General features: G+C 63.4%; 54 protein-coding genes and 1 pseudogene (2 of these 55 only partly in view). 31 read left to right on the forward strand and 24 right to left on the reverse strand.

Features of this window, described 5'->3' with window-relative positions; genetic code table 11:
- From NKH78_RS06960 to NKH78_RS06970, 3 genes are all read right to left on the reverse strand, one after another.
- Positions 1 to 521, reverse strand: partial view of an alpha-ketoglutarate-dependent dioxygenase AlkB family protein gene (locus NKH78_RS06960; RefSeq protein WP_352736764.1) — the 5' portion only. Its footprint begins 97 nt before the window's first position; only the first 521 of its 618 coding nucleotides appear in the window; it begins with the start codon at positions 519 to 521; the stop codon falls past the left edge of the window.
- A 131-nt stretch (positions 522 to 652) separates the two neighbouring features.
- A complete protein-coding gene (gene arfB / locus NKH78_RS06965) occupies positions 653 to 1090 on the reverse strand; it encodes an alternative ribosome rescue aminoacyl-tRNA hydrolase ArfB (RefSeq protein ID WP_023677545.1) in 438 nt (145 codons plus the stop codon).
- 79 nt (positions 1091 to 1169) lie between these two features.
- Complete coding sequence (locus NKH78_RS06970; RefSeq protein WP_352616808.1) at positions 1170 to 2780, reverse strand: phosphoenolpyruvate carboxykinase; 1611 nt, start codon at positions 2778 to 2780, stop codon at positions 1170 to 1172.
- Positions 2781 to 3122: 342 nt separating this feature from the next.
- Here NKH78_RS06970 and NKH78_RS06975 point away from each other — a divergent pair, with 342 nt between their 5' ends.
- From NKH78_RS06975 to NKH78_RS07035, 13 genes are all read left to right on the forward strand, one after another.
- Complete coding sequence (locus NKH78_RS06975) at positions 3123 to 3824, forward strand: response regulator transcription factor (protein ID WP_023677547.1); 702 nt, start codon at positions 3123 to 3125, stop codon at positions 3822 to 3824.
- A 148-nt stretch (positions 3825 to 3972) separates the two neighbouring features.
- Positions 3973 to 5757 (forward strand): sensor histidine kinase, encoded by a 1785-nt coding sequence (locus tag NKH78_RS06980; RefSeq protein WP_352736766.1) that lies wholly within the window; start codon positions 3973 to 3975, stop codon positions 5755 to 5757.
- A 31-nt stretch (positions 5758 to 5788) separates the two neighbouring features.
- Positions 5789 to 6235 (forward strand): HPr kinase/phosphorylase, encoded by a 447-nt coding sequence (locus NKH78_RS06985; protein WP_352736767.1) that lies wholly within the window; start codon positions 5789 to 5791, stop codon positions 6233 to 6235.
- 164 nt (positions 6236 to 6399) lie between these two features.
- On the forward strand, positions 6400 to 6801 hold the full coding sequence (locus NKH78_RS06990) for a PTS sugar transporter subunit IIA (RefSeq protein ID WP_023677550.1): 402 nt from the start codon (positions 6400 to 6402) through the stop codon (positions 6799 to 6801).
- Positions 6798 to 7094, forward strand: coding sequence for an HPr family phosphocarrier protein (locus tag NKH78_RS06995; RefSeq protein WP_352736768.1), 297 nt, complete (start codon positions 6798 to 6800; stop codon positions 7092 to 7094). The genes NKH78_RS06990 and NKH78_RS06995 overlap by 4 nt, the downstream gene beginning before the upstream one ends.
- Before the next feature lie 411 nt (positions 7095 to 7505).
- On the forward strand, positions 7506 to 8906 hold the full coding sequence (gene ahcY, locus NKH78_RS07000; protein ID WP_352736769.1) for an adenosylhomocysteinase: 1401 nt from the start codon (positions 7506 to 7508) through the stop codon (positions 8904 to 8906).
- Positions 8907 to 9094: 188 nt separating this feature from the next.
- Positions 9095 to 11656, forward strand: coding sequence for a sensor histidine kinase (locus NKH78_RS07005; RefSeq protein ID WP_352736770.1), 2562 nt, complete (start codon positions 9095 to 9097; stop codon positions 11654 to 11656).
- 8 nt (positions 11657 to 11664) lie between these two features.
- Entirely contained in the window at positions 11665 to 13176 is a 1512-nt protein-coding gene (gene tsaE / locus NKH78_RS07010) for a tRNA (adenosine(37)-N6)-threonylcarbamoyltransferase complex ATPase subunit type 1 TsaE (protein ID WP_352736772.1), read from the forward strand.
- A 41-nt stretch (positions 13177 to 13217) separates the two neighbouring features.
- Complete coding sequence (locus NKH78_RS07015; RefSeq protein WP_352736774.1) at positions 13218 to 13976, forward strand: nucleotidyltransferase family protein; 759 nt, start codon at positions 13218 to 13220, stop codon at positions 13974 to 13976.
- Positions 13973 to 17110 carry a double-strand break repair protein AddB gene (gene addB / locus NKH78_RS07020; RefSeq protein WP_352882401.1) on the forward strand — a complete coding sequence of 1046 codons (3138 nt, stop codon included), beginning with the start codon at positions 13973 to 13975 and terminating at the stop codon, positions 17108 to 17110. Before NKH78_RS07015 ends, addB begins: the two co-directional genes overlap by 4 nt.
- A complete protein-coding gene (gene addA / locus NKH78_RS07025) occupies positions 17107 to 20619 on the forward strand; it encodes a double-strand break repair helicase AddA (protein ID WP_352736776.1) in 3513 nt (1170 codons plus the stop codon). The genes addB and addA overlap by 4 nt, the downstream gene beginning before the upstream one ends.
- Before the next feature lie 73 nt (positions 20620 to 20692).
- Positions 20693 to 21016: a thioredoxin gene (trxA, locus tag NKH78_RS07030; protein ID WP_023677558.1), complete on the forward strand. Its 324-nt coding sequence runs from the start codon at positions 20693 to 20695 to the stop codon at positions 21014 to 21016.
- A gap of 128 nt (positions 21017 to 21144) precedes the next feature.
- Entirely contained in the window at positions 21145 to 21426 is a 282-nt protein-coding gene (locus NKH78_RS07035; RefSeq protein ID WP_023718287.1) for a cupin domain-containing protein, read from the forward strand.
- Positions 21427 to 21474: 48 nt separating this feature from the next.
- Here NKH78_RS07035 and NKH78_RS07040 read toward each other — a convergent pair whose 3' ends face one another.
- The 6 genes from NKH78_RS07040 to NKH78_RS07065 form a co-directional block, all read right to left on the reverse strand.
- Positions 21475 to 21894 carry a VOC family protein gene (locus NKH78_RS07040; RefSeq protein ID WP_352700959.1) on the reverse strand — a complete coding sequence of 140 codons (420 nt, stop codon included), beginning with the start codon at positions 21892 to 21894 and terminating at the stop codon, positions 21475 to 21477.
- A gap of 62 nt (positions 21895 to 21956) precedes the next feature.
- Positions 21957 to 23282, reverse strand: coding sequence for a bifunctional folylpolyglutamate synthase/dihydrofolate synthase (locus tag NKH78_RS07045; protein ID WP_352700958.1), 1326 nt, complete (start codon positions 23280 to 23282; stop codon positions 21957 to 21959).
- 62 nt (positions 23283 to 23344) lie between these two features.
- On the reverse strand, positions 23345 to 24271 hold the full coding sequence (accD, locus tag NKH78_RS07050; protein WP_352480200.1) for an acetyl-CoA carboxylase, carboxyltransferase subunit beta: 927 nt from the start codon (positions 24269 to 24271) through the stop codon (positions 23345 to 23347).
- A gap of 37 nt (positions 24272 to 24308) precedes the next feature.
- Complete coding sequence (gene trpA / locus NKH78_RS07055; RefSeq protein WP_352736777.1) at positions 24309 to 25148, reverse strand: tryptophan synthase subunit alpha; 840 nt, start codon at positions 25146 to 25148, stop codon at positions 24309 to 24311.
- 2 nt (positions 25149 to 25150) lie between these two features.
- Positions 25151 to 26401, reverse strand: coding sequence for a tryptophan synthase subunit beta (trpB, locus tag NKH78_RS07060; protein WP_352736779.1), 1251 nt, complete (start codon positions 26399 to 26401; stop codon positions 25151 to 25153).
- Between the two features lie 33 nt (positions 26402 to 26434).
- Positions 26435 to 27094, reverse strand: a complete 660-nt coding sequence (locus NKH78_RS07065) for a phosphoribosylanthranilate isomerase (RefSeq protein ID WP_352736930.1) — start codon at positions 27092 to 27094, stop codon at positions 26435 to 26437.
- A 164-nt stretch (positions 27095 to 27258) separates the two neighbouring features.
- On the opposite strand from NKH78_RS07065, the gene NKH78_RS07070 reads away from it, so the two are divergent.
- A complete protein-coding gene (locus tag NKH78_RS07070) occupies positions 27259 to 27477 on the forward strand; it encodes a hypothetical protein (RefSeq protein WP_254815955.1) in 219 nt (72 codons plus the stop codon).
- A gap of 8 nt (positions 27478 to 27485) precedes the next feature.
- Here NKH78_RS07070 and NKH78_RS07075 read toward each other — a convergent pair whose 3' ends face one another.
- The 4 genes from NKH78_RS07075 to NKH78_RS07090 form a co-directional block, all read right to left on the reverse strand.
- Complete coding sequence (locus NKH78_RS07075; protein WP_254815956.1) at positions 27486 to 28244, reverse strand: M48 family metallopeptidase; 759 nt, start codon at positions 28242 to 28244, stop codon at positions 27486 to 27488.
- A gap of 97 nt (positions 28245 to 28341) precedes the next feature.
- Positions 28342 to 28818 carry a DUF2852 domain-containing protein gene (locus tag NKH78_RS07080; RefSeq protein WP_352700954.1) on the reverse strand — a complete coding sequence of 159 codons (477 nt, stop codon included), beginning with the start codon at positions 28816 to 28818 and terminating at the stop codon, positions 28342 to 28344.
- A 116-nt stretch (positions 28819 to 28934) separates the two neighbouring features.
- Positions 28935 to 30077, reverse strand: a complete 1143-nt coding sequence (locus NKH78_RS07085) for a benzoate/H(+) symporter BenE family transporter (RefSeq protein ID WP_352736783.1) — start codon at positions 30075 to 30077, stop codon at positions 28935 to 28937.
- A 4-nt stretch (positions 30078 to 30081) separates the two neighbouring features.
- A complete protein-coding gene (locus NKH78_RS07090) occupies positions 30082 to 30849 on the reverse strand; it encodes an alpha/beta hydrolase (protein ID WP_352736785.1) in 768 nt (255 codons plus the stop codon).
- Between the two features lie 214 nt (positions 30850 to 31063).
- On the opposite strand from NKH78_RS07090, the gene infC reads away from it, so the two are divergent.
- The 7 genes from infC (at position 31064) to NKH78_RS07125 (ending at position 37730) form a co-directional block, all read left to right on the forward strand.
- The gene (gene infC / locus NKH78_RS07095) at positions 31064 to 31600 is read left to right on the forward strand and encodes a translation initiation factor IF-3 (protein ID WP_023677573.1); all 537 of its coding nucleotides are present in this window, start codon (positions 31064 to 31066) and stop codon (positions 31598 to 31600) included.
- Positions 31601 to 31802: 202 nt separating this feature from the next.
- Positions 31803 to 32444 (forward strand): methyltransferase family protein, encoded by a 642-nt coding sequence (locus NKH78_RS07100; protein ID WP_352736787.1) that lies wholly within the window; start codon positions 31803 to 31805, stop codon positions 32442 to 32444.
- 191 nt (positions 32445 to 32635) lie between these two features.
- Positions 32636 to 32839, forward strand: coding sequence for a 50S ribosomal protein L35 (gene rpmI, locus NKH78_RS07105; protein ID WP_006201248.1), 204 nt, complete (start codon positions 32636 to 32638; stop codon positions 32837 to 32839).
- Between the two features lie 147 nt (positions 32840 to 32986).
- Positions 32987 to 33388: a 50S ribosomal protein L20 gene (gene rplT, locus NKH78_RS07110; protein WP_006201247.1), complete on the forward strand. Its 402-nt coding sequence runs from the start codon at positions 32987 to 32989 to the stop codon at positions 33386 to 33388.
- Positions 33389 to 33484: 96 nt separating this feature from the next.
- Positions 33485 to 34570 carry a phenylalanine--tRNA ligase subunit alpha gene (gene pheS / locus NKH78_RS07115; RefSeq protein WP_352736789.1) on the forward strand — a complete coding sequence of 362 codons (1086 nt, stop codon included), beginning with the start codon at positions 33485 to 33487 and terminating at the stop codon, positions 34568 to 34570.
- A 109-nt stretch (positions 34571 to 34679) separates the two neighbouring features.
- Positions 34680 to 37088, forward strand: coding sequence for a phenylalanine--tRNA ligase subunit beta (gene pheT, locus NKH78_RS07120; protein WP_352736791.1), 2409 nt, complete (start codon positions 34680 to 34682; stop codon positions 37086 to 37088).
- Between the two features lie 39 nt (positions 37089 to 37127).
- The gene (locus NKH78_RS07125) at positions 37128 to 37730 is read left to right on the forward strand and encodes a nucleotidyltransferase family protein (protein WP_352736793.1); all 603 of its coding nucleotides are present in this window, start codon (positions 37128 to 37130) and stop codon (positions 37728 to 37730) included.
- Positions 37731 to 37982: 252 nt separating this feature from the next.
- On the opposite strand, the gene NKH78_RS07130 is transcribed toward NKH78_RS07125, so the two are convergent.
- The gene (locus NKH78_RS07130; protein ID WP_352736795.1) at positions 37983 to 38978 is read right to left on the reverse strand and encodes an aldo/keto reductase; all 996 of its coding nucleotides are present in this window, start codon (positions 38976 to 38978) and stop codon (positions 37983 to 37985) included.
- Positions 38979 to 39083: 105 nt separating this feature from the next.
- Between NKH78_RS07130 and NKH78_RS07135 the strand changes: the two genes are divergently transcribed.
- The 5 genes and pseudogenes from NKH78_RS07135 to NKH78_RS07155 all read left to right on the forward strand — a co-directional run.
- Positions 39084 to 39974: a LysR family transcriptional regulator gene (locus NKH78_RS07135; protein ID WP_352736797.1), complete on the forward strand. Its 891-nt coding sequence runs from the start codon at positions 39084 to 39086 to the stop codon at positions 39972 to 39974.
- A gap of 149 nt (positions 39975 to 40123) precedes the next feature.
- Positions 40124 to 40702, forward strand: coding sequence for a cytochrome b (locus tag NKH78_RS07140; protein WP_352736799.1), 579 nt, complete (start codon positions 40124 to 40126; stop codon positions 40700 to 40702).
- 68 nt (positions 40703 to 40770) lie between these two features.
- A complete protein-coding gene (locus NKH78_RS07145; RefSeq protein WP_352686553.1) occupies positions 40771 to 41346 on the forward strand; it encodes a YceI family protein in 576 nt (191 codons plus the stop codon).
- A gap of 142 nt (positions 41347 to 41488) precedes the next feature.
- Entirely contained in the window at positions 41489 to 42475 is a 987-nt protein-coding gene (locus tag NKH78_RS07150) for a Gfo/Idh/MocA family protein (RefSeq protein ID WP_352686556.1), read from the forward strand.
- Positions 42476 to 42530: 55 nt separating this feature from the next.
- A pseudogene (locus NKH78_RS07155) lies at positions 42531 to 42714 on the forward strand (FAD-binding protein); the annotation flags it as partial.
- 136 nt (positions 42715 to 42850) lie between these two features.
- Here the strand turns inward: NKH78_RS07155 and NKH78_RS07160 are convergent.
- On the reverse strand, positions 42851 to 43597 hold the full coding sequence (locus NKH78_RS07160; RefSeq protein WP_352686559.1) for a GntR family transcriptional regulator: 747 nt from the start codon (positions 43595 to 43597) through the stop codon (positions 42851 to 42853).
- A 99-nt stretch (positions 43598 to 43696) separates the two neighbouring features.
- Here NKH78_RS07160 and NKH78_RS07165 point away from each other — a divergent pair, with 99 nt between their 5' ends.
- The 3 genes from NKH78_RS07165 (at position 43697) to NKH78_RS07175 (ending at position 45565) form a co-directional block, all read left to right on the forward strand.
- A complete protein-coding gene (locus NKH78_RS07165) occupies positions 43697 to 44251 on the forward strand; it encodes an autotransporter (RefSeq protein ID WP_352505944.1) in 555 nt (184 codons plus the stop codon).
- Positions 44252 to 44421: 170 nt separating this feature from the next.
- Positions 44422 to 45207 carry a DUF899 domain-containing protein gene (locus NKH78_RS07170; protein WP_352480219.1) on the forward strand — a complete coding sequence of 262 codons (786 nt, stop codon included), beginning with the start codon at positions 44422 to 44424 and terminating at the stop codon, positions 45205 to 45207.
- 94 nt (positions 45208 to 45301) lie between these two features.
- On the forward strand, positions 45302 to 45565 hold the full coding sequence (locus NKH78_RS07175; RefSeq protein WP_352505942.1) for a hypothetical protein: 264 nt from the start codon (positions 45302 to 45304) through the stop codon (positions 45563 to 45565).
- Positions 45566 to 45611: 46 nt separating this feature from the next.
- Here the strand turns inward: NKH78_RS07175 and NKH78_RS07180 are convergent, their stop codons facing one another.
- From NKH78_RS07180 to bcoG, 7 genes are all read right to left on the reverse strand, one after another.
- Positions 45612 to 46553, reverse strand: coding sequence for an alpha/beta hydrolase (locus tag NKH78_RS07180; RefSeq protein WP_352505941.1), 942 nt, complete (start codon positions 46551 to 46553; stop codon positions 45612 to 45614).
- Positions 46554 to 46630: 77 nt separating this feature from the next.
- Positions 46631 to 47413, reverse strand: coding sequence for a carnitinyl-CoA dehydratase (locus NKH78_RS07185; protein ID WP_352505940.1), 783 nt, complete (start codon positions 47411 to 47413; stop codon positions 46631 to 46633).
- Positions 47406 to 49484, reverse strand: a complete 2079-nt coding sequence (locus tag NKH78_RS07190; protein WP_352505939.1) for an acetate--CoA ligase family protein — start codon at positions 49482 to 49484, stop codon at positions 47406 to 47408. The genes NKH78_RS07185 and NKH78_RS07190 overlap by 8 nt, the downstream gene beginning before the upstream one ends.
- Positions 49485 to 49548: 64 nt before the next feature.
- Entirely contained in the window at positions 49549 to 50712 is a 1164-nt protein-coding gene (locus NKH78_RS07195; protein WP_352505938.1) for an acyl-CoA dehydrogenase family protein, read from the reverse strand.
- 4 nt (positions 50713 to 50716) lie between these two features.
- Positions 50717 to 51790, reverse strand: a complete 1074-nt coding sequence (locus tag NKH78_RS07200) for a 3-hydroxyacyl-CoA dehydrogenase NAD-binding domain-containing protein (RefSeq protein ID WP_352505937.1) — start codon at positions 51788 to 51790, stop codon at positions 50717 to 50719.
- Positions 51787 to 52416: an HD domain-containing protein gene (locus tag NKH78_RS07205; protein ID WP_352505936.1), complete on the reverse strand. Its 630-nt coding sequence runs from the start codon at positions 52414 to 52416 to the stop codon at positions 51787 to 51789. The genes NKH78_RS07200 and NKH78_RS07205 overlap by 4 nt, the downstream gene beginning before the upstream one ends.
- 28 nt (positions 52417 to 52444) lie before the next feature.
- Positions 52445 to 53356: a 3-dehydrocarnitine:acetyl-CoA trimethylamine transferase BcoG gene (gene bcoG / locus NKH78_RS07210; protein WP_352480227.1), complete on the reverse strand. Its 912-nt coding sequence runs from the start codon at positions 53354 to 53356 to the stop codon at positions 52445 to 52447.
- Positions 53357 to 53432: 76 nt separating this feature from the next.
- On the opposite strand from bcoG, the gene NKH78_RS07215 reads away from it, so the two are divergent.
- On the forward strand, positions 53433 to 54413 hold the full coding sequence (locus NKH78_RS07215; protein WP_352882437.1) for a GlxA family transcriptional regulator: 981 nt from the start codon (positions 53433 to 53435) through the stop codon (positions 54411 to 54413).
- A gap of 62 nt (positions 54414 to 54475) precedes the next feature.
- Here the strand turns inward: NKH78_RS07215 and NKH78_RS07220 are convergent, their stop codons facing one another.
- Both NKH78_RS07220 and NKH78_RS07225 read right to left on the reverse strand, forming a co-directional pair.
- The gene (locus NKH78_RS07220) at positions 54476 to 54685 is read right to left on the reverse strand and encodes a hypothetical protein (RefSeq protein ID WP_254815980.1); all 210 of its coding nucleotides are present in this window, start codon (positions 54683 to 54685) and stop codon (positions 54476 to 54478) included.
- A 165-nt stretch (positions 54686 to 54850) separates the two neighbouring features.
- Positions 54851 to 55507: an O-methyltransferase gene (locus NKH78_RS07225; RefSeq protein ID WP_352820175.1), complete on the reverse strand. Its 657-nt coding sequence runs from the start codon at positions 55505 to 55507 to the stop codon at positions 54851 to 54853.
- Between the two features lie 93 nt (positions 55508 to 55600).
- Here NKH78_RS07225 and NKH78_RS07230 point away from each other — a divergent pair, with 93 nt between their 5' ends.
- Positions 55601 to 55982 carry the 5' portion of a TetR/AcrR family transcriptional regulator gene (locus tag NKH78_RS07230; RefSeq protein WP_352820173.1) on the forward strand. It continues 251 nt past the right edge of the window, so only the first 382 of its 633 coding nucleotides appear in the window; the start codon lies at positions 55601 to 55603; its stop codon lies off the right edge, out of view.

Below are 55982 nucleotides of genomic sequence, written 5' to 3' on the forward strand. Positions count from 1 at the left end.
AAGCAGAGCCGCCCTTCGCCGCCAAGCACGACGACGTCGCCGCTCCTCAGCCTGAACGATTTGGTGGCGCCGTCGCGCGTCGTCTGGCCGATCCGGAACAGGCAATCCTCGCCGAGCGACACCGAGACGACAGGCGCGGAGAAATCGCTCTCGTCGCGGTCCTGGTGAAGACCCATCTTGGCATCCTGCGAATAGAAATTGACCAGGCAGGCTTCCGGCGGGTGCGCATAGGCAGATACATCCCGCCACAGTTCGAGCAGCATCTCCGGGATCGGCGGCCAAGGCCTTCCGGTCACCGGGTGGGTCGGCTGGTAGCGATAGCCGTGCTCCTTGTCGGTGACCCAGCCCAGCGGACCGCAATTGGTCATGCGCACGCTCATCTCCTTGCCGGTACGCGGCATCGCCGGCACGAACAGCGGCGCGTTCTGCACGACCTGCCTGATATTTTCCACCAGCACTTCCTGCATGGCGCGCGACAGGTAGCCGGGCATATGGCGGACGCCTTTGGGCAGTACGAGCATCGCGTCGCTTAATCCGTTGGTCTGGAGAAATCAGAATGCCACCGTCAAATGAAAACGGCGACCCGAAAGCCGCCTCCGACGGTGGCTGCGCGCTTTAACCGGCGATCTGAGATCGGAAGCCGCTTCGGCTGTCACTCATCCCCGACCCGGCCGCGCAGTTTCTTGATCGAGCCGCGCCCGGCCTTGCTCTTGAGCCGTCTTTCGACCGCGCCTTTGGACGGCCTGGTCTTCTTGCGCGGCGGTGGTGGTGGTTCGGCGGCCTTGGCGACCAGTGCCGTCAGCCGCGCCCGGGCGTCCGCCCGGTTCTGCTCCTGGGTGCGGAAGCGTCCGGCTTCAATGACGATGACGCCGTCCTTGGTGGCGCGCTGGCCGGCAAGCTTGATGGTCCGTTCGCGCACCCGCTCCGACAGGCCAGCCGCATTGGCGGCATCGAAGCGCAATTGCACTGCCGTCGCCACCTTGTTGACGTTCTGGCCGCCCGGGCCGGACGAACGGATGAAGTCCTCGTGCAGGTCGCCCGGATTAATCACCGCATCGTCGGTAATGATGATCTTGTCGTCGGCGTTCATGCCGCACTCATGGCGCGGCAGGCGAAAAAAGAAAAGGCCCGATCGAAGCCGGGCCTTGAAGCATCACCAGGGGCGACGGCTATTCAGCCGCTACCTGCATGCGTGGTGCGGCGCCGAGCACGGTGGCGTCGACATGGGCTTCGAATTTTTCGAAATTGTCGACGAACATGCCGACCAGCCTTGCCGCCTGCCGGTCGTAGGCGGGCTTGTCGATCCAGGTCGATCTAGGGTCGAGAATGGCGCGGTCGACGCCGGCAACCGTCACGGGAACGTCGAAACCGAAATTGGCGTCGGTGCGGAAGTCGGCCGCTTTCAGCGAGCCGTCGAGCGCCGCCGCAAGCAGCGCCCGCGTTGCTTTGATCGGCATTCGCTTGCCGGTGCCGTAGGCGCCGCCGGTCCAGCCGGTGTTGACCAGCCAGCAATCGACGCCGTGGCGGGCGATGAGCTCGCGCAACAGATTGCCGTATACCGACGGATGCCGCGGCATGAACGGTGCGCCGAAGCATGTCGAAAATGTCGCTTCGGGTTCCGTAACACCCTTCTCGGTCCCCGCCACCTTGGCGGTATAGCCGGAGAGGAAATGGTACATGGCCTGCGCCGGGGTCAGCCGCGCGATCGGCGGCATCACACCGAATGCGTCGGCGGTCAGCATGATGATGTTCTTCGGGTGGCTGGCGCGCCCCGTCTTGCTGGCGTTGGGGATGAAGTGGAGCGGGTAGGCGCAGCGTGTGTTTTCGGTCAGCCCGCCGTCGTCGAAATCCGGCACGCGGCCTGCGTCGAGCGCCACATTCTCCAGCACCGTGCCGAAGCGCTGGGTGGTGGCGAAGATCTCCGGCTCGGCTTCGGCCGAAAGCTTGATCGTCTTGGCATAGCAGCCGCCCTCGAAATTGAAGATGCCGTGCGGTCCCCAGCCATGCTCGTCGTCGCCGACCAGCGTGCGCGACGGGTCGGCCGACAACGTCGTCTTGCCGGTCCCGGAAAGGCCGAAGAAAACGGCCGCGTCGCCGACGGGCCCTTCATTGGCCGAGCAGTGCATCGGCATCACACCTTTTGCCGGCAGCAGATAGTTGAGCACGGTGAACACCGACTTCTTCATCTCGCCGGCATACGAGGTACCGCCGATCAACACGATCATGTGCGAAAGATCGACGGCAATCACCGTTTCGCCGCGCGTGCCGTGGCGGGCGGGATCGGCGCGGAACGACGGCAGGTCGATGATCGTCAAATCGGGCATGAAATGCTCGAGTTCGGCGGCGGCCGGTCGGATGAGCAGATTGCGGATGAACAAGGAGTGCCAGGCAAGCTCCGTGATCACCCTGGTCGGCAGCTTCAGTTCCTCGTCGGCGCCGCCGACCAGGTCCTGCACATAAAGGTCCTTTCCAGCCGCGTGGGCGCGAAAATCGGCAAGCAGCGTATCGAACTGGATCGGCGAAATCGCTTTGTTGTTGTCCCACCATATATGCGGCGCGGTGCTTTCGTCGCGCACCACGAATTTGTCCCTGGGCGAGCGGCCGGTGTGCTGCCCGGTCTCGGCGGCAAGCGCGCCATGCGCGGTGAGTCGGGCCTCGCCACGGCGGATTGCCTCCTCGTAGAGCGCGGCCGCGCCGAAATTATAGCGTACCACGCCCGTGGTTCTCAGGCCGATGCGATCGATTGCACATGCAGGATTGCGTTTGCCGGCTTCCGACATGGGTGTCCCTTCTTCGATTTACCGCGTCTTTACCGGCGAATTCCGGAACCCCCATTGCAGGAGCTAAAAACGTCAAAACCAGAAAAGGCGAATGATATCAAATCATTAATCGATTTAAATATTTTGAAAGTTGTTTAAATCGTTTATATGTGCAAAAACACTGATGGTTGCCCAAAGGATTGGCGATGTTCATTCGTCCAATCCATATCGAGGTACAATTGTGGCCGTCGACATGCCGCGCGTGACAGCGGATACAGCCTGTGCCACATTTTGTACCTAATTTGTCCTGCAAAAGCCCCTTCTCGACGAAAGAAGGGACAGCTCATGAGGGAGCCGCTTGAAATGGCAACAATCGCGCTTGTCGACGACGATCGCAACATTCTGACTTCGGTTTCGATCGCCCTTGAATCCGAGGGTTATCGGGTCGAAACCTACACGGATGGGGCATCGGCGCTGGAGGGACTGGCGGCGCGCCCGCCGAACCTCGCCATCCTCGACATCAAGATGCCGCGCATGGACGGCATGGAGTTGCTGCGCCGGATGCGTCAGAAATCCGACCTGCCGGTGATCTTCCTGACCTCCAAGGACGATGAGATCGATGAACTGTTCGGCCTCAAGATGGGCGCCGACGACTTCATCCGCAAACCCTTCTCGCAGCGTCTTCTGGTGGAGCGCGTCCGCGCCGTGCTGCGCCGCGCCAGCACCCGCGAGGCGGCGGCCAAGGCGCCCAACCAGCAGGCCCGGTCGCTTGAGCGCGGCCAGCTTGTCATGGACCAGGAGCGCCACACCTGCACCTGGAAGGGCGAGCCGGTGACGCTTACCGTCACCGAGTTCCTCATCCTGCATTCGCTGGCACAGCGTCCGGGGGTCGTAAAAAGCCGTGATGCGCTGATGGATTCGGCTTATGATGAGCAGGTCTATGTCGATGACCGCACCATCGACAGTCACATCAAGCGGCTGCGCAAAAAGTTCAAGGCCGTTGATGATGACTTCGAAATGATCGAAACCCTTTACGGAGTCGGATATCGGTTCCGCGAAGCATGAATAGGCAGTAGGCAGTAGGGAATAGTCGGTAGTCAGTTTTGAATGATGCGAGCGGCCACTCATGCATCGCCGCGATCTCAGCCAACCATTTCTCTATTCCTGCTGCCTACTCACTACTCACTAATTACCGAGCGGGAGCTGCTATTCGATGGCAGTGGAAGTAGAGCGAGTGAGACGGTCGGGCGCCGCCAGGCGCCCGCCGCGGATTCTGCCCGCCTTCGTGTCGAAAATTACGGTGCCGATGCGCCGGTTTCTCGGCCATCACATCTTTTCCAGCCTGACGCGGCGTATCCTCTTTCTCAACCTTGCCGGCCTTGCCGTCCTGGTCACCGGCATTCTCTATCTCAATACCTTTCGTGACGGGCTGATCGACGCCCGTGTCGAGAGCCTGATGACTCAAGGCGAGATCATCGCCGGCGCGATCGCCGCCTCGGCGACGGTCGAGACCGATTCGATCAGCATCGATCCGGAGAAGCTGCTCGAGTTGCAGGCCGGCGAAAGCCTCGGCCCGGGCTCCGATCAGCTCGACAACCTCGATTTTCCGATCAATCCGGAGCGCGTGGCGCCGGTGCTCAGGCGGTTGATCTCGCCGACGCGCACACGCGCCCGCATTTACGACCGCGACGCCAACCTGCTGCTCGATTCCCGCCATCTCTATTCGCGCGGCCAGATCCTTCGCTACGATTTGCCGCCGGTCGAAGAGGAACAGCCAGACCTTCTGGAGCGCATCCAGAAATTCGTCTTCGATTTCTTCCGCAACAAGCAGCTGCCTGTCTATCGCGAGCAGCCGGGTGGCAACGGCGCCGCGTTTCCGGAAGTGGTCAAGGCGCTTACCGGCAGCCCGTCGACGATCGTGCGGATCTCGGAGCAGGGCGAGCAGATCGTTTCTGTGGCGGTGCCGATCCAGCGCTTCCGTGCCGTTCTCGGCGTGCTGATGCTGTCGACCGAAGGCGGCGACATCGACAAGATCGTCGCGGCCGAGCGCAAGGCGATCCTGCGCGTGTTCGGCATTGCCGCCCTGGTTACCGCCATCCTGTCGATGCTGCTGGCCTCCACCATCGCCAACCCGCTGCGCCGGCTTTCCGCGGCGGCGGTCAGGGTTCGCCGCGGCGTCAAGAACCGCGAGGAAATCCCCGACTTCTCCGACCGCCAGGACGAGATCGGCAATCTGTCGATCGCCGTGCGCGACATGACCAACGCGCTCTACGCCCGCATCGAGGCGATCGAAAGTTTTGCCGCGGATGTCTCGCACGAGTTGAAGAACCCGCTTACCTCGCTGCGCAGCGCGGTGGAGACATTGCCGCTGGCCAGGAACGACAATTCGCGCAGCCGGCTGATGGATATCATCCAGCACGATGTGAGGCGGCTTGACCGTCTCATCACCGATATTTCCGATGCCTCCCGTCTCGATGCCGAGCTGGCGCGGGAAGATGCAGGAACCGTCGACCTCAAGAAGTTCATCACCGATCTGGTCGCCGTCTCGCGCGAGGCCACGCGCAACAAGAAGGCGGTCGAGATCGAATTTAAGGTCGCCAAACTGCCACAGGGCGTGAAAGGCTACTTCGTCGTCGGTCATGATCTGAGGATCGGCCAGGTGATCACCAACCTGATCGAGAATGCCCGCTCGTTCGTTCCCGAGGAACGTGGCCACATCACCATATCGCTGGCGCGCGCCGGCAAGTTCAACATCGTCACCATCGACGACAATGGACCCGGTATCCGTGCCGATAACATCGACCGCATTTTCGAGCGGTTCTATACCGATCGGCCGGCCGGCGAGGCGTTCGGTCAGAACTCGGGCCTTGGCCTGTCGATATCCAGGCAGATCGTTGAAGCCCATGGCGGCACGCTGAGCGCCGAGAACATCCCGGGCACCAAGCCTGGCGAGATCAAGGGCGCGCGCTTCGTGGTGACGCTGCCGGCGGAAGGCTGACGGATGAATTCCAATCACGCCTGGTCCTGTTGTGCAGCCTGAAAATATTCACGGCACCGCGATCCTGATAGGCGATCGCGGCATTCTCATCACCGGACCGTCCGGTTTGGGCAAGACGACGCTGGCGCTCGCCCTGATCGATCATTGCAGCCAGCGTGAGCTGTTTTCCCGGCTGATCGGCGATGACCAGCTCTATGCTGCAGATTGCGACGGGCGGCTGGTCTGCCGCGCACCAGCCAGCATAGCCGGCCTCGTCGAGGTGCCGGGATTCGGCCCCAAACCGATACAGTTCGAGCCAAGCTGCGTGATCGACCTCATTATCCGGCTGGTGCCAGCCGGCAAAATGGCCCGCTTCCAGGAAGACTGCAGCGAACTCGTTGTCGGCGTACCAGTGCCGCGCATCGATCTTGCCGGGCGCAATGTAGCGGCGGCCTTGCCGGCAGTGATGTCGCGCCTGTCGATTGCACCTTTCCTGTGATCCGATTTCGATTTTTTGCTGCAATGCGTCAAATTGGCTTGGGCCGGCGCAATTTTGGGCTTGTCAACGGGCCTTGCGTCGACAAGATAGCGCTCCCGCCACCTGGAACGGTCGGCGAGCATAAAATGCGCCTGTGAAGCGGCGATGACGGGAGCCACCAAAGAATGATCGGACTCGTGCTTGTAACGCACGGTCAACTGGCCGCCGAGTTCCGCAATGCCGTGGAACATGTCGTTGGGCCACAAGACAATTTCGAGACCGTGGCGATCGGTGCCGACGACGATATGGAACAGCGCCGCCGCGACATTATCGAGGCAGTCGGCCGCGTCGATACGGGATCAGGCGTCATCGTTTTGACCGACATGTTCGGCGGCACGCCCTCTAACCTCGCCATTTCCGTGATGGAATCCGGGCGTATCGAGGTCATTGCCGGCATGAACCTGCCGATGCTGATCAAGCTGTCCAGCGTTCGCAAGGGCGACAACATGACGGCCGCGCTGGATGAGGCGCAGGCTGCCGGCCGTAAATACATCAATGTCGCCAGTCAACTCCTGAGCAGCAAATGAGCGCGCTGTTGCCGGAAAAGGACAAGATCGTTCGCGACTTTCCGATCGTCAACCAGCGCGGCCTACACGCACGCGCCTCGGCCAAGTTCGTTCAAGTCGCCAGCGGCTTCAACGCCACGGTCCAGGTCGAGAAGGACGGCGTCAAGGTCGGCGGCACCTCGATCATGGGCCTGATGATGCTGGCGGCGAGCCCCGGTTATTCGATACGCGTCACCGCCACCGGCCCGGAGGCCGAAGAGGTCATCGATGCGCTGGAGCAACTAGTTGCTTCCCGTTTCGGCGAGGAGTGCTGACGGCTTCGCCGACGGCACCTGCTACGGCATGTTCGGGCGCAACCTTGCGGCGGTGAAGGAAATCGCATTTTTGCGCGACCGTCGCGTATTTTGTTCTTGCTTTGTGCCGGCAGCTATGCTACTAATTTCGTTATGGTGGCAATTGGCCCCGAAGACCCGCCCGCCGAGGCGGGTTTTTGTTTCCGGCTTTGAAAGTGTTGCCGATCTGAGGTCTGAGGGACGGCCACCTTGGACAGCACCCCTTCTGCGCGCTCTCATGGCCGCCGCCGCTGAAGACATGCACGGATAAAGATTTCTTTATATCCCATTGTCGTCCCACTCCCGATCTGCTAGTCAGGCCGGCAACTCGCGCCCTCCGAAATGCCTTCGGGGCGGGCGCGTCCCGCAATCAATTCGCATCGGAGCACTGCCATGACGGGTAGCAAGGACTATGTGGTCGCTGACATCGCGCTTGCCGGCTGGGGCCGCAAGGAGATCGAGATCGCCGAAACCGAAATGCCCGGCCTGATGGCCTGCCGCGAGGAATTCGGCGACAAGAAGCCGCTCAAGGGCGCGCGCATCACCGGTTCGCTGCACATGACCATCCAGACGGCGGTGCTGATCGAAACGCTGAAAGCGCTCGGCGCCGACATCCGCTGGGCTTCCTGCAATATCTTCTCGACCCAGGACCACGCTGCCGCGGCCATTGCCGAGGCCGGAATTCCGGTGTTTGCCGTCAAGGGCGAGACGCTGGAGGATTATTGGGTCTACACCGACAAGATCTTCCAGTGGGCCGATGGCGGCACCTCCAACATGATCCTCGATGACGGTGGCGATGCCACCATGTACATCCTGATCGGCGCCCGCGCCGAGGCCGGCGAGGATGTGCTGTCCAATCCGGGCAGCGAAGAGGAAGAGATCGTGTTTGCCCAGATCAAGAAGCGCATGCAGGCATCGCCCGGCTTCTTCACCAAGCAGAAGGAAGCGATCCGCGGCGTCACCGAAGAGACGACGACCGGCGTCAACCGGCTCTATCAGTTGCAGAAAAAAGGCCTGCTGCCGTTCCCGGCGATCAACGTCAATGATTCCGTCACCAAGTCGAAATTCGACAACAAATATGGCTGCAAGGAATCGCTTGTCGACGGCATTCGCCGCGGCACCGACACGATGATGGCCGGCAAGGTCGCGGTTGTCTGCGGCTATGGCGACGTCGGCAAGGGCTCGTCGGCTTCGCTCAAGGGCGCCGGCGCCCGCGTCAAGGTCACCGAGGTCGATCCGATCTGCGCGCTGCAGGCGGCGATGGACGGTTTCGAGGTGGTCACGCTCGAAGACGCGGCGCCGACGGCCGACATCGTCATCACCACCACCGGCAACAAGGACGTCGTTACCCTCGACCACATGCGCCTGATGAAGGACATGGTGATCGTCGGCAACATCGGTCACTTCGACAACGAGATCCAGGTGGCCTCGCTGCGCAACCTGAAATGGACCAACATCAAGCCTCAGGTGGACATGATCACCTTCCCGGACGGCAAGCGGATGATCCTTTTGTCGGAAGGCCGCCTGCTCAACCTCGGCAACGCTACCGGCCACCCGAGCTTCGTCATGTCGGCGTCCTTCACCAATCAGGTGTTGGCCCAGATCGAGCTGTACACCAAGCCCGGCCAGTACGAGAACCAGGTCTATGTCCTGCCGAAGCATCTCGACGAAAAGGTCGCGCGCCTGCATCTCGACAAGCTCGGTGCCCGCCTGACCGAACTGTCCGGCGAACAGGCCGCCTATATCGGCGTCACTCCGCAGGGACCGTTCAAGCCGGAACACTACCGCTATTAACCACGGCGAAACTTGCCACTAGATATTGGAGCCGGGCGATTGACTTTTCGCCCGGCTTTATTTTTGCGCTGATTGATTCTTCACGCCGATTCGCGCAAGCGCTATGGTGCTGATTCGCGGTCCGGGGACGAGGCCCGGGCGCACGCATCAGGGCGGTCTTGCATTCAGGCGGCGAAGAGGACCAAGACATGCCGGGGGATAACCCGCCTTGCGCGGGACAGGCCGTTTCCGGCGGCCATAACGATTGGGTCACGGGCTCCGCTGCCAGAGGCGGCAGCCTTTTGTGGCGTGCCGGCAGCCGTATCGGAGTGCTGCTTGCTTCGTCCGCGCTGGTTGGTCCGCTGCTTGGCTCTGCTGCACATGCCCAAACCCGCGCGGCGCAAAAGGCCGGGCTGTCGGTCAGCACGGTCGAGGTCATGCAACTCGCCATGTTCGTCGGCGTCATGGGGGCGGCATTGCTGTCGGCCATCTTTCTGATCCGCGAACGGGCGCGCACCGCGGCGGAAAATGCCGAGCTCAGGACCCGCATCGCCGACGTCAATGCCGCGCTGCAGCGCTCGGAGGCGCTGCTCCATTCCCGCGATCAGCGCGTGGTGGTATGGGCGGCCGAGAACAAGAAGCCCGAGCTTGTCGGGACATTGCCGATCGAGAGCGGCGCGCCGGAGGACCGGGCGGCCTTCCTGGCTTTCGGCCGCTGGCTGATGCCGCGTTCGGCGGCCGCACTCGAACATGCCGTCGCATCACTGCGGGACAAGGCAAAGCCGTTCGATCTGGTCATCGAATCGCAGGCCGGCCAGCCGCTCGAGGTTCACGGCCGCAAGAGTGCGGCGCATGTGCTGGTTCGCTTCGTCTCGCTTTCGGAGACACAGCGAAGCCAGGCCAGGCTGAAGATCGAGAACCAGCGCTTAGCCGCCGACCATGAGACGCTGATCGGCCTTCTGGATGCGCTCAAGATGCCATCATGGCTGCGGGCCGTCGACGGGCGGCTGAAATGGGTCAACCGGGCCTATGCCGAAGCGGTCGAGGCCGAGAATGCCGAAGCGGCGGTTCGTGACGGCAAGGAATTCCTCGGAGGCCAGGCGCGCGACACGATCGCTGAGCAGCACAAGTCGCACCCCGTCTTCGAACAGACGCTCTCCACGGTGATCGAAGGCGACCGCCGTATGTTTGCCGTGACCGATTTTGCCGGGGCGGATGGTTCGGCTGGTCTTGCCTGCGACATCAGCGCCATCGAGGCCATTCGCGCCGAATATGAGCGGACCGTGCAGAGCCACGCCGACACGCTCGATCAGCTCAACACCGCCGTGGCGATTTTCGATACCGACGAGAAATTGCGGTTTTTCAATCAGGCGTTCCAGAAACTATGGGGCCTCGACAGCGGCTTCCTGCACAGCGCGCCGGATAACGCCTTGCTGCTCGACCGCCTGCGCAGCGAAGGCAAGATCGCCGAGCAGCCCGAATGGCGACGCTGGAAAGAGAGCCTGCTCGGCGCTTACCGCGCGGTTGAATCGCAGGAGCATTGGTGGCATCTGCCGGACGGCAAAACCATTCGCGTCGTCGCCAATCCGCAGCCCAAGGGCGGCGTCACCTGGGTATTCGAGAACCTGACCGAGAAGATGGACCTTGAAAGCCGCTATCAGACCGCTGTGCGGGTTCAGGGTGAGACGCTCGACAACCTTGCCGAAGGCGTCGCTGTGTTCGGCCCCGACGGCAGGCTGAGATTGTCCAACCCGGCCTTCGCGGCACTGTGGGGGCTGGATGCCGATGCCTCAAAACCCAACGTCCATGTCTCGACGATCCGCGAACTTTGCGACCGCCGTGCCGTCGACAGTCCATGGGGCGGGTTCGTTGCCGCCATCACCGGCTTCGACGACGAGCGCCGCGACCGCCACGGCCAGACCGAATTGAACAACGGCACCGTTTTGCGCTACGCCGTCATCCCTTTGCCCAACGGCCAGGTGATGATGACCTTTGTCGACGTTACCGACAGCGTCAATGTCGAGCGGGCACTGAAGGACAAGAATGAGGCGCTGCAAAAGTCCGACCAGATCAAGAACGAATTCGTGCAGCACGTCTCCTATGAGCTGCGCTCGCCGCTCACCAACATCATCGGCTTTACCGAGCTTCTTTCACTGCCGTCGACTGGTCCGTTGAACCAGAAGCAACGCGAATATATCGGGCATGTCGGCTCGTCGTCCTCGGTCCTGCTCACCATCGTCAACGACATCCTCGATCTGGCGACGGTGGATGCCGGCATCATGGAACTCGACATTTCCGAAGTTCACATCAATCGAACCATTACGGCCGCCGCCGAACTGGTCGCCGATCGGCTGGAGGAACATGCGATCAAGCTTAGGATCGACGCGGCTGCCGCGCCGAAGACCTTCCACGGCGACGAGATCCGCGTCCGCCAGATACTCTACAATCTGCTCAGCAATGCCGCCAATTACGCGCCGGAGGCGAGCACCATAACGCTCGCTTGCCGCCAGCTTGCCGACGGCGTGGAATTTTCCGTTCACGATGACGGCCCCGGCATGCCGCCGGACCTGCTTGAGTCAGTGTTCCGGCGCTTCGAGCCGCGCACCAATGGCGGCCGCCGCCGTGGCGCCGGGCTCGGCCTGTCGATCGTCAAGAGCTTTGTCGAACTCCATGGCGGCAGCGTCCGCATCGAGACCGGCAGGGATAAGGGCACCACGGTTGTTTGCGCTTTTCCCGACACGCCGTCGGGCATTCGTGCGGCGGCCGAGTAGCGCGTCCGATGGCGGTATTGGTGCTGGAGCGTTTTCTCGCCGACGAGGCTGCGACGGCAAGGCTCGGCGAGGATCTTGCCATGTCGCTGCGCATTGGCGACGTGCTCGCTCTCAAGGGCGATCTCGGCGCCGGCAAATCGACCTTGGCACGGGCGCTGATCAGGGCGCTGGCCGACGATGCCGGCCTCGACGTGCCGAGCCCGACCTTCACGCTGGTCCAGAGCTACGACACGCGTGTGCCGGTCCATCATTTCGATCTCTACCGCTTGGGCACGGCATCCGAACTGGACGAGCTGGGCTTCGACGAGGCGCTGTCCCAAGGGGCTGCGCTGATCGAATGGCCGGAGCGGGCAGAGGCATATTTGCCGAAAACCTCGGTGCTGGTCGAACTTCTCCAGCGGGGCGACGGCCGACTGGCGAGACTGTCGGGAGAGGGCGCCGCCTTCGAGCGCGCGGCGCGATCGCTGGCGATGCGCGATTTTCTCGGGCAGGCCGGTTGGGGCGAAGCGCAGCGACGACATTTCATCGGTGATGCCTCGGCTCGCTCCTACGAGATCGTCACGCTCGCCGGATTTCCGCCGCGCGTGCTGATGAACTCGCCAAGGCTGGTGCTCGGACCGCCAGTCCGCGACGGCAAACCCTATGCCGAGATCGCCCACACGGCGCAATCCGTTTCGGCATTCGTCGCCATCGATCGGGCCTTGCGGGCCGGCGGTGTCAGCGTCCCGGAAATCCACGCCCAGGACCTCGACCAGGGTTTTCTCCTGCTGGAACATCTTGGTTCCCAAGGCTTCCTCGACAAGCGCGGCCAGCCGGTGGCCGAGCGTTATGCGGCGGCGGCCGAACTGCTTGCCATGATGCACGGCAAAACATGGCCGGCCCGCATGCAGGCCGGCCCCGGCGTCTTCCACGAGGTGCCGCCTTTCGACCGCGACGCCATGATGATCGAGGCCGAATTGCTGGTCGACTGGTATGTCCCGGCGATTTCACGCGCTCCGCCAAGCGAGGCGTTGCGCGCCGGTTATCGCAGCGAATGGAATGCGGTGCTCGATCGGCTCGAGGGGCGCGAATACACGCTTATGTTGCGCGACTTCCATTCGCCCAACCTGATCTGGCGCGCTGACCGTTCCGGTCATGACCGCCTCGGCGTCGTCGATGTCCAGGATGCGCTGATCGGACCGTCCGCCTACGACGTCGCATCGCTCGCCATGGACGCGCGCGTCACCATTTCACCTGAAATCGAAAAGCACACGCTCGCCGCTTATATCGCCGCGCGGCGCGCGGCCGGCGTCTTCGACGAGGACGAATTCCTCGAAACCTATGCAATCATGGCCGCACAGCGCAATTCCAAGGTACTCGGCATCTTCGTGCGGCTCGAAAAACGTGACGGCAAGCCTTATTATCTGAAGCATCTGCCGCGCATCCGCGACTATCTTCGCCGGGCGCTGGCGCATCCGGCGCTGGCCAGGCTGCAGGATTTCTACATCGCCCACGGCTTGCTGGAGGAACGCTCGATTTGACGGCTAAGGATTTAGGCCTGGCGGTGTCGGACGAGGGACCGATGCCAACGACCGCCATGGTGCTCGCCGCCGGGCTCGGCAAGCGCATGCGGCCGATCACCGACACCATGCCGAAGCCGCTGGTCAAGATCGCCGGCAAGACATTGCTCGACTGGGGGCTGGATTGCCTAGCCGAAGCCGGCGTCGCCAAGGCCGTCGTCAACGTCCATTACCTGCCGAAACAGATCGTTGACCATGTAGCCCGCCGCAGTGCGCCGAGAATCGTCATTTCGGATGAGAGCAGCGGCTTGCTCGACTCTGCCGGCGGTATCGTTAAGGCATTGCCCTGGTTAGGGGCGCCCTTCTATGTGCTTAACGCGGACACCTTCTGGATAGACAGCGGCGTTTCTAATCTCAGGCGACTTGCTCTTGCATGGGAGGGCGCGACAAGGGACATTCTGCTGATGCTTGCGGATCTCCAGTCGGCAACCGGACATACCGGCGGAACCGATTTCCTGATGGCGCCGGACGGCGCCTTGCGGCGTGCGAACAACAATCCGGCCGGCCTGATCTATGCCGGCGCCGCAATCATCCATCCGCGCATCTTCAAGGATGCGCCGGCCGGCCCGCTGTCGCTCAACGCCTATTTCGACGCGGCAATCACCGCCGGCCGCCTGTTCGGCATGAAGATGCAGGGTCACTGGATCACAGTCGGCACACCTGACGCGATCCCGCGGGCGGAAGCAGCGGTCGCCGCCGCGCTTGCCGGCACGCCCAATGCTGTTGCTGAGGCACCCGGCGCTCTTACCGAGTCGAAATGAGCGGCTCCCGCCGCGTTTTCTCGATTCCGCCCGGAGCGCCGTTCCTGCCGACGCTGGCCGAGGCGCTGCTTGCAGGGCGCCTGGTTCCCGGCTTTGCCTACGATGGCGATCCGCTGATGCTGGCCGATCTCACCATTTATGTGCCGACGCGCCGTGCGGCGCGGGCGCTTCGCGGCGAATTCGTCGATGCTCTCTCGCGCTCGGGAAGCCGCTCGGCGATCCTGCCGGTCATCCGCCCGCTTGGCGAGTTCGACGAAGATGAAGCTGCCTTCGAGGCAGGAGCTTCGGCCGCCATCGACCTTGCGCCGCCGATCGCCGCGGTAGAGCGCCTGCTGCTGCTTGCGCCGCTGGTGCGAGCGTGGAAACGCCGCCTGCCGGCACATGTCGCCGCATTGTTCGACGAGGAGATCGTCATCCCGGCTTCCGCCGCCGACGCCCTCTGGCTGGCGCGCGACCTGGCGCGGCTGATGGACGAGATCGAGACCGAGGGCACGGATTGGGCGAGGCTCGCCGACCTTGTGACCGGCAATCTCGCAGGCTGGTGGCAGGTGACGCTCGATTTCCTGAGCATCGTGACCGAGAACTGGCCGAAGCTGCTCGAGGAACGCCATCGCTCCAATCCCGCCGCGCATCGCAATGCTCTGATAAGGCTGGAGGCGGCGCGGCTCAGGCGCAATCCGCCGGCCGGGCCGGTGATCGCCGCCGGCTCCACAGGATCGATCCCAGCCACGGCCGAGCTGCTTGCCGTGATCGCCGGTCTGCCCAATGGCGCCGTTGTGCTGCCCGGGCTCGACCGGACACTGGACGAGCCGTCCTTTGCCGCCATCAGTGCGCTCGGTGCGCGCCCGGCCCTGCTTGGCCACCCGCAATACGGCCTGGCAAAGTTGATCGGCAAGATCGGCGTGCCGCGCGCCGACGTCGAGGACCTTGCTGTTGCGCCGCGGCCGCTTGCATTGCGCGCCGCACTCGTCGGCGAAGCGCTTCGCCCGGCGGAGACTACCGAGCTCTGGGCCGAGACGCGCGCCCGCTTTACGGCCGGTGATATTGCCGAGGCCTTCGCTGACGTGACGCTTCTCGAAGCCGCCAGCGAACGCGATGAAGCCGTGGCGATCGCCGTCGCGCTCAAACAGGCCGTCGAACGGCCCGGCCAGCGCGCCGCGCTGGTCACCGGCGATCGCGCGCTGGCGCGGCGCGTCTCGGTCGAGCTGTTGCGCTTCGGCGTCGCCGCCGACGATTCCGGGGGCACGCCGCTCATCAACACGCCAGCCGCCAGCCTGCTCAGGCTGGCGCTTCAGGCAGCCTTCCGCCCGGGCGACCCGGTCGCCTTGCTGTCGCTGCTCAAGCATCCGTTGCTTGGCCTCGACCGAGAGCGGGCAAGCGTGCGCCATGCGGCCGAAATCGTCGAACTCGTGGCGCTGCGCGGTGGCACCGGGCGTCCGGACGTCGCGTCGCTGCCGCAGCTCTTCGACACGCGGCTCCTCGAATTCGACGGCGGCGGCAATCGCCGCCCGCCTTTCTGGCGATCGCGCCTCTCGGTCAGGCGCATCGAACAGGCGCGCGAGCTGCTGATCCGGCTAGCGGCTGCGCTGGCGCCGCTGGTTGCTTTTCGCGGCGAGGAGAATGCCGATCTTGCCACGCTTGTGCGTGCCAGCGTCGTTGCGCTCGAAAGCCTCGGACGCGCCGCCGACGGCAGCCTGAGCGAACTCTATGCCGGCGATGCCGGCGAAAAGCTTGCCGAGCTCTTGCGCGGGCTGGTCGCGGCCTCGGTGTCGTTCTCCTTCGCGGCTGACGAATGGCCTGACGTGATGGAGGCGCTGATCGCGCCCGAGATGGTCAAGCCGGCACAGGGCACCGACAGGAACATCGCCATCTGGGGGGTGCTGGAAGCGCGGCTTCAGGATGTCGACACGCTGGTCGTCGGCGGGCTCAACGAAGGCGTGTGGCCGCGCAAGCCGGAGAGCGACCGCTTCATGTCGCGGCTGATGAAGACCGGCATCGATCTTGAACCGCCGGAGCGGCGCATCGGCCTTGCCGCCCATGATTTCCAGATGGCCATGGGCGCCAAGAAATTGGTGCTGGCCCGCTCTGCCCGTTCCGGCGACGCACCGTCAGTGCCCTCGCGCTGGCTGCAGCGTATCCTTACCTTCGTCGGCGAGGACCATGCTACGGCACTTCGCCGGCGCGGCGATGAACTGCTTGCCTGGGCGCGTGTGCTCGATGCCGGCGAAAAGCAGGACTTTGCGCCGCGGCCGCAGCCGAAGCCGCCGCTCACCGTACGGCCGCACCACTTCTCGGTCACCGAGATCGAAACGCTGCGTCGCGATCCCTATGCGGTCTATGCCAGAAGGATACTCGGCCTGATGCCGCTCGATCCGGTCATTCGCGATCCGGGCGCTGCCGAGCGTGGCACGCTGTTTCACGCAATTCTGCACCTCTTCTCGGCGAGGGTGGCCGACCCGCGCGCGCCGGAGGCGCTGGACGGGCTCATCGCCGCAGGCCGCTCCTGCTTTGCCGAGGCTGCCCTGCCCGCCGATGTCGAGGCGGTGTGGTGGCCACGCTTCGAAAAGCTTGCCGCCGGCATCATCGAATGGGAGCGCGGCCGGGCCGCAGCCGTGGCACGGCGGCAGGCCGAGGAACGCGCCGAAAAGACCGGGGTCGGCCGATCCGGCGTAACCCTGTCCGGCTATGCTGATCGCATCGATCTGCTGGCTGGCGGAATGGCCGACATCCTCGACTACAAGACCGGCTCGTCGCCATCCAAGGCACAGGCGCACACGCTGCTCGCGCCGCAACTGGCGCTGGAGGGCGCGCTGCTCAGGCGCGGCGCTTTCAAGGAGCTTGGCGCATGCGAGCCGTCGCAACTGGCCTTCGTGCGGCTGAGGCCGAGTGGCGAAGTGTTCGAGGAATCCATCCTCGAATACAACCGCAGGCCGCGAACCGCCGCCGATCTCGCCGAAGAAGCGTGGGCGCGGCTGGAAAAACTGCTGATCCACTACGCCGACCCGGCGACCGGCTATCTGTCGCGGGCGCTGCCGTTCCGCGAGGGCGAGACCGACGGCGACTATGACCATCTCGCCCGCGTGCTCGAATGGTCGGCCGGCGGCGACGCCGACGACGAGGGAGGGGAGGCGTGAAAAAGGCCTACCCCATTCCAAGCGACACTGCCGCGAGCCAGGCAAGCGCGTCCGACCCGCGCAATTCCGCCTGGGTGTCGGCCAACGCCGGATCCGGCAAGACCCATGTACTCGCCCAGCGCGTTATCCGGCTTCTGCTGCGTGGCACCGATCCGTCCAAGATCCTGTGCCTGACCTATACGCGTGCCGCCGCCGCCAACATGTCGAACCGGGTGTTTTCGACCCTGTCGCAATGGACGACCTTGGGCAATGCCGAGCTCTCGAAACGGATAGAGGCGCTGGACGGCCGCCAGCCCGGCCGCGAAACCATGCGCCGGGCGCGGCGGTTGTTTGCGGAGGCGCTGGAGACACCGGGCGGGCTGAAGATCCAGACCATCCACGCCTTCTGCGAATCGGTGCTGCATCAGTTCCCGCTGGAAGCCAATATCCCGGCGCATTTCGAAATGCTCGATCCGCAAATGGAGGCTTCGCTGTTCGCCGCCGCCCGCCGCGACATGATTTCGGGCGGCGTTGCAGGCGATGCGGCATTGGCCGAGGCCTTCGCCACCGTGCTTGAGCGCGGCGGCGAACATGGGCTCGACGCACTGCTGGCCGAGATCGTGCGCAAGCGCGATGGTTTGCGTGCGTTCATCGCCGCGGCCGGCGGCGATGGTTTTCAGGCGCTGTTCGACGAGTTTCAGTTCCGCGCCGGCCAGACGCCAGAAGGCATAGCCGCCTCCGTCTGGCCGCTGCCCGGCTTCCTGCCGGATTATCTCGTCACCTTTTCGCGGGCGGCCGAGGCCGCCGATGCGCGCGTGGTGCTGAACAATATGCTGCCATACGCCCGTCTCGCCTTCGCCGAGGAGCATCCGGTCCGTCGCCTGAATTTGCTCTCCAAGGCTTTCCTGAGGGCCGACGGCGAGCCTTACGATCCGGCAAAGACGTTCAAAAGGGCATTGCTTGACCGGTTGCCCGATCTTGCTGAACGATATCTGGCGGCGGTCGACGCCATTCTCGAAATCTCCGACCGGCTGGCCTTGTTCAGGATGCTGGAGGGCACGCGTGCGGCGCTGACCATCGCCGACTGGCTGATCGCCCGCTACGAGCAATTGAAGCGCGCCCGCGGCTTCCTCGACTTCAACGACCTGATCACCCGCACGGTCCATCTACTGGCGCGGCCCGACGCCGGCCCATGGGTGCAATACAAGCTCGACCAGGGCATCGACCACATCCTCCTCGACGAGGCGCAAGACACCAGTCCCGACCAGTGGGAGGTGGTCAAGCGGCTGGCGGAGGAGTTCTTTGCCGGACTCGGCGCACGCGACGCCGTCCACCGCACCATCTTTGCGGTCGGCGACGAAAAGCAGTCGATCTATTCCTTCCAGGGAGCCGCCCCGGACTCCTTTGCCGACAGCCGGATTTTGTTTGCCGGCAAAGTCAGATCCGCCGCCGCCGCCTTCGCCGATCTCAAGCTGACCTGGTCGTTTCGCTCGACCGACGACGTGCTTGCGGCGGTGGATCGTGTCTTTGCCGACCCGCACGTGCGGCGCGGCATCAGCCACGATCCCGATCCGCTCGACCACAAGGCGATCCGCAACGATGCGCCGGGCTATGTCGAGGTCTGGCCCTCGCTCGGCGCCGACACCGTCGACGAACCGGACGACTGGACGCAAGCGGTGGATCACGCCCACGCACCGGCGGTGCGCGTTGCCGAAAACGTTGCAGCGACCGTTGCCGGCTGGATCGGCGGCGGCGAGGTCATCGAAGGGCGTGGCAAGAAACTCCGGCCCGGCGACGTGCTGGTGCTGGTGCGCAAGCGCGACCGCTTCGTCCATGCCCTGACACGGGCGTTGAAGCGCCGCGACATCCCCGTGGCCGGCGCCGACCGGCTCAGCCTGCCTGGCCATATCGCGGTGAAGGACCTGATCGCACTCGGTCATTTCCTCATCCAGCCCGAGGACGATCTGTCGCTGGCCGCCGTGCTGCGCAGCCCGATCTTCGATGTCTCGGAAGAGCAGCTTTTCGCGCTTGCTGCGGAGAGGCCGTCGGGCGTCTCGCTGATCGCCTCGCTGCGCCGGCATGCCGGCGAAAGCGAGGCGTTGGCCGCTGTCGTCAGCCGGCTCGACACATGGTCGAACGAGGCCGCATTCAAGCCGGTGTTCGAATTCTATGCTGCAGCTCTCGCCCGCGACGGCCTGCGCAAGAAGATGATCGCGCGGCTCGGGCCGGAGGCCGGCGACATCCTCGACGAATTCCTGAATTTCTGCCTGGCCGAGGAGCGGACCGGCCTGCCGGGACTGGAATCCTTCCTGTCGACGTTGGAAAATGCCGGCCCCGAGATCAAGCGCGAAATGGACCAGACCCGCGACGAGGTTCGCGTCATGACCGTGCATGCCGCCAAAGGCCTGGAGGCGCCGGTGGTATTCCTTGTCGATGGCGGCTCCGCGCCGTTCAGCGACCAGCATCTGCCGAGATTGATGCCGTTCGAAGGCTCGGGCGACTGCTGGGAGGGCAAGGGTTATCTCTGGCGTTCGGCCAGCGATGTCGCCAATGGATTTTCACGCGCCGCATCGGCCCGCGCCCGAGAGCTCGCCGACGATGAATATCGCCGGCTGCTCTATGTCGGCATGACCCGCGCCGAGGATCGGCTGATCGTCTGCGGCTACCATGGCAAGCGGGCGCCAAATACCGGCACCTGGCATTCGATCGTCAGCCGCGCACTGGTCGGTGCCGCGGAGAGCGAAGCACGCCGGCATCCCGCCACCGGCGAGACCGTGCATCGTTTCCAGGCGACGAAACTGCGGCCCATGCCACTGGCGTCAGTGGATGAGGCACGACAGACTGAACGCTTTGCGCCATTGCCGGAAACCCTGTTCCAGCCTCTGCCGCCCTTCGAGGAATTGCCGCGGCCGCTCTCGCCGTCCGGCGCCTCGGTGCTGATCGACGAGGCGCGGCAAGCGGTGGCCGACATGCGTTCGCCGGTGCTGGATGCCGACGCCGAGCCCGGCTTTGCCGTCGTGCGCGGGCTGGCGCTGCACAAATTGCTGCAGATGCTGCCCGGCATCGACGAGGGAAAACGCCGGGATGCCGCCGAACGCTATCTGGCAAGAGCCGGCGCGGCATGGCCCGACGACGAGCGCGACAAGGCCCTGGCTGGCGTTTTCAGAATTCTTGCTGACAGCCGCTTCGCGCCGCTGTTTGCGCCAGACTCGCGCGCTGAAATCGCCATCATGGGCAGCCTGGAGGTGAGGGGAAAACTGCGCTCGATTTCCGGCAAGATCGACCGGCTGACAGTAACGCCGGACAAGGTTTCGATCGTCGACTACAAGACCAATCGGCCAGCGCCAGCTACGCTCGCCGAAGTCCCGCAAGCCTATGTTCTGCAGCTCGCACTCTATCGCGCGCTGCTTCAGCCGCTCTATCCGGGACGCGAGGTCTCGGCGGCGCTGCTGTTCACCGAGGCGCCGCGGCTGATCGATCTGCCGGCAGCGGCCATGGACGACGCGCTTGCTAGACTCACGGGAGCGTGACACAACACTTGCTTGAAGACGGACGCGATCACCACCACATTTGGTGCGACGAACAAATCGAAAGGATCTCAGCATGGCCACCGTCAAGGTCGACAAGAGCAATTTCCAGGCCGACGTGCTCAACGCCAAGGAGCCCGTCGTGGTCGATTTCTGGGCGGAATGGTGCGGCCCGTGCAAGATGATCGCCCCGGCGCTCGAGGACATCGCCATCGAACTCGGCAGCAAGATAAAGATCGCCAAGCTCAACATAGACGAGAATCCTGAGCTGGCCGCGCAGTTCGGCGTGCGCTCGATCCCGACGCTGATGATCTTCAAGGGCGGCGAAGTCGCCGACATGAAGGTCGGTGCTGCGCCGAAAACGGCATTGTCGCATTGGATCAACGGCAGCCTCGCCTGATCCGACCAGAATTTTGCAGAAAAGCCCGGCCTCGCGCCGGGCTTTCTTGTGGCGCCACCGATCCGCAGATCTGGCACTCGCCACTTGTCGTCTCATGCTCTTGTCTGGCTTAGAGCAGGAGGAGCGATATGACCGGATCCGCCAAGGCCACCGTCTTCATCGACAATGAGCGAGTCATTGTCACCGAATACCGTTTCGCCCCGGGCGACAACACCGGCTGGCACCGCCATGGCCACGACTATGTGATCGTGCCGTTGACCGACGGCAAGGTGAAGCTCCTGACCAAGGATGGGGAATCTTTTGCCGAAATGAAGAAGGGCGCGCCGTATTTCCGCAATGAGGGCGTCGAACATGACGTCATCAGCGCAAACGATGGCGAATTCGCCTTCATCGAGGTCGAACTGAAGTAGTCCACCAACCACCGGCTGCGCCGCTACAATTGTCCGGCGCGGCGCTATTCACCAATCCGCGATACGATCGCCGCCGACGAATTGTGCGCTTTTCTCAGTGTATTCGAACAGTTCGATCTTCACACCGTTGGGGTCGCGGATCCAAGCCTGGTAGGTGTCATCGCACGCGCGTTTCTTGGAAGTGACATCGACCCCCTTTGACCTCAGATGGGCGATCGCGGCGTCGATGTTTTCCACTTCGAGGCAGAAGTGGTTGATCTGGTTCAAGTCGCTATAGCTTGCGCCGTCTTTCTGGAACACCTCGACGTGGCTGCGGCTGCCGCAATTGAGGTAGAAGCCGAAAATCTTCCCCTCGCGCAGGAAATTGAACTGAGTGTCCATTCCGAGGACGTCCCGATAGAAGCTTCGCGTCATCTCCAGGTCATTCGCGAAAATGCAAACGTGTGCGAGCTGCTTTACCTTGATCATGATTGGCTCCTCGCGGTGATCTGACAGGTGTGGCGTCATCGCGGCCCGGGCGAACGCACGCCTCAGGTTGGCGGCGTGCCGTTTTCGGCCAGTACCGCGCCGGCCAGGTAAAGCGATCCGCCGATCAGGATACGCGGCGGCGGTCCGTCCCATGTGTCGCGCAGCAGCATCAGTGCGCTTGCAACGGAACTAACCGGTTCGGCCGACAAGCCTGCCTCAATGGCGCGGGTCGCCAGTTGGTCGTTCGGCACGCCGGCGTCGCTCATGCTCACCGGCACGGTGTAGACGTGCCGCACCAGCCCTTTGAAGGCCCGGAAATAGCCGCTCTGGTCCTTGGTGTTGATCATGCCCGAGATCAGGAACAGCGGCCGCGGGTTCTTTTCCTCCTGCTCCGCCAGGGCCTCAGCGACGACCACGCCGGCGCCGGGATTATGGCCGCCGTCGAGCCAGATGTCGGCGCCCTTCGGCGCCAGTTCGCTCAACCGGCCTTGCGGCAGCTTTTGCATGCGGCCCGGCCAGGCGACATTCGCCATCGCCTTCTCGGCAGCGCGGTGGCTGATCTCGAAGCCGGCCGCCTTGACCGCCGCGATCGCCGCCGCCGCGTTGGCGAATTGATGGCGCCCCGGCAGGCGCGGCGGCGGCAGATCCATCAATCCATCTTCGTCCTGATAGACCATGCGGCCGTTTTCCTCATAGGCAAGGAAATCCTGGCCATAGACGAAGGCGGGGCAGTCGAGCCGTTCGGCGGTTTCGATGAGCACCTGCTGGGCCGTCTCGCTTTCCTGCGCGCCGATGACGACCGGGCACCCGCGCTTGATGATGCCGGCCTTTTCGGCGGCGATCAGCTCGACGCGGTCGCCGAGATAGGCTTCGTGGTCGAGCGAGACCGGCATGATCACCGACACGGCCGGCTCGGCGATGACGTTGGTGGCGTCGAAGCGGCCGCCAAGGCCGACCTCGAGGATGACGGCATCGGCCGGATGTTCGGAAAACAGCAGGAAGGTGACGGCGGTGAGAATTTCGAAGACGGTGATCTTCTGGCCTTGATTGGCCTCGGCGACCCGGGCGATGGCTTCGGCGAAGACCTTGTCGTCAACCAGCCTGCCGCCGCCATCGGCGGCCAGCCGGTAGCGCTCGTGCCAGTTCACTAAGTGTGGCGAAGTGTGGACGTGGACGCGGTAGTCGGCTGCTTCGAGCAGCGCCCGTGAAAAGGCGGCACAGGAGCCCTTGCCATTGGTGCCGGCGATGTGGATGACCGGCGGCAGCTGGTCCTGCGGATTGCCGAGGCGTTCGAGCAGCCGCGAAATGCGGTCGAGCGAAAGGTCGAAGCCCTTCGGGTGAAGCGCCATCAGGCTTTCGATTTCGCGGTCCGCGGCAAGCGTGGTCATGGGAGAATCCTAGGCGCGTGCGCAACGGCACACAACAGCCGCTCGCGCCGCGGGCTGTCGCGTCAGGCGTGCGGCCGGGCTTCGGCCGGAATCACCGACGGCGGCAGGATCTCCGGCTCCTGCGGTTTTTGCTCTTCCGGCAGCTTGAGCAGCATTCTCAGCAGCCGCGCAATCGTCTGGCGCATCTCCAGCCGTGACACCACCATGTCGACCATGCCGTGTTCCATCAGATATTCGGCGCGCTGGAAGCCTTCGGGCAGTTTTTCCCTGATCGTCTGCTCGATGACACGCGGTCCGGCAAAGCCGATCAGCGCGCCTGGCTCGGCAATATGCACGTCACCCAGCATGGCGTAGGAGGCGGTGACGCCGCCGGTCGTCGGGTTGGTCAGGACGACGATGTAGGGCAGGCCGGCCTCCTTCAGCCTGTCGACGCCGACCGTGGTCCGCGGCAACTGCATCAGCGACAGGATGCCTTCCTGCATACGGGCGCCGCCGGAGGCCGCAAACAGGATCAGCGGCCGCTTGCGCTGCAAGGCGACCTCGAAACCATGCACGATGGCGTCACCTGCCGCCATGCCGAGCGAGCCGCCCATGAAGGCAAAATCCTGCACCGTCACCACCACCGGCACGCCTTCGACCGTGCCCAGCGCATTGATGATGGCGTCTTCCATGCCGGTCTTGGCTTTGGCATCCTTCAGCCGGTCTGCGTAGCGCTTCTCGTCGCGGAACTTGAGCGGATCCTGAACGACCTTGGGGTTCTCGAGCGTCTCGTATTTGCCGTCGTCGAGGAAGAATTTCAGCCGTTCCTTAGCCGATATCTTCATATGGTGGCCGGAGGACGGGATGACGAACTGGTTCTGCTCCAGATCCTTATGGAACACCATTTCGCCGGTCTCGGGATCCTTGATCCACAGGTTTTCTGGCATGTCGGTGCGGCGGCCGAGCATCGAATTGATCTTCGGACGGACGTAATTGGTGATCCAGTTCATCGCTTCGGCTCCTGTCCCTTAAGAAGACGTAGGAAGATTATTCGGCGGCAGCAAGGCGAGCCGCGCGAACCCCTTGCGAAAGCCCGCTGACCAGTGTGGCGACGGCCTCGGCCGGATCGGCGGTCTTTTCGCCCTTCGGCCCGAGCACGTTGGCGACTGCATTGACAATCGCGGTGCCAACAACGACGCCGTCGGCCGACGCGCCGATGATGCGCGCCTGCTCTGCTGTCTTGACGCCGAAGCCGACGCAGACCGGCAGGTCGGTATGGCTCTTGATGCGTTTGACAGCTGCCGCCACCTTGCCGGTGTCGGCCAGCGCCGAACCGGTGATACCGGTCATCGACACATAATAGACGAAGCCGGAGGTGTTCTGCAGCACCTTGGGCAGGCGCCTGTCGTCGGTGGTCGGCGTCGCCAGCCGGATGAAATTGATGCCGGCCTTGAGTGCCGGGATACAAAGTTCCTCGTCCATCTCCGGCGGCAGGTCGACGACGATCAGCCCGTCTATGCCGCTGGCCAGCGCGTCGCTCAGGAAGCGCTCGACGCCGTAGATGTAGATCGGATTGTAATAGCCCATCAAGACGATCGGCGTTTCACTGTCGCCGGCGCGGAATTCCGAGGCCATCTTCAGTGTCTTGGCCAGTGTCTGGCCGCCCTTCAGCGCCCGCAGGCCGGCCGCCTGGATCGCCGGGCCGTCGGCCATCGGATCGGAAAACGGCATGCCGAGCTCGATGATGTCGCTGCCGGCGCCGGGCAGCGCCTTCATGATCGAAAGCGACGTGTCGTAGTCAGGGTCGCCACCCATGAAATAGGTTACGAGTGCCGGTCGGCCCTCGGCCTTCAGCTTTGCCATGCGGCGGTCGATACGGGTGGCCATGATCAGATCTCCATGCCCAGCATGTTGGCCACCGTATGCACGTCCTTGTCGCCGCGGCCGGACAGGTTGACGATGACGATCTGGTCCCTGTCCATGTCAGGCACGATCTTCACCGCCTGTGCGATGGCATGGGCCGATTCAAGCGCAGGAATGATGCCCTCGACGCGTGTCGTCAACTGGAACGCCTCCAGCGCCTCGCTGTCGAGGATCGGCACGTAGTCGACGCGGCCGGAATCGCGTAGCCATGAGTGCTCCGGCCCGACGCCGGGATAGTCGAGGCCGGCCGAGATCGAGTGGCCGTCCATGATCTGGCCGTCGGCGTTCTGCAGGAGGTAGGTACGGTTGCCATGCAGCACGCCGGGCGCGCCGGCACTCATCGAGGCGCAATGCTCGAGGCCGTCGAGGCCGCGGCCTCCGGCTTCTACGCCGATGATGCGCACCTCACTGTCATCGAGGAAGGGATGGAACAGGCCGATAGCGTTGGAACCGCCGCCGACACAAGCGATGATGGTGTCCGGCAGCCGGCCTTCCTGCTCGAGGATCTGGGCGCGCGCCTCGGTGCCGATCACCGACTGGAAGTCGCGCACCAACTCCGGATAGGGGTGCGGGCCGGCGGCGGTGCCGATCAGGTAATAGGTATCGTCGACGTTGGTCACCCAGTCGCGCAGGGCCTCGTTCATGGCATCCTTCAGCGTGCCGTGGCCGGCCGTCACCGGCCGCACCTCGGCGCCCAGAAGCTTCATGCGAAAGACGTTGGGGCTTTGCCGGGCGACATCGGTCGCGCCCATATAGACGATACAAGGAAGCCCGAAGCGCGCCGCGACCGTGGCGGAAGCGACGCCATGCTGGCCGGCGCCGGTCTCTGCGATGATCCTCGTCTTGCCCATGCGCTTGGCGAGCAGGATCTGGCCGAGGCAGTTGTTGATCTTGTGCGAGCCGGTGTGGTTCAGGTCCTCGCGCTTGAAATAGACCTTTGCGCCGCCCCCGACGCCCTTTGCCAAGGACACCTCACGAAGATGCCTGGTCAGGCCTTCGGCGAAATAGAGCTTCGACGGCCGCCCGGCGTAATGCGTCGAGAGATCGGTCAGTTCGGCCTTGAAATTCGGGTCGTTCTTGACCTCGTTCCAGTGCCGCTCCAGCTCGAGGATCAGCGGCATCAGCGTTTCGGCAACGAAACGACCGCCAAAAATGCCGAACATGCCCTGCTCGTCGGGGCCGGTGCGGAAGGAATTCGGTATCGCCGGCTTGTCCATCGCCGATCTCCTGGTCTGAGGTTTGAAGCGTGGTCAGGCGGCGCGGTTGTCGCGTGCTGCCCCGACGGCGCGGAAAAATTGTTCGATCAGCGCCGGTTCCTTGACGCCCGGCGCGCTCTCCACGCCCGAGGAAACATCTATTCCGGGCGGGTTCGCCAGCCGAAAGGCGTCGCCGATATTGCCGGCATTGAGCCCACCGGAAAGCATGTAATCAACACCGGCGTCAAGGCCAGCCAGAATGCGCCAGTCGAAGGCAAGACCGTTGCCGCCCGGCAATTCCGAACCCTTAGGCGGCTTGGCATCGAACAGGAAGCGGTCAGCAATGCCGATGAAGGGTTTGACCCGCCCGAGATCGGCAGCCTCGCTGACCGGCAGCGCCTTCATCACCGGCAAGCCGTAGCGGGCCTTCACCTCGGCCACCCGCTCGGGGGGCTCGGCGCCGTGAAGTTGCAGCATGTCGGGCTGCATCTTTTCAACGATCTCGTCCAGGAACGCATCGCTGGCGTCGACCGTCACGGCAACCGCCTTGGCCTTGCCGCGCGCCGCTTCGCGCAGGCGGCCGGCTTCCGCCGGCTCGACATAGCGCGGGCTTTTGGCAAAGAAAATGAAGCCGACATGGCTGGCGTCGCCGGCCAATGCCGCAGCCAGTGCCTTGTCGGTCTTCAACCCGCATATCTTGATGTCGAGCGCCATGGCGCGGGATTGGCACGAAACGGCCAAAGAGTCGAGAAAAAGCATCCTGTTTGCCGCCAGCGCGGAACGCGCTACCTTGCTAATGTAAGAGCGGAACGCGCTACCTTGCTGATATAAGAGCACAACGCTACTTGCTCAGGCACAAAGGCGGGAGAACAAAGACCATGCCGGAAAAGACCGTCGCGGAACTCAGGCAAAAGCTGGCGCAGGCCCATGAAGTCATCGCTCATTTGATGGACAAGGCGGCTTTCAACGGCGCCGAGGCGCACCGGGCGCTGGCTTATTTCAGCAACGAGACCTTCGAGAAGGATTTTCTGCCCTGGCCCCGCCATGTCGATGAGGGGTTGCGGCCGGAGGAGTTGAACGCGGCGAATGACGATTGATCGGACAACTACTCGAACGCGATCGCCTGCAGCGCGCCGCCATTGCGCTTGAGCCAATCCTTGCAGCGCTCGGTATCCGGGCAAAGCTGCTCGCATAACTTCCAGAATTTAGGCCCGTGGTTCATCTCCTTGAGATGCGCCACTTCGTGCGCGACGAGGTAATTTATCACCGGCCGCGGCGCCATCATGATGCGCCAGGAAAACGACAGATTGCCGTCCGATGTGCAGGACCCCCAGCGGCTCGACGTATCCTTGAAACGGATCGCCTTGGCCCGTTTGCCGATCGCCGCGCTGTGCTTGGTCACCAGCGCCTCGATCTCGCGCTTGGCTTCGCGCTTGAGGAAATCGGCGATGCGGCGCGGCAGATGCACGCGTTCGCCATGCACGATCATCAGCGGCCCGCGCTCGTCGCGCGACAGCGTGACGGTGCCGCGTTTCGACGGTTCATGGACGATGCGATGCGGCACGCCGCGCACCGGTATCTTGATGCCGGGCCGGACCTGCGGCCGGTTGGGCACTTTGGCCAGCCTTTGCTCCAGCCAGTCCTGATGGCGGTCGAGAAATTTTTCCACCTCGCCGCGCCGCAACCCCGGCGGCACGGTGATGCGCAGACCACGGCCACCGGAATCGATGCGCAGCGTCAGGCGCCGCGCCCGGTCGTTCTCGACGATCTTGAGCGGCAGCGTGCGGCCGGCAACGCAATGCTCGCGCTCCACGACGGGCGTGGGCTTGGGTTTCGTCGGGGTGCGAAAGAAGCCGAAGGACATTCCGGGACGATACGTGATTCGAGGGAAACGACTAGAACAAAAAAGAAACGGCGCCGCTGACGCGACGCCGTTGGATTATCTATCTGCGCACGGGACCTTACTCGTCGAGCAGGCCTGGCGTGGACTTGCCGCTGGGTTTGTTGTTCGTCGCCGACCCGGTCGTGGGGGACGTCGACTTGTTGCGATTGGCCATGAAGCGATCGAACTCTTCCTGGTCCTTGGCGCGGCGCAACTCGCGGGCATATTCGTCGAACTCGCTCAGCATCTCGTCCAGCTTGCGGCGTTCCTCGGCAAGACGCTCGAGTTCCTTTTCGCGCCAGTCATCGAAAGCGACGTTGCCGGTGCGGGCGGAGCCATGACCCCAGCGCGCGGCCTTGTCGGAACCGCGGCGGCAGCCGGCAAAGATGCCGTCGGTGGCGCGGTTGACGTCGCGCTTGAAGCCCTCGAGCCGGTCGCCCCAGATGATGTAGGCGAGCATGGCGAAGCCGAGCGGCCAGAACACCATAAACCCGATCACCATCAACGCGATGGTCGCCGGCGTCCAGGCCGGACGGATCAATGCAGATGTGTTCATTTCTCCCAATCCTTCAGTTGGAGACAGCCAAATCCGGCTGCGTTGAATCGAAATGGGATGGAGAAAACGGCGATTCAAGACAGCGATCGCCAAAACCGGACAAGCGGCTGAAATGATTATCGCTTTTTGAGCTTTTCGAGGAAAAGCACGACCAATCCGGCTATCAGCCCCCAGAACGCCGCGCCGACGCCGAACAGCGTCAGCCCCGATGCGGTAACGGCGAAGGTGACGGTGGCGGCCATCCGCTCGTCCTCGTCTTTCAAGGCGATCGACAGTGCATTGGCGAGCGGCGCCATCAGCGCCAGGCCGGCGACCAGCGCAATCAGGCTCTGCGGCAATACGGCGAAGATCGCCACCAGCGAGGCGCCGAACAGGGCAAAGACGAGATAGGCCAACGCATAGAACGGCCCGGTCTTCCAGCGCTCGGCCGGATCGGGATGCACGTCGGGCCCGGTGCAGATCGCCGCCGAGATTGCCGCCAGATTGGTGGTCGAGGCGCCGAACGGCGCCGTCAGCAGCGAAAACAGGCCGGTGACGCCGATCAGCGGCCCGGGTTTGGGATGATAGCCGGCTGCCCTCAGAACGGCGAGGCCGGACAGGTTCTGCGAGGCCATGGTGACGAGGTAGAGCGGCAAGGCGAGGCCGATGATTGCAGTGGCGGTGAACTGCGGCATCACCAGTGTCAAGCTCGAGAGTTCCGGTGCCGGCAGACCGCCGACCCGGCCGGTGAGGAAGGCGGCGAGACCGCCGCCGATCAGCACCAGCAGCACCGACAGCGCCGGGTTGAACAGGCGGATGACGAAGAACGCCGCAACCAGCGGCAGGATCAGCCAGGGGTCGACGGGAACGGTCTTGACCGCATTGATGGCGAAGGTGACGACGATGCCGGCCAGCATTCCGGACGCGACGGACGCCGGTATTCTGGCGATCAGCTTGGTCAAGGGCCCGAACAGGCCTGTGGCGATCAGCAGGACCGCGGTGACGACGAAGGCGCCAACCGCCTCACCCATCGAAAAGCCGGTCGACGCGGCGATCAGCGCCACGCCTGGCGTCGACCATGCGGTGATGACCGGCATTTTTGTGCGCCAGGACAGCCACAGGCTCTCGATCGCCATCGCCAGGCAAAGCGCCGTCACCCAGCTTGCGGTCTCGACCTGCGTTGCGCCGACCGCCTTGGCGGCGGCAATGACGATGGCCAGCGTACCGCCGAAGCCGACGATCGCCGCGACGAAGGCGGACACCGGAATGGAAATGCGCATGCCTCTATCCCGCCTGCCGCACCATAGCGTCCACCGTCCGCACCAGCATGTCGAGATCCTGTGGCCGCGAGAGGCGGTGGTCGCCGTCGGGGATGAGCGACAGCGTGACGTCGTCGGCCGGCAGCAGGCTGACCAGCTTCAACGCATGGCTCGACGGCACGTCGGGATCGGCCAGGCCTTGCAGGATGTGGACCGGACAGTGCGTGTCGATCGGCCCGGTCATCACCCGGTTGTTGCGGCCGTCCTCGATCAGTGCGCGCGTGTAGATGTACGGTTCGGCGGAATAGTCCGACGGCTCTTCGAAAAAGCCCTTTTTCCTGAGGTCGCGCTTCTGCGCCCCGGTCAGCACCGGCTCCACCAGTTCGAACGTGAAATCGGGCGCCGGCGCCAGCAGCACAAGGCCGGCGACGCTGTTCTCGCCCGCCTTGCGCAACTCCTGCACCATGCGCAGCGCGATCCAGGCGCCCATCGACGAACCGACCAGGATTTGCCTGCCCCGGGTGAAGCGGCGGAAAACCGCCAGGCTCTCGCCCAGCCATTTCGAGATGGTGCCGTCGGCAAAGGCGCCACTCGATTCGCCGTGGCCGGAATAATCGTGGCGCAGGAAGGCGCGGCCTTCTTTGCGCGTCCATTCCGACAAGGTTTCGGCCTTGGTGCCCAGCATGTCGGATTTGTAGCCGCCAAGCCACACGATGCCGGGCTCGGCACCTGCCGCATGCCTGACCGCGATGCTCGTCCCGTCGACGTCTAGGAAGATCGGGGTGGTGCTCATGATGTATTCCCTCACGCCGGTCTTTTGGCACAAGCGGGGGTTCAACGAAAAGTGCTCTGCTACTTTCTTCGCTTGGTGCAGAGGAGCATTCATCGGGCAGGTGATTTCCTGAGAATGCTGTGCTATTGACTCCGACCGCGCGCTCACCACATTGCGCGTTCGCAATTCTGAACTGAAGAACCCCTTAACGAAACGGCTCAAGGAGACCACGACCATTCGCAGACCTTTCAAAGCAGCGGCGCCCACCAAGGAAGGCCCGCGCTCCAACCGTGACATCCGGGTTCCCCGGGTCCAGCTAATCGACGCCGAAGGCCAGAACCGCGGCGATGTCTCCATCAACGACGCATTGCTGCTCGCCGAAGAGGCTGGGCTCGACCTGGTCGAGATATCGCCCAATGCAGTGCCGCCCGTCGTAAAGATCCTCGATCTCGGCAAGCTGAAATACGCCAACCAGAAGAAGGCGGCCGAGGCGCGCAAGAACCAGAAGGTCATCGAGATCAAGGAGATCAAGATGCGCCCGAACATCGACAGCCACGACTACGAAACCAAGATGAAGGCTGTCCGGCGCTTTTTCGAGGAAGGCGACAAGGTCAAGCTGACATTGCGCTTCCGCGGTCGCGAGATGGCGCATATGGAACTCGGCATGCAGCTTCTGAACAAGGTTCGCGAGGAAGTGGCGCCCATCGCCAAGGTCGAAGCCGAACCGAAGCTCGAAGGCCGCCAGATGATGATGGTGCTGGCGCCCCGCTAAAGCGCGTTGCGCTTTAGTTCTGTTTTGTGGATGTCCTTGTCGCAAAACCGCTGCGCACTTTTGGGCGACGTGCATAAAATCCGCCTGAATCATGTTGCAAGGCGTCCCGGCGATCGGCGGGGCGCCTGTTTTCTTGGCCAGACGCTGCGATCGCCGGCGAGAGCAAAGACGCTCTGGTTCCCTCGACGATCGGATTCCCGACATGGTCAATGACGTCAAGCATTCGGAAGCCAAATATGGGCTGGGCAGCTACCAGCACACGCGCAGGATGGTGCTTGCCGTCGTCGTCGTCGTCCTGTTCGTGATGCTTTTGTTCGGGCAGTCGGTTTTTCCGCCCGATACGCCTGTGCATGAAACGATCGAAATGGTTGGCGTCGTGCTGATCTTTCTCGGCATCGTCGGGCGCTTGTGGTCGACGCTCTATATCGGCGGTCGCAAATCCTCCGAAGTGGTGACCGGCGGCCCCTATTCGATCACCCGCAACCCGCTCTATGTCTTCTCTACTTTAGCTGCCGCCGGTGTCGGCGCACAGATCGGCTCGATCACCGCCACGATCGGCTTTGCAGCGCTCTGCGCTGGTGCCTTTTACATCGTTATCCTGCGCGAGGAGAAATTCCTCAAGGAGGTTCTCGGCGCGCCATACCAGGCCTACCTGGCGAAAGTGCCGCGCTTTTTTCCGAAGCTGTCGCTGTACCAGGAAGGCGACACCCGCGGCTTCAAGCCGCGCCTGCTGCGAACCACGCTGCTGGACGGTCTGGTCTTCCTGGTTGCCTTGCCGGCTTTCGAACTGATCGACGGCGCCCAGCAGTCCGGCATATTGCCGGTGCTGTTCCGTCTCCCCTGAGTGCAGTGTTGCTGAGTGCAGTGTTGCTCGGTACGGGGTGTTGCGCGCCAGCCCGCTTTGACGTATAGGACCGCCGTTCCCAAAAAACCGCCCGGCAGGGCATGCCGTGGCGGTTTCATTTGCTTTTCGGGCTTTGGTCGGCCTGAAGCGAACAAAAGGCGCATTGGTGCGCATATAAACGGAGTAGCAAAATGCCCAAGATGAAGACCAAGTCGGCCGCTAAGAAGCGGTTCAAGATCACAGGTACGGGTAAAGTTCTGTCGGCTGCGGCCGGCAAACGTCACGGCATGATCAAGCGTTCCAACAAGTTCATTCGAAATGCCCGCGGCACGATGGTTCTGGCTGAACCGGACGGCAAGAAGGTCATCAAGAATTTTCTGCCGAACGGCCTCTAAGGCATGATGCCAAAAAGTTGCAGACTTTTTGGAAACATCATGCGCCAAAATAAGAGCATTCGGTCTGGACACGCATTTGTTTTACGCAATTCCGAACGGAAAACCGCTAGGCACTTTTCCTGGAATTGCTTTTAAGGAGATCATGACATGGCACGCGTAAAGAGAGGCGTCACCTCGCACGCCAAGCACAAGAAGGTCCTGAAAGCCGCCAAGGGTTTTTACGGCCGCCGTAAGAACACCATTCGCATCGCCAAGCAGGCGGTGGAAAAGTCGCTGCAGTACGCCTATCGCGACCGCAAGAATCGCAAGCGTTCGTTCCGCGCGCTGTGGATCCAGCGCATCAATGCGGCGACGCATGAGCATGGCCTGACCTACGGCCGCTTCATCGACGGTCTCAACAAGGCTGGCATCGAGATCGACCGCAAGATCCTGTCGGACATGGCCATCCACGAGCCGCAGGCCTTCGCCGCACTCGTGGCCAAGGCCAAGGTCGCGCTCGAATATCTCAAGAACACCACGCCGAATGCTTTTGAAAGCGCTGTCGCTTAAGACCAGCGCTTCCCAAGCTATTCGACACTTGATTTGGGAAACCCGCGCTGGCAGGGCTGGCGCGGGTTTTTCTTTGCTTCCAATCGGATCTGGAACATGAGTGACATGGAAACTCTCGAACATTCCCTGATGGCCGAGATTGCCTCGGCCGCCGACGAGCAGGCGATCGAGGCGGTGCGTGTCTCGGCCCTCGGCAAGAAGGGCTCGGTTTCCGAGATGCTGAAGACGCTTGGCTCGATGAGCGCCGAGGAGCGCCAGGTCAAGGGCCCGGCGATCAACGGCCTCAAGAACCGCGTCACCGAGGCGCTTTCTCTTCGCCGCGCCGAGCTGAAGGACGCGGCGATTATGGCGCGTCTCGCCGCCGAGAAGGTCGACGTGACGCTGCCGGTCAGGCAATCGCCGGCCGAGCGCGGCCGCATCCATCCGATCAGCCAGGTCATCGACGAGATCGCGGCGATCTTCGGCGATCTCGGCTTTGCCATCGCCGAAGGTCCCGACATCGAGACCGACTATTACAACTTCACCTCGCTGAACTTCCCGGAAGGCCACCCGGCGCGCGAGATGCACGACACCTTCTTTTTCCAGCCGGACGCGCAGGGCGAACGCAAGCTTTTGCGCACCCACACCTCGCCGGTGCAGATCCGCACCATGGAGATGCAGAAGCCGCCGATCCGCATCGTCATCCCCGGCAAGACTTACCGGCAGGATTCCGATGCCACCCACTCGCCGATGTTCCATCAGGTCGAGGGGCTGGTGATCGACAAGTCGGCCAACGTCGCCAACATGAAATGGGTGCTGGAGGAGTTCTGCAAGGCCTTCTTCGAGGTGCCGAGCGTGAAGATGCGCTTCCGGCCGTCTTTCTTCCCGTTTACCGAGCCCAGCCTCGAGGTCGACATCCAGTGCGATCGTTCGCGGCCGGGCGAGGTGCGCTTCGGCGAAGGCTCCGACTGGATGGAGATCCTCGGCTGCGGCATGGTGCACCCCAATGTGCTCCGTTACGGTGGCCTCGATCCTGACGAATACCAGGGCTTCGCCTGGGGCATGGGCATCGACCGCATCGCCATGCTGAAATACGGCATGCCGGATCTGCGCGCCTTCTTCGACGCCGATGTCCGCTGGCTTTCGCATTACGGTTTTAGGCCGCTCGACATGCCAACGCTGTTCGGTGGCCTGAGCGCGTGACGAGCGGGCTGCAGCAGCAAATCCGCGGACAGCTCGCCTTCCTGCACATGTCGGACGCGCGGCCGCATAGCTTCAAGTGCAACGTGCCCAGACCAGACGGAACACAGTCATGAAACTCACCCTCTCCTGGCTCAAAGACCATCTCGAGACCGACGCCTCGCTGGCGGAAATCGTCGAGCGTCTCACCTCGATCGGCCTTGAAGTCGAGCATGTCGACGACCGGGCGAGCCTAGCCCCCTTCGTCATCGCCAAGGTGGTGACGGCGGTGCAGCACCCAGATGCCGACCGGCTTCGCGTGCTGACCGTCGACACCGGCGACGGCAAGCCGCCGGTGCAGGTCGTGTGTGGAGCGCCGAACGCCCGCGCCGGCCTGATCGGCGCCTTTGCGGCACCGGGCACCTATATCCCCGGCATCGACGTGACGCTGACCGTCGGCAAGATCCGTGGCGTTGAAAGCCACGGCATGATGTGCTCCGAACGTGAGCTCGAATTATCCGAAGAGCATGACGGCATCATCGACCTGCCGGCCGATGCGCCGGTCGGCACCAGTTTCGCCGCCTATGCCCATCTCGACGATCCGCTGATCGAGATCAATCTGACGCCGAACCGGCCGGACGCCACCAGTGTCCATGGCATCGCCCGGGATTTGGCGGCGAGTGGGCTTGGCACGCTGAAGAGCGCGCCGATAGAGCCGATCCCCGGCAAAGGCGCGACGCCGGTCAAGGTGACGATCGAAGCGCCGGAGCTCTGCCCCGGCTTTGCCCTGCGCCTGGTGCGCGGCGTCAAGAACGGACCGTCGCCGAAATGGCTGCAGCAAAGGCTTCTCGCCATCGGCTTGAGGCCGATCAGCGCGCTCGTCGATATCACCAATTACGTCACCTTCGACCGCGGTCGGCCGCTGCATGTTTTTGACGCTGGGAAGGTCACCGGCAATCTCACCGTGCGCCGGGCGCGTGACGGCGAAAAGGTGCTGGCGCTCGACGGCCGCGAATACACGCTGACGCCTGAGATGTGCGTGATCGCAGACCAGGACGGCATCGAATCGATCGCCGGCATCATGGGCGGCGAGCATTCCGGGTGTGACGAGAACACCACCGATGTGCTGATCGAGTCGGCGCTTTGGGACCCGATCGCCACCGCCCGCACCGGCCGCACGCTCGGCATCATCAGCGATGCACGCTACCGCTTCGAGCGTGGCGTCGACCCGGAAATGATGGTTCCCGGCGTGGAGCTGGCAACGAAGCTGGTGCTCGATTTCTGCGGCGGCACGCCGGCGCAAACCGAGGTCGTCGGCTATGCCGGCCATCGGCCGAAGATCGTCTCGTTCCCTTTGTCGGAAGTGAAGCGGCTGACCGGCATCGAAGTGCCGCGCTCGACGAGCCTCGACATTCTTGCCCGCCTCGGCTTCAGGCCGGAGGGCACGGGCGATGTCGTCAATGTCGCGGTCCCGTCCTGGCGGCCGGATGTCGATGGCAAGGCCGACCTGGTCGAGGAGGTCATGCGCATCCACGGCGTCGACAATATCGCGCCGCAGCCGCTCGGTTCCCACGATGCGGTCAACGCCAAAATCCTGACTGTGCTGCAGATACGCACCCGCGCCGCCAAGCGGGCGCTTGCCGTGCGCGGCATGATGGAGGCCGTCACCTGGTCGTTCATTCCGGCAAAACACGCCGAATTGTTCGGCGGCGGCCAGCAGGCGCTAAAGCTTGCCAACCCGATCGCGGCCGATATGTCGGATATGCGGCCGTCGCTGCTCCCGGGGCTGATCGCGGCAGCGCAGCGCAATGCCGACAAGGGCATCGGGGATGTCGCACTGTTCGAAGTGTCGGGCACTTACGAGGGCGACGGCGCCGACCAGCAGCGGCGCGTTGCCGCCGGCGTGCGGCGCGGCACCGCCAAGCTCGAGGGCTCCGGCCGCCATTGGGCCGGCAACGCCGGCGCCGTCGGCGTCTTCGATGCCAAGGCCGATGCGATCGCAGCACTCGAAGCCTGCGGCGCGCCGGTCGAGCGGCTGCAGATCGAGGCCGGCGGCCCGGCCTGGTATCATCCCGGCCGCTCCGGCACGATCAAGCTCGGGCCGAAGGTCGTGCTCGGCACATTCGGCGAATTCCACCCGAAGACGCTGGAAGGGCTTGACGTCTCCGGCCCGCTCTGCGGCTTCGAAGTATTCATTGATGCGGTGCCTGAGCCTAAGGCCAAGCCGACGCGGACAAAGCCAAGGCTCGATCTGTCCGCCTTCCAGGCGGTCAAGCGCGACTTCGCCTTCGTCGTCGACAAGGCGGTCGAAGCCGGCACACTCGTTCGCGCCGCTCTTGCCGCAGACAGGAAGCTGATTTCCGGCGTCTCGGTGTTCGATGTTTTCGAGGGTGCAGCCCTCGGCGCGGCGAAGAAATCGATCGCCATCGAGGTGTCGATCCAGCCGGTCGAAAAGACGCTGACCGACGAGGATTTCGAGGCGCTGGCCAAGCGCATCGTCGAGAACGTGCACAAGCAGACCGGCGGCGTGCTGCGCGGCTGAGGGGTTGCGAGCGCCTGGCGAATCGCCGTCCAAAGGGCGATGGGCCATTTGCGCTATTCAGGGCTGCCCTTCGAGGAACAGCGTGCAGTCTTTCTCGATATCGTCTCGTCCGATCCGCTGATCGGCGAGACGCTGTCGCGGGTGCGCACGCTTGACCTCCCCGACTGGCTGGTCGTCTCCGGCGCGCTCTACAACAGCGTCTGGAATCATCTGACCGGAAAGCCCTCGGGGTACGGCATCCGGGATGTCGACCTGTTCTATTTCGATGAGAGCGATCTGTCCTACGAGGCCGAGGATTTGGTCATTCGTTGTGCGGCGGAGCATTTCGAAGGGCTGAAGCTGCCGGTCGAGGTGCGCAATCAGGCGCGGGTGCATCTGTGGTATCCGAGCAAGTTCGGGCAGGAATGCCCGCGTTATATGAGCGCTAGCGAATCGGTCAGCTATTTTGCGTCGAAGACGCATGCCGTCGGCGTCCGCTTCGATGCCGAGGGGCGCCTCGACCTGGTGGCACCGTTCGGGCTCGACGACATCTTTTCGTTCCGCATCACGCCGAATAGGGTGCTGGATAATCAGCGGACCCATGAGATGAAGGGCAGGCGGGCACAGGAGTGCTGGCCGGAGATTACTGTCGTGCCTTGGTAGAATGTCGGCGCGAGGCACCTGCCCCTGCCGGGCATCTCCCGCAAGAAGGGCGATTGGCAGTTCCATCGCCCTGCCCGCCTTTCCGGCGCCGGTGATTGGCGAAAGCCGAGGTGACGTCCAATTTCCCTCCTTGAGGGGGAGATGTCCGGCAGGACAGAGGGGGTGCCAATTTCTCGCGATTATTTTGCACCGCTGCGGCATTCGAAACGGGGTGCCGAAACGCACCGTTTCGATTGCGCTGTCGATTGCAGTTCACCCGTCGACCAGGGCCAGCAGCTCCTCGGTGTAGCGCTTGCCGACAACCTTGTCCGGCGACAGCGCATCGCCGATGGCTGCTACCTCGGCCTGGGTCAGCACGATATCGGCTGCCGCCGTATTCTGTTCGAGATGTCGGATCTTGCGGGCACCAGGGATCGGCACAATGAAGTCGCCCTGATGCAGCACCCAGGCGAGCGCCAGCTGCGCCGGCGCCACGTCCTTCTCGGCTGCCATCTTTTCCAGCACGGCGACGACCACCGCATTGGCCGCCATGGCGTCGGCCTGGAAGCGCGGCAACCCCCGGCGCCAGTCGTCGGCGCCGAGAACATCGGGCCTGGCGATCGTGCCGGTGAGCAGGCCGCGGCCGAGCGGGCTATAGGGGACAAAGCCGATGCCGAGCTCGCGGCAGACGGCAAACACCTCCTCCTCCGGATCGCGGCTCCACAGCGAATACTCGCTCTGCACCGCGGCGATCGGATGCACGGCATGCGCCCGGCGGATGGTCGCCGCACTCGCCTCCGACAGGCCGAGCGCCCGCACCTTGCCCTCGCGTACCAGCTCGGCCATGGCGCCGACCGTATCCTCGATCGGCACGCTGGGGTCGACGCGGTGCTGGTAGTAGAGATCGATGATCTCGGTATCCAGCCGCTTCAACGACGCTTCGGCCACCGCCTTGACATGCTCCGGGCGGCTGTCGACGCCGGCCATGCGTTCGGTGCCGCTGCCTTCTTCGAGGATCTTGAAACCGAATTTGGTCGCGATCGTCACACGATCACGCACCGGCTTCAGCGCCTTGCCGACCAGGATCTCGTTCTCGTAGGGGCCATAGACCTCGGCGGTGTCGAAGAAATTGACCCCGATCTCGACGGCGTGGCGCAGCGTGGCAATCGCCTCCGCCTCCGGCTGGCCACCATAGGCAAAGCTCATCCCCATGCAGCCGAGGCCGACTGGGTAGACGTCGAGTTCATTGCCAAGCTTGCGGGTTTGCATCACGTGTCTCCTTGTTGTGATGGTTGTGATGCCACAGAGATACCGTCTTGCGCAGCGTTCGATAATCGCCTCTTATTTGCACGGGCTGTTCCCAAAAATAGATCAATGAAGCGAACACATCTTTCACAGCTTGCCGTGCTGGCAACGGTCGCCCAATGCGGCAGTTTTCGCGGCGCCGCCAAGGAGCTGGCAATCGCGCCGTCGGCGGTCAGCCACGCGGTGTCCAGCCTGGAAGCGCGCCTCGGCGTGCGCCTTCTGGCGCGCAGCACGCGCAGCGTCGCTCCGACCGAGGAGGGCGCGCAACTGCTCGAGCGCCTCAGGCCGGCGCTGTCGGAAATCGACCTGGCGCTGGAATCGGCGATCGAGGCGCGTGACCGGCCGGCGGGCAATCTCAGGCTGACCGTGCCGCGCACCGCCGCCCACCTGGCGCTGACGCCAAGGCTCGGCGCCTTTGCGGCTGCCTATCCCGACATCGTGCTGGAGATCGTCATCGATGACCGCTTCACCGATGTGGTCGAGGGCGGCTTCGATGCCGGTGTGCGGCTGGGCGAGAGCCTGCAGCGCGACATGATCGCAGTGCGCATCGGGCCGAACCTTCGCGGCGCGGTGTTCGGCACGCCATCTTACTTCGAGACCAGGCCCAGGCCGCAGCATCCGCGCGATCTCGCCGCTCACCGCTGCATCCGCTTCCGCTTCTCCAGCGGCATCATCTATCGCTGGGAATTCGAGAAAAACGGCGAGGAGATCGAAATCCCGGTGCAAGGGCCATTGATCCTCGACGAGGACCATCTGATTGCCAATGCTGCGGTTGACGGCGCCGGGCTCGCCTTCGTGTTCGAGGACTATGTCCGCGACCCGCTCGCCGCCGGCAAGCTCGTTCGCGTGCTCGAGGACTGGTGCCCGCCCTTTGATGGTTTCTTCGTCTATTATCCGAGCCGACGCCAGATGCGGCCGGCGCTCAGGGCCTTTGTCGATTTCTTCAAAGTGAGTACATAGGGGCACCGTCGGAACTGCGGAGGGCAATCTATTCAGGCGTGAATGCTCGTCTTACGGCCGTTGGCACCGGCAATTGGTCGTCTCCAAACATAAGTGGAAACCGCCTTTCCGGGATGGAAGAAAGCCGACCTGGCATTCGTTCACAGACCATGTCAGCACTGCCCAAACACCAGCCGACCGGCTACGGCTGGACAGCGATCATCCTTCACTGGCTGATCGCGGCGCTCTTTATCGGCCAGTTCGTGCTCGGCTTCGTCATGGTGCGGCTGTCCAGCCAGCGCACCGCCTTCGAGCTGATTCAGCTGCATAAATCTTTCGGTTTCCTATTGCTTGGGCTGGTCATCCTGCGCATCGCCTGGCGCCTTGGCAGACCGGCCCCGCCGCTGCCGCGCTCAGTCGGCCCTTTCGAGCGCCGCATGGCGCCGCTTGTCCATCTTGCGCTTTATGCTTTTCAGCTCGCTCTGCCGCTGTCCGGCTGGGCGCTGGTCTCGGTCTCGGTGCTGGAGATCCCGAGCGTGCCGTTCAATCTGTTCGTCATGCCCAATCTGCCGCTTGGTGAATCGGACATGGCAGAAAGCTTCTGGGCAGCGACGCACTGGTATCTCGCTTATGCCGGCATCGGTCTTGTCGCTTTGCATCTCGCCGCTGCGCTGCGTCATCATTTCTGGCTGAGGGATACCGTGCTGACGCGCATGATCACGGCTTCGTCACATCGCGAGACGGAATAGAGCGGGCGGCTCATTCGTTCATGGGGCGAGGACGCAAGAAAGCGTTGCCTGCCAAGAGGACCATTTCCATGTACGCGCGCATCTTCGGATTTGCGGCAGCCGCCGCTTGTTTTGCCATGCCTGTTTTTGCCGCCGTTGCCCTTGGCGAGGCGGCCGGCAGCTACACGATCAGCCCAGGGAGTTCCAGCATCCACTTCTCCATTGCCAAGCTCGGCGGCGGCGGGCTCGACGGTGCTTTCTCCCGCTTCAAGGGCAATATCCTTATCGACAACAGCGATGTCGGCCGGTCCCAGGTCAATTTCACCATCTTCCCCGAAAGCGTCGGTACCGGCCAAAGTCGCATCGATGCCTTTCTCCGCTCGGACGCGGTTTTCGACGCGACCAACAATCCGGAGATCCAGTTCCGTTCGACCAGCGTCAAACGCACCGGCGACACGTCGGCCCTTGTCACCGGCCGGCTGACGGCGCGCGGCAAGACCTTTCAGGAAAAGTTCACGGCCGAGCTCGGCAGCCTCAAGGCGGGCACGATAAAGTTCCACGTCACAGGCAAGGTGTTGCGGTCGCGCTATGGCATGGATGTCGGCACGCCGATTTATTCCAACGTCGTCGAATTCGACATGACGCTGACGGGTAGAAGGGGTTGAGCGGTTCTCCCTGCGATTTCACCGTCGCTGCAGGACCTGGGTTCCTCTCCCCACTTGGTGGGGCGAGGAACCATGCTCCCGCATTGGCTTTTCCGCCGATTTCAGGCAAACCTCCAGGCCTGCAATCGAGAGGAGAAATCTGATGTTCCGATGGGGTGTTTTGTCGACGGCCAAAATCGGCCGCGAGCAGCTTTTACCGGCAATCGTCGAGGCGGAGAACGGCGTGCTGTCGGCGATCGCCAGCCGCGATCTGTCGAAAGCTCGGGCGCTGGGCGAACGCTTCGGGGCGCGCCATGCTTTCGGCTCCTATGAGGAACTGCTCGCCTCCAGCGACATCGACGGCGTCTACATTCCGCTGCCGACCTCGCAGCATGTCGAATGGGCAGCCAAGGCGATCGAGGCCGGCAAGCATGTTCTGGTCGAAAAGCCACTGGCTCTCGACGCCAAGGACATTCCGCCACTGATCAAGCTGCGCGATGCCAGGAAGGTGCTGGTCTGCGAAGCCTTCATGGTCGTCTACCACCCGCAATGGATCAAGGTGCGCGAGCTGATCGGCAACGGCGCCATCGGCCGGCTGCGCCATGTCCAGGGCGCGTTCTCCTACTACAATGTCGACCCCAACAACATGCGCAACAAGCTCGATCTCGGCGGCGGCGCGCTGCCCGACATCGGCGTCTATCCGACGGTATCGACGCGCTTTTCGACCGGCAAGGAGCCGCTGCGCGTCCAGGCGAGGATCGAGCGCGACAAGACATTCGGCACCGACATCTATTCCTCGATCCGCGCCGATTTCGGCGACTTCGAGTTGTCGTTTTACCTGTCGACACAGATGGCGGCACGCCAGGTGATGGTCTTTCACGGTGAGAAGGGCTTCATCGAGGTGTTCTCACCGTTTAATGCCGGACTCTACGACCATCACCGTGTCGAACTGCACAACCAGAACCACAGCGAGGCGCAGGTCTTCCGCTTTCCCGGCACGCAACAGTACCGGCTGGAAGTCGAGGCCTTCGCGCGGGCGGCACAGGGTGGCAAGGATCGTGTCTTCACCCTGGAAGAATCGGTGCTCAACCAGAAGGTCATCGATGCCATCTTCCGCGCCGGCGAGAAGGAAGGCTGGGAGGCAGTCTAGGCCGGCCGTGATCCTGCAACGGGCCGGTTTTTTGGACGAGATCTTGGCCAAATAGATGCCCGACGATGCGGATGTGATCATCGTCGGCGCCGGCCTTGCCGGCTTTGTCGCGGCCGCCGAACTGACTGCGGCCGGCAAAGGCCGTCGAGCAGGAGCCGGAGCAGTCGCTTGGCGGCCAGGCATTCTGGTCGCTCGGCGGCATCTTCCTCGGTGGGGTGAACAAGCCCCGCCGGCGCCGTTGCGCCAAGGTGGCGGTCGCACCGAACGGCCAACTTTCCCTCTGAGCATTTTGCAGCCAAATGGAATCATTCGGCGCCCGCATAAATGCGGCAAAACAGATAGTTAGAGCCGGTTACCGGTTCCAGGAGAACCGCTCTAGGCGAAGGGCTGCAAATTGACGTCCCGAAGCTTGGAACCGGCAAGCAAAGCCTCGAGCACCTGCTTCTTGAGAAACAGGCACTGCGAACGGGCAAGTTTGACGATGCCGGAAACGTCGCCTGCCTCGCAGGCAAGAACCAGTTCCTTTTGCTGGGCGATGATCAACTGGGTGAAGTCGCGGGATTTGAACCCAAGGTGGAGAACCCGCGCCGACTGGTCGAGTATCTGGTCCAGTAGATGCGCCAGTCGTAAATTTCCCGAGAGCCCCGCAAGGGCCAGACGAAACGCACGATCCGCCGCCAGGAATGCAACATGACTACGCAACGTCTCCGGCTTCAGCACTTTTCTCGCTGCCAGCCCGATGTCCTCCAGCCCGCGCTCGGTAATGTTCGATGCCGCCACCCTGAACACTTCCGGTTCGATCAAGCTGCGGACATCGAAGATCTCGTTGACGTCCCGCAGGCTGAGCGTTGCAACGACGTAGCCGCGGCGCGGCTCGCTCCTGACCAGACCTTCCTGCATCAGACGGGCCAACGCCGCGCGGATGGTTGCCTTTTTGATCTGGTATCGATCGCCGATCTGTTTTTCGGTCAGCGCTTCGCCGGGGCGCAGCACGCAGGCAATGATGTCGTTCCTCAGCTGCTCATATGCCTGTTCCCTGCGAAGGACGTCGGCGGCTGACAGTGCTGTCGCCTCGACCGTGGCCGGCCTTGCCGGTTCGGCGGTCAACTTCGTCGTTTTCATATTTTGTCCGTTTGGCTGTCCGGTTGACGCTGGCATCGACATTCGCTAGCGTGAGCACCTCAGGTTGAAAATCTGAGCATCTCAGGGAGGATAACTGATATGCCTTTACCCGCCAACTCGCCTCTCTACGCTGTTGCCGATGATATCGTCAATGCCGCGAAGGGGCCAGATCCCCTCGAAGCGGTAAGGACGGTCCTGGGCGATTACATCAACCGTTTTCACGCATCGGGAACACTCGCTCACGAAGAAGACGACGACGAGGTTCTTTTGCATGCCAGCCCGAACCTGACGATCTATCACATCACGTTGTCGCCCGGCCTGCAGTACCCGCCCCACAACCACCTGATGGATGCCTTGATCGGCATCTACAAGGGCAGCGAGACGAACTTCATCTATCCCGTTGCCGGCAGCGAACTCGATGTTCCCGAAAGGCAGGACATCGCAGCGCCTGCCGTCGTGCACATGGCGTCGAATACCGTGCATGCGGTTGCGAATACGGGCAGCGCGCGATCCGGTGCGCTGCATGTCTATCTCGGCGATCTCACACGAACCCACCGGCAGCTGTGGAGCCCGGACAGCAACCAGGCCGAACCGTTTGACAATGATCGCTACCTGGCTGGCGCACGGCCCATTCAGCAGTCCGGGCACGAATGAGCAGAGGCGTCACGGGGCGGCGAAATTGGCCGTGATCAGCGAACCCGTCGGAATCGCGTCACACTTGTCACTCTCGCCAATCCGCTATCGCCCCTATCCTGGCTCATGACCGATCAGCAACACGTCGCGCCGGGAATGGTGCGACAACAGACCAGCAAGGGAGATGCACAATGACGGCACATCAGAATGGCACAGGCGAGCAGACGACGCGGCTCGCGATGAAGACACCACCGGTCGTTTCGCCTGATGCGTGGGAGGCCGCGCGCCAGCAGTTGCTCGTGAAGGAGAAAACCGTGACCCGGGCTCGCGACGCCTTGGCCGCCGAGCGTCGGCGGATGCCGTGGATGGCGGTGGAGAAGGCCTATACGTTCGAGGGCCCCAACGGAAAGGTGAGCCTGCTCGACCTGTTCGAGGGCCGCCGTCAGCTGATCGTCTACCGCGCTTTCTTCGAGCCCGGCGTATTCGGCTGGCCCGATCACGCTTGCCGCGGCTGCTCGCTGGGGGCAGACCAGGTCGGCAATCTTGCCCATCTGAACGCCCGCGACACCACGCTTGCCTACGCCTCGCGCGCACCGCAGGCCGACATTGCGCGGCTGAAGGCGCGGATGGACTGGAAGATGCCCTGGTACACCATCACCGACAGCTTCGATGCCGATTTCGGCGTTGACGAGTGGCACGGCCATAACGTGTTCATCCGCGATGGCGATCGCGTGTTCCGTACCTACTTCATCAACAACCGCGGCGACGAGGCGATGGGGACCGTATGGAGCTATCTCGACCTGTCGCCGCTCGGCCGCCAGGAGGTTTGGGAGGATTCGCCCGAAGGCTATCCGCAGACGCCGACGTACAAGTGGTGGAACTGGCACGACAATTATGGCGCCGAAACCGTTCCCGACAAAAAGTGGGTCGAGGTGTCGGACGCCGGAGAGGCCGCGTTCCGGAACCGCACCGAATAGAACGTTTGGCGTCGCGGAAATGCGGCTAGGACAATTGGAGGAGCGGGATGCACGTTCATTCGACGCATCCCGCTCGTTATGCAGGACTATGGCCATGAGCGAGATTCATGCAGGCGGATCCACCGCCGATGCGAGCCCGGCCGGCCTTGGCGCAGCCGATTGGCTGTCCTTTGCGGCCGCGCCGGCCTTCGCAACCATGGCGCTGCTGACGTTTCTTGGCGGAGCGCCGGATATGATGTGCTCGACCGGGCAAGATGCGTCGCCGCTGGGCGGCATGGTCCCGATGTACCTGCTGATGAGCGCCTTTCATTTGGGACCTTGGTTGAGGCGGGTCTCCGGCCGACGCCGCCGCAAGTAGAGCTATAGCGGCCGATAAAGGCCCTTCGCGGTGAGGAGGACAGCCCTCACCAGATCCATTCGCCCTTCCCAAGTACCGTCACGGCATCGACAATCCGGGTAAAGCTCGAGCGGGCGCGGCCGGCCGTGTGCCTGGCTCTGAGATAGCCGTGCACCAGCCCCGGCTCCTCGAGCCACCAGGCACGTCCGCCTGCGGCAACGACGCGGTCGCGATAGGCTTCGCCGTCCGACGACAACGGGTCGCATTCGGCGGTGATCACGACGGTAGGCGGCAGATAGGCGAAATCGGCGTCGGCGAGCGGAGACAAAGTGATGTCGCCTGTAGCGTCCACTCCGCCAGTCCGGATGTTTTTATAGAACTCCAGGTCGCGCATCGTCAGCATTGGCGCTTCGGCATGCGTGACATAGGAACCGAGTGAACGATCGCCACCAAGGCCAGGATAGATCAGCACCTGGCCGACCGGCTTTGTCACGTGGCCACGCGTCGCATGACTGACGGCACAGGCGAGATTGCCGCCGGCGCTGTCGCCGCAGAGCAGGACGGGGCATTCGTAAGTGGCGGTGGCCCATTCGAAGGCGCCCATCGCATCGTCGAAGGCGGCCGGGTGCAGATGTTCCGGCGCCAGCCGGTAGTCGACCGAGACCACCTCATAGCCGGTGCGGGCGCAAAGCTCGGCGCAGACATCGTCGTGGCTGTCGAGCCCGCCGAGGATGTAGCCGCCGCCATGGACATAGAGCACCATCGCAGAGGCGTTCGGCGCCGCGCTGCGATAAATGCGGATCGGGACGTCGTGCGCTGGCGCGGCAATGGCGGTGGTTTCAGCCGTCACGCCATCCGGATAGCCGGCAGAGAATTCGCGGCACATCCGGTCGTAGATCGCGCGCTGCTCGGCGATCGTGTAGTCGATCGTATCCGGCGGATAATACGAATTGGTCCGCTCGATGAACGCCCAGGTCTCGGCGTCGATGAGTTTCTTGTAGTTAGTCATGGGAACGGAACGGATAGTGACGAATCCGCCTGAACACCCTCCTCTGGGACGGAACGCCGTCGTTCCAGGGACACTCACTATCTGCCCTTCCACACCGGATCGCGCTTTTCGGCAAAGGCGCGAAAACCCTCGAGATTGTCCTCCGAGCCGTAGAGCGCGTCAACCGTCGGCAGTTGCCGGCGCGTCACCCGGTTCATGGCATCCTGGAAGGTCAGCGATTCTGCGACCCGGGCCGTTTCCTTGATCGCGGCGAAGACCAGCGGCGGGCCGCTGGCGAGCAGCCGGGCGATCTCCCAGACGCGGTCCTCCAGTCTTTCCTTGGGCAGCACCTCGTTGACCAGGCCCCAGCGATGCGCCTCGGCGACATCCATCCAGCGGCCCGTGAACAAAAGGTCCATGGCGACGTGATAAGGGATGCGCTTCGGCAGCTTGATCGTTGCCGCATCGGCCAGCGTGCCGGCGCGGATTTCGGGCAGCGCGAAGGAGGAGTGGTCCGACGCGTAGATGAGGTCGCAGGACAGCGCCAGCTCGAAGCCGCCGCCGACCGCCATGCCGTTGACGCAGGCGATCACCGGCTTGTTGAGGTCGCGCAATTCCTGCAGCCCGCCGAAGCCACCGACGCCATAGTCGCCGTCGACGGCATCGCCGCCAGCCGCTGCCTTAAGGTCCCAGCCGGCGCTGAAAAACTTGTCGCCGGCGGTCTTGACGATGGCGACGCGCAGGTCGGGATCGTCGCGAAACCCCTTGAACGTCTCGCCCATCAGCCGCGACGTCTTCAGGTCGATGGCATTGGCCTTGGGCCGGTCGAGCATGACTTCGAGGATCGTGCCCTCGCGGCGGGTGGTGATGACGTCAGACATTTTTGTTCTCTCCCAGCACCAGCAGCGCGTCGGCGATCCAGGCGCCCTTGCTCTCGGTGCAGACGATCAGAGGATTGATGTCGAGCTCCTCGATCTCGCCGGCATTTTGCTGCACGAAAGCAGCAATGCCCGATATCGCATCGATTGCAGCTGCGACATCGGCCTTCGGCCGACCGCGATAACCGTCGAGCAGCGGGAACAGCTTCAACCCGCGCAAAGCGGCCTCGATGTCATCACGGGTCGCCGGCAGCATCAGTGTGACGCTGTCGCGCAACAGCTCGACCAGCACGCCGCCGGTGCCGAGCGTCATCACCGCGCCGAACATCGGGTCGCGAGTGAAGCCGACCAGCAGCTCGGCGACGCCGTCGCGCACCATGCGCTCGACATAAAGGCCGGTGCCGAGCGGGCCGAGATCATGGGCGGCGGTGCTGACCGATTCGGCATCCCTGAGGTTGAGCCGGACCGCGTCGAGCTCGGACTTGTGGATGACGCCAAGAGCCTTCAGCGCCACCGGGAAGCCGAGCGCCATCGAGGAGATCACAGCTTCGACCGCATTGCCGGCGCGCTCGCCCTTCGGCACGGGGAGCCCGGCCTCGATGAGCCGCGCCTTCGCCTCGGCCTCGTCCGGCGTGACATGGTCGCCGGCCGGCGCGCCGGACGCGGAAGTGTCGATCGGCTGCGCCTGCGGCTCGCGCCACGCCCAGCCGATGAAGGCTGCCGCCTGGGCGGCGTCCATGGCCTCGGAAATGCCGAACAGCGGCACCATGCCCCGCGCCATCAGGCCGGCAGTGTATTCCTCGGGCAGGTTTTCCGGCAACGAGGAGACGATCGCGCCCTGCGCGCTGTTGGTCTTCAGCGCCGATTCGAAGGCGCGCAGCGTCGCCCACCAGTCCGTGTCCGAGCAGCGGTCGGGACGCGGAAAGTCGAGCACCAGCATATTGAGGTCGAAGCCGCCAGACACCATGGCGGTGAAGGCGGCGGTCATCGCCGGTTCGTTGTTCCAGATGAAGGTGTGATAGTCGAGCGGGTTGGCCACCGCGACCAGCGGCCCGAGCGTCGATTTGACCCGCGCGCGGTGCTCGGGGGTGAGTGGCGGAAACGTCACCCAGCGGCCTTCGGCGCTGTCGGCCATGACCGACGCCTCGCCGCCCGAGCAGCTCATCGATGACAGCCGGTAGCCGGGCAGGGGGCCAGTGACGTGCAATAGCTTGAGCGCCTCGATGAAGGCGGGAATTGAATCGATCCGGGCGATGCCGAGCCGCCTCAGGAAAGCGCCGGACGCCGCGTCCGAGCCGGCCAGCGACGCGGTATGCGAGACGGTCGCCTGCCGCGCCTGCTCGGAGCGGCCGACCTTCATGGCGATAACAGGCTTCTTCAGCTCGCGTGCCCGTGCCGCCAGCCTTTCGAAGCCGGCTACCGAATCGAAGGCCTCGATATGCAGGCCGAGCGCGGTGACGCGGTCGTCCTCGATCAGGCCGAGCGCCATTTCGGAAAGCCCGGTCTGCGCCTGGTTGCCGGCGGTCATCAGGAAGGCGATCGGCAGGCCGCGTTTCTGCATCGTCATGTTGATGGCGATGTTCGACGACTGGGTGATGATGGCAACGCCGCGACCGCCTTCCGGCAGCCTGATGCCGCCATGCTGGTCGGGCCACAAAAGCGCGCCGTCGGCGTAATTGATCAGCCCATAGCAGTTCGGCCCGATGATCGGCATTTGGCCGGCCGCCTCGACCAGTTCGGCCTGCAGCCGCTCGCCGTCTTCGTCATAGGCCTCGGTTTCGAGAAAGCCGGCGGCGAAGCAGACCGCACCGCCGGCGCCGCGCTCCGCCAGCGCCTTGACCACTTCGATGGTCAAGTGCCGGTTGACGCCGACGAAAGCGGCATCCGGCGCACTGGGCAATTCGGCCACCGAGCGATAGGCCTTGCGGCCGGCGACCTCGTCCTTGGTCGGATGCACCGGCCAGATCTCGCCGGCAAAGCCCATTTTGATCGATTGCGCGACGACGGCCGCCGCCTGCGCACCACCGAAGACAGCGATCGATTTCGGCCGCAAAAGACGTTCAAGCCTGTGCATTGTCATCTTTTCGTCTGAGCATGATCTTTTCCAAAGACCGGATTTCACTTTTTGGGGTCACGCTCTAGCCCCCGAACGGGCGCAGCAGCGCGCGCGAGATGATGTGTCGCTGGATTTCCGAAGTGCCTTCCCAGATGCGCTCGACGCGGGCGTCGCGCCAGATGCGTTCCAGTGGCAGGTCGTCCATCAGCCCCATGCCGCCATGGATCTGGATCGCCTCGTCGGCGACGAAGGCAAGCATCTCGGTGGCCTTCAGCTTGGCCATGGCCATGTCCTGGTCGGTGACGGTACCCTGATCGTACTTCCAGCCGGCTTCGAACACCATCAGGTCGGCGGCCTTCAGCTCGGTCGCCATGTCGGCGAGCTTGAACGACACGCCCTGGAATTTGCCGATCGGCTGGCCGAACTGCTGGCGCTGCGCGGCGTATTCGACGGCGTGGCCAAGCGCCCGCTCGGCGCGGCCGAGGCAGGTGGCGCCGACCTGCAGGCGCGTCGCGCCAAGCCATGAATTGGCGACGTCGAAGCCTTTGTGGACCTCGCCCAGAACCTGACTGGCCGGCAACCGGCAATCGTCGAATTCGAGGATGGCATTGGTGTAGCCGCGATGTGAGACGTTGCGGTAGCCGTCGCGCACGGTGAAACCCTTGGTGCCCTTGTCGACGAAAAAGGCGGTGATCTTCTTGCGTTTTCCACGCGAAGACTCTTCCTCACCCGAGGCCATGAAGACGATGGCGAAATCGGCGAGGTCCGCATGGCTGATGAAATGCTTGGTGCCGTTCAGCACCCAGTCGTCGCCGTCTTGCACGGCGGTTGCCTTCATGCCGCGCAGATCGGAGCCGGCGCCCGGCTCGGTCATTGCCAGGCAATCCCATTTCTCGCCGCGAATGCAGGGAAACAGATATTTTTCGCGCTGCTCCGGCGTGCCGGCGAGAAGGATGTTCGAAGGCCGCGCCACGCAGGTCCAGTGCAGCGCGTAATTGGCGCGGCCGAGTTCCTTTTCATAGAGCAGCCAGGTCACTGTATCGAGCCCGGCGCCGCCGACTTCCGTTGGCATGTTGGCGGCATAGAGGCCGGCTTCGATCGCCTTGGCCTTGATCTCCTCGATCAGCTCGCGGCGCAGCACGCCGGTGCGTTCAACCTCGCGCTCATGCGGGTAAAGCTCGTTCTCGACGAAGGCCCGCGTCGTCTCGACGATGAGCTTCTGCTCCTCCGAAAGACCAAAATCCATGGTCTCAGCCTCTCTTCTTTTTCTTCGGCTTTTCAGCCTTGGCCTTTTCGGCCGCCCTGGAGGCGCTGGGCTTCTTTGCCGCAAGCTTGGCCAACTGCCTGGTGTAGTCCCTATGCAAGGCGCCGGCACCCCAGCCTTTGCCTTTGTTCTGCTTCGACAGTGCCTCCATGATGGCGACCAGATTGTCGTCCCGGATCTTTTCGAGATCGCGGATCGACAGACCGTGCGCCTGGTCGTCCGACTGGGTCGCGATCAGCTCGACCAGCTCGTCGTTGAACTCCGGCACGTCCATCAGCTTGGTCCAGGGCCATTTCAGGCACGGGCCGAACTGCGCCATGAAGTGCCGCATGCCGGCCTCGCCGCCGGCGACGCGATAGACCTGGAACATGCCCATCTGCGCCCAGCGCAGGCCGAAGCCATAGCGCATGATGTCGTCGAGCTCCTCGACCGTGCAGATGCCGTCCTTGACCAGCCACAGCGCCTCGCGCCATGCCGCTTCGAGCAGGCGGTCGCCGACGAAGGCTTCGATCTCCTTGCGGATCACCACCGGCTTCATGCCGATCGAGGCATACATCTCCTTGGCGACGTCGATCGCCTCGGGAAAGGTCTGTTCGCCGCCGACGATCTCGACCAGCGGCAGCAGATAGACGGGGTTGAACGGATGGCCGACGACCAGCCGCTCCGGATGCTTCTTCATCGCCACCTGCATGTCGGTCGGCTTGATGCCGGAAGTGGAGGAGCCGACAATTGCGTTGGCCGGCGCATAAAGGTCGATTTCGGCCAGCACGCGGTGCTTCAGGTCGAGCCGCTCCGGCACGCTTTCCTGGATTAAATCGGCATCGGCCACCGCCTCGGCGATCGTCTTGGCGAAGGTGAGCTTGCCCTCTTTCGGCAAGCCGCCGGGCAGCATCTGCTTGTAGGCGCGTCGCGCTCCCTTCATCACCTCGCCGACCTTGCGTGATGCCTCGGGGTCGGGATCGAAGATCGATACGTCGATGCCGTTGAGCAGCAGCCGCGCGACCCAACCGGCGCCGATCACGCCGCCGCCGATGGCTGCCGCCTTGTTGATGATGCTCATGCGGAAGCTCCGGTTCTTGTGCTGGCTGTTGCGGGGTCGGTGAGGGCGACGCGTTCGCCGGCACGGATCACGGACGCGTCATAGGCCTTGCGCGCGAACACTTCGAGCACGAAGGGCCGGAAGAAATCGATCGGCAATGTCTCGTAGTCGGGATCGAAGCTCGACTGATCCCATCGTTCGCAAAACTCATCGCAATCGTCGAAGTAGATGTGCCCGGCGAAACGGTCGCGGGCGTGCGGATTGCCGCCGAGGTGATGGGCGTAATAGAGGCGCTGGAAGTCGCCGTGCTTTTCCACCACCCAGGTGCATTGCTCGCGAACGAAGGGTTTCAGGATCGACGCCGCATATTCGTCATGATTATAGGGCGCGTAGATGTCGCCGATGTCGTGCAGCAAGGCGCAGGCAATCCAGTCGGTGTCGGCGCCGTCGCGCCAGGCCCGCGTTGCCGCTTGCAGCGAATGGCCGAGCCGGGTGATCTTGTAGCCCGAGAGACCCGCATCAAGCTGGACGAGCGCGTCGAGCAGCCGTTCGCCGGTCTTTGCCGCGTAGTCGATCTCGTGCTCGGTGAGGAAGGCGTAATCCTCGCGGTCGCCGTCCTTCATGGCGGTGAATTTCACGGTCTTCATCGGCGGCTCCTCCCAACCGATTCCCTGTTCAAAGCGGTGCGCGCTTCGTCAGGTTGAGCTTCTTGCGGACTTCGTCCGGGCCGATGACCCTGGCGCCCATATTCGACACGATGCTGACCGCCCGCTCGACCAGCTGCGCATTGGTCGCCAGCACGCCCTTGTCGAGCCAGAGATTGTCCTCCAGCCCGACGCGGACATTGCCGCCGGCGAGCACCGCGGCAGCGACGTAGGCCATCTGGTTGCGGCCGATGGCAAAAGCCGACCAGTTCCAGGTCGCCGGCACATTGTTGACCATCGCCATGAAGGTGTTGAGGTCGTCCGGCGCCCCCCACGGCACTCCCATGCATAATTGCACCAAGGCGTCCGGCTTCAGCACTTCTTCCTCGACCAATTGCTTGGCGAACCACAGATGCCCGGTGTCGAAAGCCTCGATTTCCGGCTTGACGCCGAGCGCCGTCATCATGCCGCCCATGGCACGCAGCATGCCGGGCGTATTGGTCATGACATAGTCGGCCTCGGCGAAATTCATCGTGCCGCAGTCGAGCGTGCAGATTTCCGGCAGGCACTGGCGGACGTGCTCCATGCGGTTGCTGGCACCGCCCATGTCGGTGGCTTTTTCGTTCAGCGGCAGCGGGTTTTCCGGCGGGCCGAACACCATGTCGCCGCCCATGCCGGCGGTCAGGTTCAAAACCACGTCGACATCCGCCGCGCGGATGCGCTCCGTTACTTCACGATAAAGGTGTACGTCGCGCCTAGGCTTGCCGGTTTCGGGATCGCGCACATGGCAGTGGACGATCGCCGCACCTGCCTTTGCCGCCTCGATGGCCGAATCGGCGATCTGCTTGGGCGAACGCGGCACATGCGGGCTGCGATCCTGCGAACTGCCGGACCCGGTCACGGCACAGGTAATGAAGACCTCACGGTTCATCGCTAACGGCATAGGACTCTCTCCCAATAGGACGTAGGGCAAGAATGCCTGACTTGCCGGAAACTGTTTTGCGTTTTACGAAGATCGTGTGATCAAAAACGAAAAGCCGACGATCTTTCGTGCCGAACGTTTGCCGCTCAAGGTAACGCTGCTGGTATTCTCCGGCTCGTCGATCATGTGCGTAGCCTCGGCCGTCGATCCATTGCGCGCCGCCAACCGCATTGCCGATGAGACGCTGTTCGATTTCAGGCTGGTCTCGGTGACGGGCGAGGCGCCGGTTACCACATGCGGCCTGCCGGTGGCGGTCAGCGGCCGCTTCGATGCGGCTGACACAACCGACATGCTGGTCGTCGTCGCCGGATTCGGCACGCAGAACTATGCCACATCGGCCCTGCTGTCCGGACTGCGCCGGGCGGCGCGCGCGGCACGCGCCTGCGGCGGCGTCGAGGCGGGTACGTGGCTGGTGGCGCGCGCGGGCTTGCTGGAAGGGCGCAGCGCCACCACCCACTGGGAGGACATGGAGGATTTCTCGTCGGCCTTTCCCGGCGTCGACGTGCGCCCCGACCGCTACGTCATCGACGGCCCGGTGTTCACCTCCGGCGGCGCCTCGCCGACCTTCGACCTGATGCTGCATCTGATTCGCACGCGGCTCGGTATGGCCGTGGCGCTCGATGTCGCGAGCGTCTTCATCTACGACCAGGCGCGCGCTGCGACCGACGCGCAGCCGCTGGTCTCGCTCGGCCGTCTCGACGGCTACGATCCCAGGTTGGCGCAAGCCATCCGGCTGATGGAAGCGCATATCGACCAGCCGCTGACCATAGCCGCGGTGGCCAAGCGCGCCGGGGTGACGGCACGAACGCTGGAAAGTATCTTTCGCAAGTCGATCGGCGAAACGCCCGGCGCCTATTATCTCAGGCTGCGCCTCGGCGCCGCGCGCCGGCTGGTGGTCGACACGCGCGTGGCCATGGCCGATATTGCCGGGCGAACGGGGTTTTCGTCCGCCGCGGCATTTTCCAGAGCGTTTTCAAGAGCGTTCGGCGAAGCGCCGGTCAGGCTGCGTCGGGGATAATGCATGTCGCCCAAAAGTCCGTAACGGTTTTGGGACAACGGCAATGCATAGACAAAGGTAGATCAGGCAGCGTCCTGGCGGTCGCTGTTGCCGTCGATCTGCGAGCGCATTTGTCTCGCAAGATGGGTCTCGAAGCGGCTGGCGACCGCGCGATCCCATTCGTTCGCACTCAGCGCACCTTGCTTCGGGTGCGGCAGCGCCATCAGCCGGTCGATGATCGATCCGGCCTCGCCAGATGAGAGCAGGGCGTCGATTTCGCGTTCGTGCTGCATATCGTTTCGCCTCCTTCTTTCCGTTCCCGCCACGAACCACACTATAGGAGGTTCGTGACGGCTGTTTGAAGGCAAGAGCGAGGCGATTGATGGGCGGCGCCGGGCAAAGTTTTATCCGCCGCCGCCCATCTGGGGCACGATCGTTCCCGCAAGTCAGGCAGTGCTTCAGCCAAGCCGCATCGACAGCTCGACATCCTCGCTGAACGACGTGGACATGTAGCCGCTTCCGGTCGAGCGCACCCGCTCGAGGTATTCGGGGCAAAGATCGGCGTTGTCGGCAACGACGAAGGCGCCCGGCCTGAGGCGGCTTTCGACCAGACTCAAGATCTCTGGATAGAGCGCTTTGGCGCCGTCGAGCAGAAGCAGGTCGACGGTTTCGGGAAGATCGACGCTTAATGTTTGCACCGCATCTCCTTCTCGGATTTCCACCAGGTCGATGAGACCGCCTGCCATCAGATTGTTCCTGGCGCCCGCCACCTTGGATGGCTCGAACTCGCTGGTGATGAGGCGGCCACCGCCATTGTCCCGCAAGGCTGCGGCAAGGTGCAGGGTCGAGATGCCGAACGAGGTTCCAAATTCAACGATCGTCCTTGCGCTGCTGCCTCGTGCCAGCATGTAGAGCAGCGTGCCGGTCTCTCGCGCAACGGGAAGCCAGAGGTCCTTTAGCCGCCCATAGAAATCGAGGTATTCGGTCTTGCTTCGAACCAGGCGCATCCGATCTTCGGCGGAGAGCTCCGCCACCGCAGGGCTCGTTGCGGCAGCGGCTTCCTCGAACAGGCGATCCAGCAGGGGCGCGAGCGGCGTTGTCGACAGTGTAGTCATGTTGGTCTCCAGTCAGAATTGAATGCGTTCTTGCGCGGCACTCAAAATACGACTAATCATTCGCATTTACTAATCGCATTGGCGCGCCTCTCAATGAGCGATCACCGCAGTCCCCGGATTTCCTCGCGAAAACAGCCCAAGCAGGCCCGCTCGGCAGAGCTCGTTGCTGCGATTTTGCAGGCTGCTGTTCAGGTTTTGGCGAGGGAAGGCGCGCAGCGCTTCACCACGGCGCGGGTGGCCGAGAAGGCCGGTGTCAGTGTCGGATCGCTGTATCAGTATTTTCCGAACAAGGCGGCGATCCTGTTCCGGCTCCAGAGCGACGAATGGCGGCAGACGACCGATTTGCTGCGCGACATCCTCGAGGATGTCGGGAAACCGCCACTTGAACGGCTGCGCGCCTTGGTCCACGCCTTCCTCCGCTCGGAGTGTGACGAGGCCGCGGTGCGTGTGGCGCTCGACGACGCCGCACCGCTTT

Source organism: Mesorhizobium sp. M0910 (genome assembly GCF_040319465.1).
Taxonomy (GTDB): Bacteria; Pseudomonadota; Alphaproteobacteria; order Rhizobiales; family Rhizobiaceae; genus Mesorhizobium.

Excerpts from the sequence above, each read along its gene's own strand:
- NKH78_RS07125 (WP_352736793.1), top strand. The coding sequence starts at position 37,128 with ATGGGCCATTTGCGCTATTCAGGGCTGCCCTTCGAGGAACAGCGTGCA.
- tsaE (WP_352736772.1), top strand. The coding sequence starts at position 11,665 with ATGGCGGTATTGGTGCTGGAGCGTTTTCTCGCCGACGAGGCTGCGACG.
- pheT (WP_352736791.1), top strand. The coding sequence starts at position 34,680 with ATGAAACTCACCCTCTCCTGGCTCAAAGACCATCTCGAGACCGACGCC.
- NKH78_RS07070 (WP_254815955.1), top strand. The coding sequence starts at position 27,259 with ATGCCGGAAAAGACCGTCGCGGAACTCAGGCAAAAGCTGGCGCAGGCC.
- NKH78_RS07185 (WP_352505940.1), bottom strand. The coding sequence starts at position 47,413 with ATGTCTGACGTCATCACCACCCGCCGCGAGGGCACGATCCTCGAAGTC.
- NKH78_RS07175 (WP_352505942.1), top strand. The coding sequence starts at position 45,302 with ATGAGCGAGATTCATGCAGGCGGATCCACCGCCGATGCGAGCCCGGCC.
- NKH78_RS07090 (WP_352736785.1), bottom strand. The coding sequence starts at position 30,849 with ATGAGCACCACCCCGATCTTCCTAGACGTCGACGGGACGAGCATCGCG.
- NKH78_RS07085 (WP_352736783.1), bottom strand. The coding sequence starts at position 30,077 with ATGCGCATTTCCATTCCGGTGTCCGCCTTCGTCGCGGCGATCGTCGGC.
- NKH78_RS07075 (WP_254815956.1), bottom strand. The coding sequence starts at position 28,244 with ATGTCCTTCGGCTTCTTTCGCACCCCGACGAAACCCAAGCCCACGCCC.
- NKH78_RS07080 (WP_352700954.1), bottom strand. The coding sequence starts at position 28,818 with ATGAACACATCTGCATTGATCCGTCCGGCCTGGACGCCGGCGACCATC.
- NKH78_RS07015 (WP_352736774.1), top strand. The coding sequence starts at position 13,218 with ATGCCAACGACCGCCATGGTGCTCGCCGCCGGGCTCGGCAAGCGCATG.
- NKH78_RS06970 (WP_352616808.1), bottom strand. The coding sequence starts at position 2,780 with ATGTCGGAAGCCGGCAAACGCAATCCTGCATGTGCAATCGATCGCATC.
- bcoG (WP_352480227.1), bottom strand. The coding sequence starts at position 53,356 with ATGCCGTTAGCGATGAACCGTGAGGTCTTCATTACCTGTGCCGTGACC.
- NKH78_RS07165 (WP_352505944.1), top strand. The coding sequence starts at position 43,697 with ATGCCTTTACCCGCCAACTCGCCTCTCTACGCTGTTGCCGATGATATC.
- NKH78_RS07200 (WP_352505937.1), bottom strand. The coding sequence starts at position 51,790 with ATGAGCATCATCAACAAGGCGGCAGCCATCGGCGGCGGCGTGATCGGC.
- NKH78_RS07040 (WP_352700959.1), bottom strand. The coding sequence starts at position 21,894 with ATGATCAAGGTAAAGCAGCTCGCACACGTTTGCATTTTCGCGAATGAC.
- trpB (WP_352736779.1), bottom strand. The coding sequence starts at position 26,401 with ATGGACAAGCCGGCGATACCGAATTCCTTCCGCACCGGCCCCGACGAG.
- arfB (WP_023677545.1), bottom strand. The coding sequence starts at position 1,090 with ATGAACGCCGACGACAAGATCATCATTACCGACGATGCGGTGATTAAT.
- NKH78_RS06995 (WP_352736768.1), top strand. The coding sequence starts at position 6,798 with ATGAGCGCGCTGTTGCCGGAAAAGGACAAGATCGTTCGCGACTTTCCG.
- NKH78_RS07130 (WP_352736795.1), bottom strand. The coding sequence starts at position 38,978 with ATGCAAACCCGCAAGCTTGGCAATGAACTCGACGTCTACCCAGTCGGC.
- addB (WP_352882401.1), top strand. The coding sequence starts at position 13,973 with ATGAGCGGCTCCCGCCGCGTTTTCTCGATTCCGCCCGGAGCGCCGTTC.
- NKH78_RS07220 (WP_254815980.1), bottom strand. The coding sequence starts at position 54,685 with ATGCAGCACGAACGCGAAATCGACGCCCTGCTCTCATCTGGCGAGGCC.
- NKH78_RS07100 (WP_352736787.1), top strand. The coding sequence starts at position 31,803 with ATGGTCAATGACGTCAAGCATTCGGAAGCCAAATATGGGCTGGGCAGC.
- rpmI (WP_006201248.1), top strand. The coding sequence starts at position 32,636 with ATGCCCAAGATGAAGACCAAGTCGGCCGCTAAGAAGCGGTTCAAGATC.
- pheS (WP_352736789.1), top strand. The coding sequence starts at position 33,485 with ATGAGTGACATGGAAACTCTCGAACATTCCCTGATGGCCGAGATTGCC.
- NKH78_RS07195 (WP_352505938.1), bottom strand. The coding sequence starts at position 50,712 with ATGGATTTTGGTCTTTCGGAGGAGCAGAAGCTCATCGTCGAGACGACG.
- NKH78_RS07035 (WP_023718287.1), top strand. The coding sequence starts at position 21,145 with ATGACCGGATCCGCCAAGGCCACCGTCTTCATCGACAATGAGCGAGTC.
- NKH78_RS07205 (WP_352505936.1), bottom strand. The coding sequence starts at position 52,416 with ATGAAGACCGTGAAATTCACCGCCATGAAGGACGGCGACCGCGAGGAT.
- NKH78_RS06980 (WP_352736766.1), top strand. The coding sequence starts at position 3,973 with ATGGCAGTGGAAGTAGAGCGAGTGAGACGGTCGGGCGCCGCCAGGCGC.
- NKH78_RS07170 (WP_352480219.1), top strand. The coding sequence starts at position 44,422 with ATGACGGCACATCAGAATGGCACAGGCGAGCAGACGACGCGGCTCGCG.
- NKH78_RS07135 (WP_352736797.1), top strand. The coding sequence starts at position 39,084 with ATGAAGCGAACACATCTTTCACAGCTTGCCGTGCTGGCAACGGTCGCC.
- NKH78_RS06975 (WP_023677547.1), top strand. The coding sequence starts at position 3,123 with ATGGCAACAATCGCGCTTGTCGACGACGATCGCAACATTCTGACTTCG.
- NKH78_RS07160 (WP_352686559.1), bottom strand. The coding sequence starts at position 43,597 with ATGAAAACGACGAAGTTGACCGCCGAACCGGCAAGGCCGGCCACGGTC.
- trxA (WP_023677558.1), top strand. The coding sequence starts at position 20,693 with ATGGCCACCGTCAAGGTCGACAAGAGCAATTTCCAGGCCGACGTGCTC.
- NKH78_RS07150 (WP_352686556.1), top strand. The coding sequence starts at position 41,489 with ATGTTCCGATGGGGTGTTTTGTCGACGGCCAAAATCGGCCGCGAGCAG.
- NKH78_RS07190 (WP_352505939.1), bottom strand. The coding sequence starts at position 49,484 with ATGCACAGGCTTGAACGTCTTTTGCGGCCGAAATCGATCGCTGTCTTC.
- NKH78_RS07065 (WP_352736930.1), bottom strand. The coding sequence starts at position 27,094 with ATGGCGCTCGACATCAAGATATGCGGGTTGAAGACCGACAAGGCACTG.
- NKH78_RS07145 (WP_352686553.1), top strand. The coding sequence starts at position 40,771 with ATGTACGCGCGCATCTTCGGATTTGCGGCAGCCGCCGCTTGTTTTGCC.
- ahcY (WP_352736769.1), top strand. The coding sequence starts at position 7,506 with ATGACGGGTAGCAAGGACTATGTGGTCGCTGACATCGCGCTTGCCGGC.
- trpA (WP_352736777.1), bottom strand. The coding sequence starts at position 25,148 with ATGGCCACCCGTATCGACCGCCGCATGGCAAAGCTGAAGGCCGAGGGC.
- NKH78_RS07225 (WP_352820175.1), bottom strand. The coding sequence starts at position 55,507 with ATGACTACACTGTCGACAACGCCGCTCGCGCCCCTGCTGGATCGCCTG.
- NKH78_RS07180 (WP_352505941.1), bottom strand. The coding sequence starts at position 46,553 with ATGACTAACTACAAGAAACTCATCGACGCCGAGACCTGGGCGTTCATC.
- accD (WP_352480200.1), bottom strand. The coding sequence starts at position 24,271 with ATGAACTGGATCACCAATTACGTCCGTCCGAAGATCAATTCGATGCTC.
- NKH78_RS06990 (WP_023677550.1), top strand. The coding sequence starts at position 6,400 with ATGATCGGACTCGTGCTTGTAACGCACGGTCAACTGGCCGCCGAGTTC.
- NKH78_RS07005 (WP_352736770.1), top strand. The coding sequence starts at position 9,095 with ATGCCGGGGGATAACCCGCCTTGCGCGGGACAGGCCGTTTCCGGCGGC.
- NKH78_RS07140 (WP_352736799.1), top strand. The coding sequence starts at position 40,124 with ATGTCAGCACTGCCCAAACACCAGCCGACCGGCTACGGCTGGACAGCG.
- NKH78_RS07045 (WP_352700958.1), bottom strand. The coding sequence starts at position 23,282 with ATGACCACGCTTGCCGCGGACCGCGAAATCGAAAGCCTGATGGCGCTT.
- rplT (WP_006201247.1), top strand. The coding sequence starts at position 32,987 with ATGGCACGCGTAAAGAGAGGCGTCACCTCGCACGCCAAGCACAAGAAG.